Here is a 57,040-nt window from a genome sequence, read left to right as displayed (position 1 = left end):
CCCAGGCCATCAGCGACAACACGCGCATGGTCGTCGACCCCGACGAGGTCGACGCGCTGGCGGGTTTCTTCGAGGAGAAAGCACAAGAATTGGAAGAAAGGTCGGTAGATGTTCAAAATCTGGGGATGGTCCCTGCGCCAGGCACCGACCCAGTCAGTACCGGTGCCGCTTCGATTCACGGCGAAGTCGCTTCCGGGGACGACCGCTCGTACATGCCCAACTACCTGAAACTCGCGAAGGTGTTCAACGACACCGCCGCGAGCCTGCGCTCCAGCGCAGAACAGACCCGCACCGACGACGCCAACGCCGCCGACAACTTCGACCGGGAGATGCGGAATGCGTAACACCGTCACCACGGGAATCTCCCTGGCAGCCGGACTGCTGCTGCTCGCCGGATGTAGCGGTGGTCAGACCGGCCAAGCGGCGCAAGAAACCACCGACACCGGCACGAGCGCACCCACCAGCACCAGCGGCGGCGCCGGGGTGAGTCTGCCGGAACGCACCGCACCCGCCAAATCCCTCGACATCGCCGACCCCTGCACCGTCATCACGAAGCAACAGGCACTGAAGCTCGGTACCGACCGGACTCCTTACCCTCGCACATCAGAGGGACAGCAAGGGTGCAGCTACCAAAAAGGGAAAGCAGGGTCCAATTCAGGATGGCGAGTATTTGTGGCACCTGACTTCGAACGAACCATCTCAGAGGCTATAGAGACGCATCCCGGCGGCGAAAAAACAGAAATCAATAATTACCCTGCTTACGCGGCAAATATAAGTGGAATCGGTTGCTACATCGCTGTCGATGTCGCTGAAGACGGTTTTCTACTGGTCAACGGCCAAGTACGGCCTGGCGAGAACCGCCCCGATCCGTGCCCGATTTTCACCAAGTTCGCCGAAGCCGCGATCAAGAACCTGCCCGAAGCCTGAGGGGAGCTCAGAATCATGGGGGACAGACGCACGCTGCCGCCGTCCAATCTCGACGGGGCGCAGCTGGAGCAGATGCGCTCCTGGGTCAACAGCGGTAAGGGAGCCGAGGCGCTCCACGAGAAGAGCAGCCGCTGGCGTGCCGAGGAGCGGTACATGCGCGAGCTGGCCACCGAGATCAAGGACAGGCTGAAGCGGGCCGGGGCCGTGAACCAGTCCAAGGGCCAGGAGGCCATGCAGAGCGCCATGTCGCCGGTGGTGCTGTGGACCGAGGTCGCGGCCGACAACGCCACGGCCGAGGCGGTGCGGCTGGAGGAGCAGGGCCAGGCCTTCAGCAGGGTGTACTCCTCCGTTCCCGCCGCGTCCGAGGAGAAGCCCGTCCCGGAGGAGAACTTCCTCGGGCAGGCCTGGGCAGGCCTCACCGGCGGCAAGACCGACAACGAGCAGGCGTTGGCGCACAACGAGAAGCTGCGGCAGGACGCGGTCACGGCGTTCAAATCCTACGACACCGCCTCGCAGAGCACCGTCAGCGCGACCCCGACGTTCACCGCTCCCCCGCCGGGCGGCGTCGAAACCGGCGTGCGCTCCGGATCGAACCCCGAGGTCGGTGGCTTCGCCACTTCCCGGGGCATGGGCAGCGGCGCTGCCGCGGGCACCCGCAGCTCCTGGAGCGGCTCGCTGGACACTTCGGGCGGCGCGCACGGCACCGGCACGGCAGGCAACGGCACTTCGGGCCAGTCGGCGGGCCGGGGCGGTTCGGGGATCAACCAGCCCGCGGGCAGTCAATCCGCGTGGCAGCGCCCGCCGGAAGGCGGCTCCCCCGGATATCGGCCGGGGCAGTCCGGCGCTCCGGGCGGCGGCGCCGGAGGTGGTTCGGGCAACGGTCGCACGCCGGGTGGTTCCGGCGTCGCGGGCGGGACCGGACGCGCTCCCGGCAGCCGGATCCCGATACGCGGTCTCGGTTCGCTCGCGGGCGGCTCGGGCAGTGCAACCGGTTCCGGAGCGGGTGGCCGGGGTTCCGCCGGTCTCGGCGGCCGTTCCCTCGGCCCGGGTGGGCAGTCGGGGCTCGCGCGCCCGTCCACCGCTTCCGCCGCGACGAGCGGCGCCTCCTCCGGAGCGGGGAACGCTCGCGGTGGTATGGCGGGTGCGCCGCGTGGTCGTGGCCAGCAGGGCGAGGAGGACGAGGAGCACGAGACGCCGAGTTACCTCGTCGGTGACTACGGCTACTTCGACGGTGACCTGCCGCGCGTCGCTCCACCGGTGATCGGCGAGGACTGATCAGGTTTCCGCTCGGGCTGTCGAGCACCGTCGCGTCGGATCCAGCAACGTGTGTCGCGGCGCCGGGAGGAATTCCGGCGTCGCGATCTTTCGGGGGCAAGGGTGAACATCGAACTTTCCGAACAGGCGTTCCACCTCGCCTGGCAACACTTCCGGCTCGGCACGAAACCGCTCCTGCTGAACGTGCTGCCCGAAGGGCTCACCGAATCGGAGCGGCGTGATGTCGAACGGCGGAGCTGGGAGGAGCTGCGCCGGATCGGCTTCGGCAACCGGGACGCCGAGGACGCCGTCTCCGGGGTGTTCTTCCCGTTGGACCGCTACCGTGACTCCTTCGACCTGGTGTATCGCTATCTGTCCGAGGAGGGCGAGCACCGTCGGACGGCGTTGGCCGCGAACGGCCCGGCCAGCTCGGCGCTGGCCGTCCGGGAGGACGGCGTGGTGCGCCTGCGCCAGCTGCGCACCGACGACGCGCCGCACCGGGCCGTGGTGGGGGTGCTCCCCGAGCTGAACCCCGGCCCGGGTAAGGCGGTGTCGGTGCCCAGTGACCAGCTCGACGCGGCGGCGGCAGATGCCGGTGACTCCGATCGGGCGATGCGCGAGGCGCTGCTGCGCCGCGGAGTGCGGCGCGACGACGCGAGCGCTCTGGTCGACATGGCGGGCGGTGAACGCGTGGGCTACGCCCAGTTCGGAGCCGCGCGGATGGACCGGCGCGGCAACCGTTCCAGGGCCCCGGTGGTGACCAACTGCTTCGCCACCACCAGGGGTTGGTACCTGATGGAGGAAACCCTCCGCAGCGGGCGGGCGTGGATCACCTTCGCCCCGATCGACCGGAACCGGTTGGCGGAGCGGGTACGCGACCTCGCCAGGAGCATCGCGCCGGAGTGAGACCTCGAACTTGCCCGCTCCGTCTCCGGTAACGGCTCGATCAGGACGCTCTCCCCGCTACTCGCGTTCCGGAAGTACCGAGATCGAGCGGGTGGCGAACAGCGATCAAACACTCCTGACGACCGCCTGCTCGGACAGGTTGACGGCGGCTTCCTGCAGGCCAGCGCCGTGGAGTTCGTCCAGCCAGAACAGCGTGTCCAACAGCTGTCGCAGTTGGTCGCTGTCCACCCGCAGCACGTTCTCGTCCTGCCGGATCTCCAGTTCGTGCAGGCCCGGCATGCTCAGGTACACCGCTGCCGTACCGCTGCCCGCCTCGACCAACCACTGCGCGCGCATCTGCGCCCTCCCGAACGTGACGACTACCGAATCGATCATGTCGAGGGAAGGTTCGACGGCTCCCCAACGGTCACGCAACGACACTTTCGCGTGATCTCACTTCCTTGACCACTGGTCAACCGGTCAGGGTGCGAGCGAACAGTGACCAGTGAGGAAGGGTCGAGCATGGAACGACGCAGCGGGATCCCGGCACGAGTCAGACGGGTCTCCGGCGAGTTGCGGGAACTGCGGGACCGCAACGGGTTCAGCGCCGCCGAGGTGTCGAGGTCGCTGGGCATCTCGATGAGCAAGCTCAGCCGGATGGAGACGGGGACTCGCGGCCTGGCCGCCGACGACGTCGCGGCGTTGCTGGGGCTCTACCGCGTGCCCACCCAGCGGCGCGAGGAGATCCTGGCATTGGTGCGCAACGGCACCGATCGCAACTGGTGGCAGGTGCAGCACGCCGCGCTTCCCGCGATGTGGCAGGACCTGATGCGGTTCGAGTCCGAGGCCACCGCGATCCACGGCTGGGAAACACAATTCATCCCAGGACTACTGCAGACCGACGAGTACGCCGAGGCGGTCATCCGGGGCACCACCCACGAGCTGCCGGAGCGCGAGGTGCGACGGCTGGTCGAGGCCCGCATCGGCAGGCAGACCGTGCTGCTCGGCAGCCGCGCACCACGGTTGGAGGTGCTGCTGGACGAACCGGTGCTGCGCCGCCCGACCGCCGACCCCGGCGTGATGCGGCGGCAGCTGCTGCGCCTGGCGGAGAGCAACCTGCGGCCGAACGTCACCGTCCGGATGGTGCCGCAGCGTGCGGGCATCCATCCCGGCATGGAGGGGCCGTTCGTGCTGCTGGACTTCCCGAAGCAGCCGAACCTGGTGTATCTGGAGCACCGGGGCAACAGCGCGTTCCTGGAGCAGCCCGAGCACGTCGACGCCGCGGAACGCTCCCTGTGGCGGTTGCGCGAACTCGCGTTCTCCCCGGATGATTCCAGCGAGATCATCGCGCGCCTCGCCGACGAACCGGCCGAGCACGAGAAGGAGTGAGTCCGTGGCATCCGTGAAGCACTGGCGCAAGAGCAGTCGAAGCAGTAGCCAGGCGAACTGCGTGGAGATCGCCGCCACCGAGCACGGGGTCGCCGCGCGGGACTCCAAACGCCCGCACGGCGACTCACTGCTGTTCCCCCGCGCCCGGTGGAACGACTTCCTGCGCAGTCTCGCCCAGGACCACGCCGGGAACTGAACCGGCGATTTCGCGCGAAATCGCCGCGCCGGTGGGGGCGGTGCCTCCAGCACGACGTAGATTTCGCGCGAAATCGACACCCCGACCGCGACCACCACCCCGGCACGGCGGTCACTGAACGAGCGGGCTCACTGCTCGGTGACAGCCGTGTCGGACCTCTCGGTGGCGCTGCCAGGCTTCTCGGTGGCCCTGTCCGGCTCCTCGGCCGCACCCCGCTCGGTTCCCGAGGAGGCCCGCACCTCGGTGCGTTGCGTCCTGCCGGGCAGGAAGAACCACGCCACCAGCGCTGCCACCGCGATCAGCCCCGCAGCGGCCAGGTACGCGGTCTGCGAGGCGTCCATCCAGGCCACCGACACCTCGCGGGCGAGCCGCTCCCCCCGCGCGCCCAACGACTCGGCGACCATCATGCCGCCGGGCAGCGACTCCTCGGCGGTCTGCCGCACCCGCTCGGGCAGCCCGGTCAGCGAGTCCGAGATCCGGGCGGCATAGCTACCTCCCAGCACGCTGCCCAGCACGGCCACACCCAACGACGCCCCCACCTCGCGGGTGACGTCGTTGGTGGCCGAACCCATCCCCGCGCGCTCACGGGGCACGTTGGCCATCAGCTGATCGGTGGCCGGAGCCATCGCAAGCGACATACCCGCCGCCGTGCACGACAGCGGCAGCAGGATCTGCCAGTACCCGGAATCCACGCCGAGGGTGCTCAGCCCCACCATGCCCAACGCCGCCAGCAAAAGTCCGACGGAAATGGTGTCACGCGGGCCGAACCTGTCCACGATCCTGGAAACCTGCGGAGCGATGAGCATCATCATCACCGACATCGGCAGCATCGCGGTGGAAGCCATCAGCGGCGAGTAGCCGAACACGAGCTGCAGGGTCTGGCTCAGCGCGAAGAACACACCGATCATCGCGAAGAACACCAGCGTCAACGCCACCGCCGACGCGGAGAAACCACGGTTGCGGAACAGCCGAACATCCAGCATCGGATCGGCCACCCGGCGCTCCCACAGCGCGAACAACGCCAACAACACCAGCCCCAGGGCCACCAGGGACAACGTGCGGGGTGACAACCAGCCGACGTACTGCGCCTCGATCAGCGCGTAGACCGCGATCGTGATCCCGGCGGTGGACAGCAGCGCCCCCAGCAGGTCGAGCCCGCCGTGCCCCCCTTCGGTGCCGGTGTGCGACGGGATGTAGCGGATACCGGCGATCACACCGACGATCACCACCGGCACGTTGATCACGAACACCGATTCCCAGGAGAAGTACTGCAACAGCACCCCGGCGATAACCGGCCCCGCGGCGCTGCCCGCGCCGGAAACGGCGGCCCAGATACCGACCGCCTTGGTGCGCTCCCCGCTGGGGAAGACACTGGTCAGAATGGACAGCGTCACCGGCATGATCATGGCGCCGCCCACACCCAGCAGCGCCCGTGCGGCGATCATCTCGGTGCTGGACCCCACGAACAGCCACACGTAGACCGACACCAGGCCGAACAGCACCATCCCGGCCTGCAGCATCCACTTGCGCCCGTAGCGGTCCGCTATCGAGGAGGTGGTGAACAGCAGGCCGGCGAACACCAAGGCGTAGGCGTCCGAGAACCACTGCTGCGCCGAGGTGGAGGCTCCCAGCGCGCGAGAGAGCTGGGGTAACGCGACGCTGAGCGAGGTGTTCGCGAGCATCGTGGCCGACAAGGCCAGACACAGCACGAGCAGGGTCGCCCACCTGCGGCGGTAGACCCGCACGTCGATGCCCTCCGCCAGGGCACCCTCCTCTCCTTTGTCGGGTGTCGTTGCAGCACCCGCCGCCCCGTGGCGGGCGTGACCGTCGGACATGCGTGTCTCCTTTCCCCGCACCAGAATATGGCAGTACTGCCATTTGTCATCGGTGACAACGGGCACAGTTGACGCCGAACTCCGCTTTCGAGGAACCTGAGGCCATGACCAGCGTTGCGGTGGGTTCGATCGACGAAACGGAGGGCCAGGGCAGACGAGCCGTCAAGGCGGCCAGGACCCGAGCGGGCATCGAGTCGGCGGCCCTGGAACTGTTCCGGGAACAGGGATTCGAGGCCACGACCGTGGAACAGATAGCCCGTGCCGCCGACATCGCCCCCAGGACGTTCTTCCGGTACTTCCCCAGCAAGGACGCGGTGCTCTTCGGCGACCTCGGCAACGAGCTCGAGTACGTGCGCGAGGCGCTGAACGCGCGCGGCTCCGAGGAACACCCCATGCGCGCCATGGCCGCGGCGATGCTCGACGCGGCCGACCGCATGGAGGCAGACCGCGAACAACACCTGATGCGTGCCGAACTGCTGCAAGTCCTGGAGTCCACCGGTCAGTACGAGATGCATCTGATGCGGCAGCGCTGGATGCAGGACATGACCGAGCTGGTCGCCGAGCACACCGGAACCGATCCCAGCTGCGACCCGCGCCCCGGCGCCTGGTCGATGACCATGGTCTCGTGCTTCGGTTCGGCGATGCACGCCTGGCTTACCCGGCGGGACGGCACCACGTTGCGCCAGATCCTGGTGGACGTGCTCAACAGCACCAACGAGGGGCTCTGCCAGGTCACCGGTAAGTGATCCGCGGACTGAGCGACTGCCTCCGCAGGCGGGCCGCCACTACGTGTTCACGCGCGGTGGAGCGGACAGGCGCGCGCTCAGCGAACCGTGATGGCGTTCTCCTCGGCGGTGATCAGCCGGCCGATCACCGGGGCGTTCGGCAGCTCCCCCGCGACGAGCAGTCCCCCCGAGGTCTGCGCGTCGGCCAGCAGCAGCGCTTCGTCCTCGTCCACACGGGAGAGATCGGTGCACTCGCCCACCCAGCGCAGATTGCGACGTGTCCCCCCGCTGACGTACCCGTCCCGGACCGCCTCGCGCGCCCCCTCCAGGTAGGGAACGGCGCTCGAGTCCAGCACCGCGGAAACACCGCTGGCACGGGTGAGTTCGCGCAGGTGCCCGAGCAGCCCGAATCCGGTGACGTCGGTGGCGCACTCGGCACCCACCGCCAGAGCGTCCCGCGAGGCCGTGTCGTTGAGGGTGGTCATCGCCTCGATCGCCTGCGGGAAAACCTCTCCGGTGGCCTTGTGCCGGGTGTTGAGCACCCCGATGCCGAGCGGTTTGGTCAACGACAGCGGAGCACCGGGGGTTCCGGCGTCTTCGCGCAGCAGCCGAGTGGCAGCGGCCGTGCCCGTCACGGCCATACCGTACTTCGGCTCGGGATCGTCGAGGCTGTGGCCACCTCCTACCGGGCATCCCGCCAGTTCCGCGACATCCGCGCCACCGCGCAGCACCCGTTCGGCCAGCTCCATCGGCAGCGACTCACGTGGCCAACCGAGCAGGTTCAACGCCACCAGCGGGCGTGCCCCCATCGCGTACACGTCGGACAGCGCGTTGGCAGCCGCGATCCGGCCCCAGTCGTAGGGATCGTCGACCACGGGGGTGAAGAAGTCCGTCGTGGCCACGATCGCGGTGTCGCCGTGCAACCGCACCACGGCGGCGTCGTCACCGGCACCGATCAGCACCTCACCGCCCGCCGGGGCGCCGCCGGAGATCCCGGCACCGGCGACCATGGACTCCAGCTCGCCCGCGGGGATCTTGCAAGCACACCCACCACCGTGCGCGTACCGTGTCAGGCGGTAGTTTTCGGTCGTGACGGTCCCGGCATCGGTCATGCCCCGAAGCTAGTCCACCGGACGGCCGACGGCATGGCACAACACGCGGGATGACGGCACTGGAGGCGTAAGGGTGCCTGGTGGCCCCCGCGGTCTTCAAAACCGACGTGGCCGAGCAACTCGGTCAGGCGGGTTCGATTCCCGTCCGCCTCCGCCACGCACCAGCCTGCGCCACCAGGTGCGCGGCCCGCCGGAACGAGCACCGCGTCCGCTCGGGCCGGGTTCGGCACTCTCGTCGGCGTGGGCATGCTCGGTCGAGACCGTGTCCTCGGCTTCGGCCGCGGTTGCACGTCGCTCCCGCCAGCGGCGCACGACCTCATCCGCATCCACGGGCGCGACCTTGACGCGTGGACCGCTGGGAGCCCGCAGCCACTCGGCGATACGCAGGTTGAGCTCACCGACCTGCTCGCGCACCGCCTGCTCGGAACGCAGCTCGGCCACGGTCTCCGGGAGCCGGTCGATCTCCTTGCGCAACTGCACGGCGGGCGGCAGCAGCGCCTCGGTGGACAGCCCCTCCCGCTCGACGTACTTCTTGACCCAGGACAGTTCGCTCTCGTTGCCGAGATCGGGCAGCGGCTTGCCGGTTCCGGGCAGGTCGTCGAAATCCCCGCGCTCCCTGGCCGTACGGACCTGACGGTCGATCCAGGTCTCGAAGTCCGTCCCCGGCGGTTTCCGTTCGGTCATGACTCGATTGTGCACGGGCACGTCCTTGCGAATCATCTGTTGAGTTGATGGGGCGCAGAGGTTTGAGTTTTGGATTAATTTCGGTCAACACTGAAACAACAGAGGTATTCAATCGAAAAATACGTCCGACGTGCCAGCGTACGGAGCCGAACGAACGCTCTCCCGCTGCGTATCGTCACGAACGTGGACGAGCGGCGGAACATCCCGGCCACGGACCGGGTCCTCAGCGAGCCCCGCATAGCCGCGGCCGTCGAACGCTTCGGGCGACAGCGGGTGAAACGCGTGGTCCACGACGCACAGCGACGCGCGCGGGCCCGTGAGATCCCCGCCGATCAGGTGATCACGGAAACGGCGGCGAACCTGCCCACCGCGACCGGGGGTCTGCGCCCGGTGCTCAACGCCACGGGCGTACTGCTGCACACCAACCTGGGCCGCGCTCCCCTCTCGGATGCCGCGGTGCTGGCCCTGCGGGAAGCCGCGGGAACCTGCGACGTCGAGCTGGATCTCCACACCGGTCAGCGTGGCCGTCGTGGGGCGAGCGTCACGCGCGGCCTGCTCGACGCGGTCCCCGAGGCGGAGAGCGCACACGTGGTGGGCAACGGGGCGGCCGCCCTCACGCTGGCCGCCACCGCCCTGGCCGCGGGCCGTGAGATCATGCTGGCGCGCGGCGAGATGGTCGAGATCGGCGCCGGATTCCGTATCCCCGACCTGCTGTGCTCCACCGGCGCGCGGCTGCGCGAGGTCGGCACGACCAACCGCGTCGAGCTCGCCGACTACCGAGCGGCGATCGGGGCGGAAACCGGATTCGTCCTCAAGGTTCACCCCTCCAACTTCGTGATCAGCGGGTTCACCTCCTCGGTCGCGCCGGGCGAACTCGGTGCTCTGGACGCGCCACTGGTCGTCGACATCGGATCCGGACTGCTGGAACCGCACCCGAGGCTGCCGGACGAACCCGACGCGCGCGGCGCACTGCGGGCGGGGGCGGACCTGGTGGTGGCCAGCTGCGACAAGCTGCTCGGCGGTCCACAGGCCGGGCTGCTGCTCGGCAAGGCAGCCATCGTCGACAAGCTCCGGAAGCATCCACTGGCCCGTGCGCTGCGTCCCGACAAGCTCACCCTGGCCGCACTGCACGCCACGCTGTGCGGACCTCCCACTCCGACCGCGCGTGCGCTGGAATGCTCCCAGCGGGAACTGCGGGCCCGTGCCGAACGGATCGCGGAGTCGGCGCGGGCGGCGGGTGTGGCGGCGACGACGGCGGACACCACCGCGGGTATCGGTGGTGGTGGAGCACCGGGAGTGAAGCTGCCCAGCGCGGCCGTCGTGCTGCCCGAGCACTGCTCCGAACGGCTCCGCCACAATGTGCCGCCGGTATTGACCAGGGTCGAACGGGGAAACTGCCTGGTCGACCTGTTCGCGCTGGAGCCGGAGCGGGACGCGGAGCTGACCGAGACGATCCGCCGGAGTGCGCCGGCGACGGATTCGGCCGTGGGAGGCGCGTCATGCACGTGATCGCCACAGCAGGCCACGTGGACCACGGCAAATCCACACTCATCAAAGCCCTGACCGGCACCGATCCGGACAGGTGGGACGAGGAGCGACGTCGCGGGCTGACCATCGACCTGGGATTCGCGTGGACAACCCTGCCCGGTGGCGAGGTGATGGCGTTCGTCGACGTGCCGGGCCATCAGCGGTTCGTGCGCAACATGCTGGCGGGGGTGGGCGAGGTCGCGGGCGTGCTGTTCGTGGTGGCCGCCGACGAGGGGTGGATGCCGCAGTCGGACGAACACCTCCAGGCCCTGCACGCGCTGCGCGTGCGGCGGGGAGTGCTGGCGATCACGCGTGGCGATCTCGCCGACCCGCTCCCCGCGTTGGAACAGACGCGGCGGCGGCTGTCCGACAGCTCGCTGTCGGGAGTTCCCGAGGTGGTGGTCAGCGGGACCACCGGGGACGGCTTGCCCGAACTCACCGGGAAACTGGAGGAGCTCGCGGGTGAGCTGCCGAATCCGGATCCCACCGCCGACGTGCGGCTCTGGCTGGACCGCTGCTTCAGCATTCGTGGAGCGGGCACGGTGGTGACCGCGACGCTGTCGGCGGGCACGCTTAGCAGAGGCGACCAGCTCGAGGTGGCCGGAACCGGGAAACGCGTGACGATCCGGGGGCTGCAGAGCCTCGGCGAGGAGCACGAAACGGTCCGCGCGACGGCGCGGGTCGCGTTGAACCTGCGCGGCGCGCACGCCGGAGAGCTAGCCCGGGGAGACGCGCTGCTGACACCGGGAGCCTGGCGGAGCACCGATCTCGTGGACGTGCGGCTGCGAGACCGGGGAGCGGGCGAACTGCCAGGCGAACTCGGCATGCACATCGGTGCGACCACCACCGGAGCGCGGCTGCGACCGCTGGGAGCCGACACCGCCCGGTTGTCGCTGCGAGCGGAGCTGCCACTGCGGATCGGGGACAACGCGCTACTGCGGGACGCCGGACAGCACCTGATCCCCACCGGGGTGCACGTGCTCGACGTGTGCCCACCGGAGCTGCGCCGCCGGGGCGCTGCCGCCGACCGCGCTCGCGAACTGGAGCGCACGGGACAACAGCCCGCCGGTGCGGAACTGCTCGCGAGAAACCGCGCGATCCGCGCCTCGGAGCTGCGCGTGATGGGGGCCTCCCCTCCCCCACACGCCCTGGTGACCGGGGACTGGCTGCTGGAACCGGCCGCCCGGGACGAGTACGCGGCACGACTCGTCGAGCTCCTCGAACGGCTCCACCGGGAGGACCCGATGGCCGACGGTCTCTCCGAGCACGAGGCAGTGCGACAACTGTGCCTGCCCCACACCTCGTTGCTGGCGCTGGTGCTGGACTCGGCCACTGCCGCCGGGATCCGGACGGGCAACGGCAGGCTGCGGCTGCAAGGTCCCGAGCTGAGCGAGCACGTGCGGCGGGGCGTGGCCGCGATCCGTGCTCGACTGGCCGAACACCCCTTCGACGCGCCCACCGCGGAAGAACTCCGCGAACTCGGGCTGGACGCCGAACAACTCGGCGTGGCGAACAAGGCCGGGCAACTGCTTCGGATCGCCGAGGGAATCTACCTGCTGCCGGGAGCGCTGCAGCGGGCCCGGGACGTGTTGGCCGGACTTTCGGAACCGTTCACCCCGAGCGGGGCGCGGGAGGCACTGGGCACGAGTCGCCGCGTGGTCGTCCCGCTGCTGGAGCGGCTCGCCCGCGAGGGCTACACCCGACGCCTCCCGGACGGAACCCACCGAGTGCGCTGAACGCTCCCACCCGGGAGGAGGATCCTCCTGCTCGCGGTTGGCCACCGGACGGTCGCTCTCCGGCCGGGCCGAGCGAGGAGCCACCCGAAGAGGTTTGCCGGGCCGCACCGGCTGGGCATCCAGCGCGCAGGGGCGGCGCGTGTTTTCAGTGGCGGCGCGTGTTTGCAGGGTCACCGGCCGGGTGAGGAGGAAACCATGCCGCACAAGATCTGGGCGGGATCGCTCAAGTTCGGTCTGGTCACCATCCCCGTCGGGCTGTACAGCGCCACCGAGGAGCACGGTATCCGTTTCAACCAGTACGAGCGGGGAACCTCGGACAGGGTGCGCTATCGCAGGATCAACGAGCGCACGGGCAAGGAGCTGGAGGGCGACGAGGTCGTCAGGGGGCGGGAGATCGACGGCGTTCTGGTCACGGTCGAACAGCACGAACTCGACGAAGTCGCGCCGGAGCGTTCCGGAACGATCGAGGTCGACGAGTTCGTCGACCTCTCCGAGATCGACCCCGTGCACTTCCAGAAGTCGTACTGGCTCGCTCCGGCCGACCGGAGGAACGCGCGCGCCTACGCCCTGTTGCGCCGCGCGATGTCCGAAACCGGGCGGGTGGGGATCGCCACCTTCGTGTTCCGGGGGAGGGAGTACCTGACGGCCGTACGTCCGGAGGACGACGTGCTGGTGCTGCACACCCTGTTCTTCCTCGAAGAGATACGCGATCCCGCGAACGTGCTCGAGCACACCTCCGAAGACGAGCGCTACGACTCGCGGGAGTTGCGACTGGCCGGAGACCTCATCAGGTCGATGAGCACCCCGTGGCGGCCCGCGGAGCACTACGACACGCACACCGCACGGATCGAGCGATTGCTCGAGGACAAGGCGGCGGGGCGCGCGAACCGCGCCGTCTCCGAGCGAACCGAACCGCCCGAGCCCGTTGACCTGGCCGATGCGCTGCGTCGCAGCACCGCCCGAGTCCGCGCCGGAACGGGTTCTCCGGGGAACACCGCGGAGTCCTCCCGCGGCAACACACCCCCGGATCGACGGGATGCCGAGTCGGTTTCCACGTTGAGCCGTGACGAGCTGCGACGACGTGCGCGCGAACTCGACATCCGGGGCAGATCCAAGCTCAACCGGGCCCAGTTGGAGAGGGCGATCACCGAATCGCCGGGTGTGCACCGGAGCAGACAACCGGAGAACGAACCCGCCGGGAAGAAACCGCGAAGACGCGGCCGAGGTCAAGGAGGTGGATCACCTTGAGTCCGATGAATGCGTTAGCCTTGAGCGAAACCGACTCAGGAATGCCGATCGGCGTCGCTCATGTTGTACGAGACGCGATCCGCAACGAAGCGTGCGAACGAGAGAGGTAGTGATGAACAACTTCTTCGGTTCCGGTGGGCCCGGTTCGAGTCCGTTCGACGACTTCCTCGCCCGGTTTCTCGGCGGACAGGGCAACACTCCCCGACCGGTGCAGCGCGTCGACATCACCCGCCTGATGACCCACCAGGCCCAGGAACTGATGGCAGCCGCCGCGCGGTTCACGGCCGAACGCGGCGGTCACGACCTGGACGCGCACCACCTGCTGTGGGCGGCGAGCCAGACCGAGACGACGCGTTCGATGCTCGAACGGGCAGGCGCGGACCCCGCCGCGATCGCCCAGAGCATCGAGCAGCAGCTGCCGCGGACCGAGAGCACCGACCAACCCCCCATGCTGACTCCGGCGGCCAAGCGGGCACTGCTGGACGCGCACCGAGTGGCCCGCGCGGTGGGCTCGTCCTACATCGGCCCGGATCACCTGCTGCTCGCGCTGGCGGCGAACCAGGAATCCACGGCGGGCCAGATGCTCGCGGCGGCCCACGTGACCCTGGAAGCGCTGCAGAGCGGGCCGCCGGCCCGGGGCGCCGGCGGTGGGCAGCAAACCCCCGAGGCCCAGCACCACAGCCCGACCCCCACGCTGGACGAATACGGCCAGGACCTGACCGCACGAGCCCGCGAGGGCGGGCTGGACCCGGTGATCGGTCGCGAATCGGAGATCGAGCAGACCGTGGAAGTGCTCTCGCGCCGAACGAAGAACAACCCCGCGCTCATCGGCGAGGCGGGCGTCGGCAAGACCTCGGTCATGGAGGGAATCGCGCAGCGCATCGTCGACGGCGAGGTTCCCGACGTGCTGGCGAACAAGCGAGTGGTGCAGCTCGACGTCTCCGGTGTGGTCGCCGGTACCCGCTACCGGGGCGACTTCGAGGAACGGATGAACAAGATCATCGAGGAGATCAGCCAGCAGAGCGAGCAGCTGATCATCTTCATCGACGAACTGCACACCGTCGTCGGCGCGGGCGGATCAGAAGGTGCCGTGGACGCCGGCAACATGCTCAAACCGAGGCTGGCCCGGGGCGATCTGCACGTGGTCGGGGCCACGACACTGGACGAGTACCGCAAGAACATCGAGAAGGACGCCGCGCTGGAACGTCGCTTCCAACGCATCGACGTCGCCGAACCCAGTGTCGAGGACACGGTCCAGATCATGCGGGGGCTGCGGGACCGCTACGAGGCGCACCACCAGGTGCGGTTCAGCGACGAGGCGATCAACGCCGCCGCAGAGCTCTCCGACCGCTACGTCGCGGACCGCTACCTGCCGGACAAGGCCATCGACCTGCTCGATCAGGCCGGGGCACGCAAACGTCTGCGCACCCGTACTCCCACGACCGATGTCCGCGAGCTGGAGGAACAGGCCGAACAGCTCAGCAGGGACAAGGCTCAGGCGGTCACGAACGAGAACTACGAGCAGGCTTCGCAGCTGCGGGACGAGATCAACCAGGTGCAGAACAGGATCCGGCAGCAGCGGCACAGCCCCGACGGGATCCCGGAGGTCGGGTCGACGGACATAGCAGAGGTCGTCTCCCGAGCCACCGGAATCCCGGTCACCCAGCTGACCGAGGAGGAGAAGGGCAGGCTGATGCGGCTGGAGGAACAGCTGCATCACCGGGTCGTCGGTCAGGACGAAGCCGTTCACGCGGTCTCCCGCGCGGTACGCCGTTCCCGAACCGGCATGGGAGACCCGAACCGGCCGGTCGGCACTTTCCTGTTCCTGGGGCCGACCGGGGTCGGCAAGACCGAGCTGGCCCGGGCTCTTGCCGAATCGCTGTTCGGTGACCAGGACCGGATGGTCCGGCTGGACATGAGCGAGTACCAGGAGGCGCACACCGCCAGTCGGATGGTCGGCGCTCCCCCGGGGTACGTCGGTTACGGCGAGGCGGGTCAGCTCACCGAGGAAGTCCGGCGCAGGCCCTACTCCGTGGTGCTGCTCGATGAGATCGAGAAGGCGCACACCGACGTTTTCAACATCCTGCTGCAGGTCATGGAGGACGGCCGCCTCACCGACGGCCAAGGGCGCACGGTGGACTTTCGGAACACGGTGCTGATCATGACCAGCAACCTGGGTTCGGACATCATCTCCAATCGTTCCGGCGTGCTCGGGTTCAGCACCAGGGAGGAGGAACAGACCACCGAGGCGGCACGGGACCGGTTGATGGTCCGGCTGCGTGACTCGTTCCGCCCCGAGTTCCTCAACCGGATCGACGAGATCGTGGTGTTCCGCAGACTGGAGTCGGACCAGCTGCGCAGCATAACCGAGCTGTTGTTGGACGAGACCAAACAACGACTGCAGGCACAGGGGATCGACATCACGTTCGAATCGGACGCGGTGGACTGGCTGACCGAGCACGGGCATCAGCCCGATTACGGGGCCCGCCCGCTACGGCGGACCATCCAGCGCGAAGTGGACGACTCGATCTCGGACCTGCTGCTGGACGGAGAACTCGCCCAGGGTCAACGCGTGGTTGTCGGGGCCGACCAGGACCGACTGCGGTTCTCGGTGCAACCGCAACCTGCGGAGGCCTCCGTCTGACCGGAAGTCCGCCGGTGAGGCTCTCGGCGGGTGAAGCGACACCCCGGCCCCTCCGCAGGGCCGGTACCGAGTAACGGGGGCGGCGATTCCATCCGGAGTCGCCGCCCGTTCGTGTCGCAGCCCGGTTATGTCGCAGCCCGGTTATGTCGCAGCCCGGTTATCCGGCCCGGGAGGGCTCTCAGCGAGCGACGATGACCGGGCAGGGCGCGTGGTGCAGCAGGGTCTGGCTGGTCGAGCCCAGCAACAGCCCCGCCAACCCACCGCGACCACGTGCCCCCACCACCACCAGTTGAGCGTTGTCGGCCTGTTCCAACAGCAGCCGCGCGGGTTTGCCGTAACCGACGATTTCGTGCACCGGCACGTCGGGATATTCCTCCCGCCAACCCGCCAGCACTTCGGCGAGCAGCCGCTGCTCGTCGGCGCGAACGGATTCCCAGGTCTTGTCCGCCTGCGCACGGGTCCACAGCTCCCCCACAACCAGGTCGTGCCAGGCATGCACCGCCATGATCCCGGTCGAGCGGGACGCGGCCATGTCGAACGCCCACCGCAGCGCGAGCTCACCGGGACCGGAACCGTCCACGCCGACGACGACGGGGAGCTCGGCGGGTTCCGCTCCCTCGTCGGGCTCCCGCACCACCGCCACCGGACACTGCCCGTGGTGCGTCAACGCGATCGCCACCGAGCCCAGTATCACGCCGCTGAAACTGCCGAGACCACGGCTGCCGACCACGACCAGCCGTGCAGTGCTGGACTCGTCCAGCAACACGGTGCGGGCGGATCCGCTACGCACGGCCGTGTCCACCACGAGTTCCGGATCCTCGGCGGCCGCGATTTCCCGAGCGTCGCGCAGCCAGTCGCTGACGAATTCCCGTGCCGTCTCGTTGGTGGGTTCCGGTGTGGAGGTTCCCAACGTGTCGGGAACATAGCCCGTGGCCGAGACGTCGGCGTGCACCAAGCGCAACGGTGCCGAACGGTGGGCTGCCTCGCGAGCCGCCCAGCGAACGGCTTCGAAAGCGGTGGGAGAACCGTCGATTCCGACCAGAATCGGTTTCGCGATGGTAGACATGTCTCACTCCGGTGGTCATGGCATCGGTCCGGGCGGAGGTGCGTGTCGGCGCGGCGTCCCGAGTTCGCAGGGCTGCCAGGAGCAGCGCCCGGAACCAACCATGACACCTGCCGCACCGGGCCGCAGCGATCCGCGGGCCCACCGCCTCCCGAAGTTCGTCGCACGAGTACGCACCGTTCCGGTGGGACGACGGGCGGGTCACCTGCCCGGTGTGCCCTCCCGCAGCCGGGACAACCGGCTCCGGGCATGCGCGGCCGACCGGGCGCTGTCGGCGAACTCCTCCCACGGGTCGCCGTAGGCACGCAACCGCGCGGGCATCTCGTGGATGGTGAACGAGGCCGGGCCGATCGAATCCAGCTCCGACCACCACAGCGGAGCGGCGACCGGTGCACCGGTGCGAGCACGCACCGCGTACGGCGCTACCGCGGTCTGGGCGTAGCCGTTGCGTAGATAGTCGACGAAAACGCGTTCGCCTCGTTCCTTCTTGCGTTGCTCGACGGTCAGCGTCGCGGGCAGACGTGCCGCCAGCAGCCGGGCGACGCCGAAGGCCAGCTCGTGCGACTCGTCGAACGAGTGCTCGCCGCGTATCGGGGTGACCACGTGAAACCCCCGGGAGCCGGTGGTCATCGGGAACGGGACGAGCCCGAGCTCCTCCAGGGTCTCGCCGACCAGCCGAACAGCGGTGCGCAGCGAATCGGGCTCATCGACCGAGGGATCGAGATCGAACACCAGCCGATCCGGCACCGCGGGGTACTCCCGGTTGGACAACCACGGGTGAGGGGTAAGGCAGGCCTGCCCGGCGAGGTAGAGCAGTGTCGGAGTGTCGCCACACACCGCGAGTTCGTTGTGCCCACCGCTCTTCTTGGCCACCCGGACGCGGGGGATCCACTCGGGAAAGAAGTCCGGCACGTTGTGCTGCACGATGCGTTCACCGTCGATGCCGTCCGGGAACCGCTCCATGACCATCGGTCGGTCGCGCAGGTGGGGCAACATCGCCGGAGCCACCTCGCGGTAGTAGGAGACGATCCGCTGCTTGGTGATCCCGTCGACGGGAAAGAGCACCTTCCCGGGGCGGGAAACGCTGATCGACCTACCGTCGACGTCGAACGAGACGTTCAAGTGTCCGCTCCCCACTGCTGGACAACGGCTGACTGGAGTTATCCGATCGTGTCGCCCGAGAAGATTGGGCGAACGTTGCCCTCCTCGGTCCCCTCGAGGATGCGACTGTGAGGCGAAACACGCCAGCGGGGGAACTCGTGCTTGAGCCGCGACACGCCGCACCGAACAGCTACGGAGCTACTCGGTGGCCGGCGGGTACGATTCGGTCGGTGACCATGAATATGCGAACATTCGAAGTATCACGCGAATGGACGTTGCGTTACCGCGGTCCCACTCGGTAGGCGCGAACGCCAACGCGGGACAGTCCAGCCGGGTGTACGTACCGCTGTCGGCAGCACCGTCACGTACCTCCGGTGCGAAGTGACAACTGGTTCGTGGGCCGAGCCACAGCCGCAGAGGATCCGGTTGGACAACACGTGACCTTTCGGTTACCGGCTACGACGCCGACGATGGAAGGACCGAGGTGGATACCGAGACCGCGCAGACCGACGACCTTCGGCTCGTCGCGCTGCAAAGCGCCGTGAACTGCACCGACATGTTCGTCCGTTTCACCCTGAGCGAGTGGTCCCTGCGCCCGATGACCGACGAGGCGACAGCGGCGGCTACCCGGCTCGTGTCCGCCGTCGTCGAGCACTCGGATTCGCAGTCACCGGGTTTCGTCTCGGTCCGGCTGCGGATTCACGGCAACAATCTGGTGATCGAGGTCGAGGACGACCAGAGTGTGCTGCCTCCCGCTGTCTCGTCGAATCTCGCGGGTGTGCACACCGGTGTGGTCTCACCCGAGGGCCGAGGACGCATCGTCTGGTGCGAACTGGAACTGCCGCAGGGGATGCGTGCTTCGGACGTTCCACTCCCCCGTCGGGAGCCGAAACGTTCCAACGCCTCCGAACAGTCGGAGGAACTCCCCGACGACGTCGATCCCCAGGTGATGGAACGGCTGCTCTCGGGGCTGAGCAAGCGCGACCCCGACCCCGGTTCGCAGTAGCTCGGTGACTCCCCGCTGGTACGCGGTCCGGCGACGTACGGGGGCGGTGATCACCGGGGAGGCTCGGCCCGGGAATTCCCTACCGAATCCCGGGCTTGTGGGGCTGGACGACCGTATCGAGTGAGCCCTGTGGGAACGACGCACACGACCGTCCCGCGACCGCACGACGAACAACGACCGTGGCGGGTCGCGGTTTACGGCACCTTGCGCAGCACGGGCCCGGCAGGCGATCTCATGAGATCCCTGGCGAGCCGGCGGGAGAACGACACCCTGCTCGCGGGACGGCTCTACGACACCGGACAGGGCTATCCGGCTTTCATCCCCACCGACTCGGTTCCCGCGGCGAGCGAGGGAATCCCCGCCGAGGTCTACGTACTGCGGGAACCGGAGCGGTCACTGTCCGTCCTGGACCGCTACGAAGGTCCGGAATACCTCCGCCGCGTCCTCACACTCCGGGATCAGCGCCGCTGCTGGGTCTACGTCTGGTGTCGTTCGGTATCCGGCATGACCGAGCTGCCCCACGGTTGGTGCGAGTCGTAACGGACTCATCCGGGTTTGTGGTACCCGGAAGACCCCTCCGCGGCACGGTACCGTCCGGCCGACCGCTCCGCCTCGCGGACGATGTTGCGTGCCATGCCCCCGAAGACGGCCCCGTGGAACGGGGCGACGGCCCACCAGTAGAGATGGCCGAAGAGCCCACGGGGCACGAACACGGCCCGCTGCCGGTACACGGATCCCGAGCCCGTGTCCGGATGGACGCCCAGTTCGAGCCAGGCACGTCCGGGTAGTTTCATCTCGGCACGCAGCCGCAGCAGCCTGCCGTCGTCGAGTTGCTCCACTCGCCACCAGTCCAGCGCGTCGCCGGTTCGGAGTTCGTGGGCGTCACGCCGTCCTCTCCGAAGCCCCACACCTCCCACCAGACGATCGACCCAGCCTCGTGCCGCCCATGCCAGTGGCATGGAGTACCAGCCGTTGCGACCTCCGATGCTTTCGATGACTCGCCAGACGGTTTTCGGCGCGGCCGATGTCCGACGGACCCGCACATCGCGGTAGGCACTACCACCCGCCCACTGCGGATCGGAGGGCAACGGATCCGAGGGTCTGTCCCCCGATGCATCGGACCAGCGGGTATCCACCTGTCCGTTGCGAACCCGGGCCAGGGCCAGGCGCACGGCCTGTTCGTACGAGAGCAGTCCCTGCTCGGGTCTGGCGACGTAGGCGTCGATGTCGTGCTCGGTACACACCGCCTCGTGCACCAGCGAGTCGATCAGCGGAGCACCGATCGATTTGGGCACGGGAGTGACTATGTTGATCCAGTGCGAGCTCAGCCGTGGTGAAAGCACGCTCACCGGCAGCATCACGCGGCGCGGCAGCCCCGCGACCGCCGCGTAGCGCCGCATCATCTGCTCGTAGGTGAGGATCTCCGGCCCACCGAGGTCGAAGGTCCGATTGAGCGGCTCCGGGATTTCGGCGGCACGAACCAGGTAGTGCAGCAGATCCCGAATCGCGATGGGTTGAACCCGGTTTCGTACCCATTGTGGTGTGACCATCACCGGCAACCGTTCGGTGAGGTATCGCAGCATCTCGAAACTGGCCGATCCGGAGCCCAGCACGACAGCGGCTTGCAGCACGACGGCCGGTACGGGCCCCGCGAGAAAGATGTTTCCGACCTCGACCCGGGAACCGAGGTGTTCGGAGAGTTCGCCGCGATCGGTAGGGTGCAGCCCACCGAGATACACGATCCGGGAAACGCCTGCCTCAGCGGCCACTCGCCCGGTCTCCGAAGCGCCCCGGCGGTCGCGTTCGACGAAACCGGCACCGGACATCGAGTGCACCAGGTAATAGAGCACGTCGACACCGTGACAAGCGGCGCGCATGCTGTCCGGATCCAGCACGTCGCCGCGAACGACCTCGATCCGGTCGGCCCAGGGAACGTCGCGGAGCTTGTCCGGATCGCGCACGAGACAGCGGACTCGATGCCCCTCGGCCAGCAGGCGCGGCACGAGCCGACCACCGATGTACCCCGTGGCACCGGTTACCAGGCACAGCATGTCGCCATGATGACAAGAGAAAATGGTTCACGCAGTTCCGGTGCGTGGCGAGGAGCACCAAAGGGTGCCCGCGGGATCGGGGAAGATTCCGTCGTGATTCGTGCACCTCGTCCGCACGGCAGAACGCGCGAATACACCGGAAACGGCTCCACTCGCCACCGCGATGACGCTACGCGCCAACACAGCCGAGAATGCGGTTCAGGAACGGCTGCGCCAGCGCCAGAAGGTCAGAACTCCGCCCGCCAGCACGGCGGCGAGCACGGCCGACCCGAACTCGGCGAGCACGAGCAGGGTCACCGAAAGCACCATCACGAGGGCGGCCAGTACGAGCAACGGTGGAAACCTGCGTCGAATGGTTCTGGGCTTCCCCTGCGCCAGCCCGCGCGCCAACTCGGGATCTTCCTGGCTCAGCCGGTGCTCGATCTCTTCCAGGCTGCGACGTTCGTACTTGCCCAACATCGACAACCTCCCGTGCCTGCCTGTCCGCGTTGCCGTCCTCCGGGGTAAGTAGTGTCACACCGGACGGGGCCGGACGACCAGTCCTCCCACGGGAAGAAATTTCGAAAATTTCCCACGCCGAAGTGGCAGTTCGTCCTCCCGGTCAACCGGGACGATCACCCGACGAAGCTTCTCCCGTCGGGCTCCCGGGCAGGCCCGGGTATCCGACGGGAGAAGCTTCGTCGGGGCAACTACGTAGCGGCAACTACGGGCCTCCGCACGAACCGACACACACGCGACGGTTCGGACGGTAAGGACATCCCGCGGGGACAGGGACTCACCGCAGGGAGTCGGCACTCGTCACCGTCCGACCCAACCGTGCTCTTCGGCCAGTTTGAGCAGCCGTTGCCGAGCCTGCAGAACCTGCCCACCCGTCATGGTGGGAACCGCGCCCAACAGTGCCTCGGTTATCTCTGCGGACAATTCGTCGAGCGTGAGGACGTCGGAGTCACCTGCCGAATCGGCCGGTGACTTCCCGCCGGAGCCGCCCGCGGACCGGGCGCCACCGGCAAGACGAACATCCGAGGCCTTCAGCCCGCGTTCCCCGTCCTCGACGTTGAACTCGACGGTCGTGCCCGGAGAAATCAACCCCTCGTCCACCAGCAGATCGTTGACGTGGACGAAAACATCCTCACCACCACTTTCCGGCGACACGAACCCGAAGCCCCGGGAAGTGTCGAACCGGATCACCTCACCCTTGATACCCATTACCTCGTTTCATCAACTCTGAACAGCGTTCGGGATTCCCCGGAAGCATTCCGAGCCGCCACACCATCACACGGTGTGAAAGCCGACGGACCTACCCGTGGTACTCCCCCATCGCGAAATCGACCACCCCACCGGACTCCCGCACCCGGTTCCCGAGACACAGTCGCTCACCGAGCTGTTCCGGGTGGGCGGACTCGAGTTCTCGATACCCGGAGAATCCCTGCCGGTAATGTATCAGCGACCATCCGAAGCTACGACCGGCCGCGGCCGGTCGTAGCTTCGGACACGGCTCGTTCAGGATTCGAAGTCGAGCACGAGACGTCCCCGCACTCCACCACCCTCCAGCTCGCGATGAGCCTCGTCGGCCCGCTCCGCCGGTAGGACGCTCGCGACTCGGAGACTGAGTACTCCGCTCTCGACTTTCGCACGCAACCGGTCCAGGGCGACGTGGTCCCTGGCGGCATGGACCACGAGCACCCGGTGCACGCGGATGTCACGTCCGGGATCGCCGTTCCAGCCGCGCACCACGGCGAGACCACCACCGTCACGGATGGCCGGGGCCACCTCACCGTCGAGTACCGCGCCGTCGGCCACTCCGGCCACGCCTTCGGGTACCAGTTCACGAATTCGCTCGGCCACATCCGCACCACGGCGCACCACCGCGTCGGCACCGAGATCACGTACCAGCTGCTCGTCGGCGGTTGCGGCATCGGCGATCACGTACAACCCGCGGTCCTTGGCCAACTGAACGACATAACCACCGAAAGCTCCCGCTGCCCCCGTGACAGCCAGGGTCTCGCCCTCGGCCAGGGCGAGTTGCTCCAGCGCCAGATGAGCGGTCAACCCGTTCATCGGCAGTGTGGCGGCGGCAGCGAAATCGACTCCCTCGGGGATGGCCGCCACGGAGTCCTCGGGAACCACGATCTCGTCGGCGTAGGCACCGCCCCGTTCATCCACGGGCACCACTACGGCCATGACGCGGTCACCGGGTTGCCAGGTGCTCACCTCGGTCCCCACCGCACTGATCACTCCGGCTGCGTCCATACCCGGTATGTAGGGCGGTTCCAGCCCTTCGGTGCGATGGCCGCCCGCGCGCAGCACGGTGTCGGTCGGATTTACCGCCGCGGCGTGCACCCGAATCCTGACCTCGTCCTGCTCGGGCTTCGGCTGCGCGACATCCACGGCACGCAGCTTCTCGGGTCCGCCGAACTCGGTAACTCCAATAGCTCGCATACCCCGCACAACCACACGTCCGCCGTGAATCTTCCATGCGCGCGAGGTTCCTCCGGGGCCGTGTCTGGGTCCGACGGCGGCCCGGGACAACCGCGAGCGCACGGGGTCGGAACGCACCGGCGGGAACCGGCTCAGGACTCGGCGACGTGCTCGGCGAAGACCGGAGCGACCTGTTGCAGCGCGTACTCCATACCACTGGCGGAACCGCTGGAGAAGGCACTGATGACATCCGGGTCGTCCAGAATGACGAGACGATCGTCCTTGGCGGCGGAGATCCGGTCCAGCAGTTGATCCTGCCGCAGTTGCTGCGAACTACCGTTGATCGCGAAAACCACTGTCAGATCGGCGCTGAGCACATCGAGTCGTTCCCGCGAGATGTCGACGTAGAAACTGCCCGAACCCAACTCGTCGATCTCGGGTTTGTTCGTCATACCCAGCTCCCGCATGAAGCGAACCCGGGAGTCACCGGTGAGATAGGCCCCGTACTGGTTGCTACCGTAGTAGGCACCCACTCCCACCGTCTTGTCCTGCAGCTGGGGATATTGGGACAGCGCCTCGGAGAACGCCCGCTCCACCTCGGCGATCCGCGCCTGCCCCGCCTCGGGCTTGCCCAACGCCTTGGAAACCAGGTCGAGTTGTTGGCGCCAACTGGTGCCGTACGGAACGGTGTCAGCGGGAGGAGCGAGCGTCGGCGCGATCTTGGACAGCGTCTGGTGCTTTTCCCTGGATCCGTCCGAGCGGGTGTTGAGGATGAGGTCGGGTTCGAGCGAGGCGACCTTCTCGTAGTCGATCTCGTTGGTTCCCAGCATCTCGGGGGGTTCGGTGAACTCTCCCGCCGCCCAGGGGCCTACCCCGTTTCCGCCGAAGTCGAGCCAGTCGCTGACCCCGACCGGTTGCACGCCCAGATCCAGCGCGGTCTCCGCGTCCGACCAGCCGAGTGCGACCACTCGTTCGGGCTTCTCCGGCACGGTGACCTCGCCGAACTTGCTCGACAAGGTAACCGGGAAGGCCGCGTTGTCGGTGGCTTCGTCCGAGGATTCACCCGAAGGGTCCCCCTGGCCACATGCCGAAAGCACGGTGGCCAACAACACCACGCTCAGCAAACCGCCGAAACGGCGTATGTTTCCGAGTCTGCTCCGCACCCCTGTCCTCCCGCTGTAGCGGCCGATGGTGGCGGTGTGGACGGGTCGGACCCGACCACACCCAACCAGTACAAAGGTTAGCCTAACCTAGCGGGCAGATTCATCGACGGCGGAGCCGATCACTCGAGGTGTTCGTCGGCTACGGCAGTGTCACGACGGATGCCCCACCCGGATATTCGACGCGAAATCTCCCCTCCGGCTCCTCCGGTGGAGCACAGCCGCACCGGGAAACGCGGAAAATGCCTCGGTCACGATCGAAACGTCCGGGAGAGGGGCCGCGGCGTGACGCGGGGAGGGTGCGAGGACGTCCTCGTCGACTTTCCGCAATTCACCGACGAGCGGCGGACTCGCGGGAATCGACGCCCCTAGCCGCACCACGAGCACGGCGCCCCGCCTCGCGACGCTCCTCCGGAGTCATCCCACCGAAAATGCCGAAATCCAGTCCGGTACGCTGCGCGTAAGCGAGGCACTCGGAGCTGACCGGGCACTGCGCGCATATTTTCTTGGCCTGCTGCACCTGCTGCGCGCCCGGCCCCACCTCGGATACCGGGAAGAACAGTTCCGGATCCTCGTCACGGCAGCTCGCGCGGTGCTGCCAATCGGTATTCGTGTTGTCCATCATGTGGCGCCTCCTCTCTTCTCGGGCGCGGTCGTGTGCCTACCTGATTGATCTGTTCGGGAGTTCGTGCCCACGCATGAGCACAAGTCGTGGCTGTGAAAAGGCCGCACGGACGCTACGTGCCATTCACATCGACGTCACGAGGATGGCGACCAACCTCACCCGCAACGTCGTGGCAGCCGCGACAGTTCCGCTCCGGCCGCGTGTGTCGACTCACAACGCCTCGCCCGATCAACCGGGAGGCCCCGTCGACCGGAAAAACCGAAACCACCGGACGGCGCGCAGCGCGTGTTTACCGCCGATCGCGAGGACCTTGGGAAAACGCGCGCGCCGTCACACCGCGAAATAACGCGGTAGCGCCCCTGCTGTTGTTGCCGCCGCATCCACCGTGATTACTCCGAGGACCGACAATGCGATCAAACACCGGACCACAAGCTTCCGGTGTTGCGCCCGAATTACCACGGTAGCCACGTTTGCCTTGTTTGACCAGTACCGCGTTTCGCGAGCTCAAACCTTGACTGGCCCCAGCCGCCCTCGCAGAGTGGTAACCACAACCGCGTGCTACTCACTACGGAGCAGCCCGCAGCAGCGGGCAGCACCAATGGCGGGTCGGCCAGTCAACCGTACGAATGCTCACCCGCACGAAACTGATCGGCTGCATCCTACACACCATTGGGCTCCGCCGTACACCGGTGATCGCCAAATCGATGGGGTGATATCGCATGATCACGGTGTTTCTGGTCGACAACCACGAAGTTGTCCGGCGTGGAGTCGCGGATCTGCTGGAATCGGACCCGGAACTGAAAGTGGTCGGTGAAGCGGCCACTGTCGCACGAGCACTGGCCCGCGCACCGGCGCTGCGGCCCGATCTGGCGGTACTGGATGTACGGCTCCCCGATGGCAACGGAGTCGAACTGTGCCGGGAACTGCGCTCCAAGCTCCCCGGACTGAACTGTTTGATGCTGACTTCGTTCACCGACGAGGAGGCGATGCTGCAGGCGATTCTGGCCGGAGCCGGTGGCTACGTCATCAAGGACGTGCAGGGCTTCGAACTGCTCTCGGCCGTGCACCGGGTGGGGTCGGGACATTCGATACTCGACAGCCGGGCGACGAGGACGCTGTTGAATCAACTGCGGAGCGGCGGGGGCGGTTCGGAGGAGCTCCCCCAGCTGTCCGAGCGCGAGCGGGTCCTGCTGGACCTGATCGGGGAGGGACTGACCAACCGCCAGATCGCGCAACGCATGTACCTGGCCGAGAAGACGGTCAAGAACTACGTCTCCCGCCTGTTGACCAAACTGGGACTGCAGCGTCGTACCCAGGCGGCCGTGCTGGCCACCCGCTTGCGCGACCAACGAGGGACTCCGCGCTGAGGGGGCGGCCGGCAGTCCGCTTCGCCGGAGTTCCCGGCGACGGTTCGAGTTCCCGGCGACTGCCCGTGTCTCCAGCTACATACCGTGTTCCGGTGCTCGCCTCGAGTCCGACGTCGGTCCCGTTCGCATACGAAACGAACGCCTCGGGGCAGATGGGAATACGACGGTGCCGCACCGCTGCCGGGCACGGACCGTGAGAGTGGCAGGGCGTCGCGACCGGTGGCATCGTGGGACACGTGTCGGGCAGTGAATCGCCACCCGGAGGATCCGGCGATTTTCCGCTTCCCCCCGAAACACGAGACGCACTGTCGCAGTCCCGCTCACGGGAACTACTACGCGGTGCCTGGGAGCTCATCGAACGGGACAGCGGTGCCGGCGATCGAGCAGACGTACTACTGGAAGCGATACTCGCCGTTTCCTCCGAACTGGAACTGGACACGACCCTCCGGCGGATCGTTCAGGCGGCTACGGGGGTCGTGGGAGCGAAGTACGGCGCACTGGGGGTACTGAACCCGGACGGCGACGGGCTGGCTGAATTCATATACGAGGGTATCGACGAAGAGACCCGCCACCGAATCGGCGAGTTGCCCCGGGGACGGGGCCTGCTGGGACTGCTGATCGATCACCCCGAGCCGGTGCGGCTGACGGAACTGTCACAGCACCCCCAATCGGTGGGCTTTCCGACGAATCACCCTCGGATGCGGAGCTTTCTCGGTGTTCCGATCCGCCTGCGCAACGAAGTGTTCGGCAACCTCTATCTCACCGAGAAAATCGGCGATGACGCGTTCACCGAGGCCGACGAGACGATGGTTAGCGCACTCGCTGCGGCGGCGGGAATCGCGGTGGAGAACGCGCGCCTTTACGAGCAGGCCCGGCTGCGGCAACGCTGGCAGGAGGCGACCAGCGAGATCCGTGCCGCGCTGCTGGCGGCCAGCGATCCCGCCGAGGCGCTGGATCTGATCGCCGATCGGGCGCACGAGATCAGCGGGGCGGACTGCACGTTTCTGGCGTTGCCCGGGGAGCCCGATGTGCCTTCCGAGGAGGTCGATAGGCTCACGATCTCGGTTTCGGCAGGCGCCATGGGCCTCGGGCTTGTCGGGCGGGAGATCCCGGTGAGCACCTCGCCCTGTGGAGCGGTCTTCCGCGAACGGCTCCCTCGGCACGTGAGCACGCTCGATCTGGGCGCCGAGACGGCTTCCTTCGGTCCGGCACTCATTCTGCCGCTGCGCTCCAGTTCCGAAACGGTTTCGGGAGTACTCGTGGTGGCTAGGAATCCCGGAGCCACTTCCTTCGACTCCGAGCAGCTGAGGTTGGTGGCGGGATTCACCGACCAGGCGGCACTGGCGCTCCGGCTGGCGGACGACCAACACCGACTGCGCGAACTGGAAGTACTCGGCGATCGGGACCGGATAGCACGTGATCTGCACGATCACGTGATCCAGCGACTTTTCGCCATCGGGCTGTCCCTGCAGAACACGCAGGGACGCACCACCGATTTCGAAGTGGGACAGCGGCTGAGCACAACCACGACGGAGCTACAGCAGGTGGTCAACGACATACGCGACACGATCTTCGATCTGCGCAACAGCACACGTCACGGATCCGAGCTCCGCACCCGACTGAACGAAATCGTCTCGGAATCGATCGCCGAAACCGGGCTGGAAGCGAAGGTGCACATGAGTGGCCCGCTCAGCGCGGTCCCCGAGGAGCTGGCCGAACAGGCGGAGGCCGTGATCCGGGAAGCACTGAGCAATACCGTGCGCCACGCCGACGCGAGCAGCGTGGCGGTAACCGTCTCGGTCACCGACGAGCTGACCGTCACCGTCGTCGACGACGGTTCGGGTATACCGGCCGGAGTCACGCGCAGCGGGCTGGACAACCTCGCACAACGGGCGCGGCGAGTGGAGGGAACGATGGAGGCGACTCCGCTCCCCGGGGGAGGGACCAGGTTGAGCTGGTCGGCGCCACTACCAAGCCCGGAGTCGTGAGGAGCGGCAACGAGCCGGTCGGCACGCGGAGTCCGGGGAAACGTCCCCTCATCCCGTCGCGGTGGACTCGGCAGCACTGCACCTGGCGCGCAACACCCCGGGCACGCTCTCGGCCAGGACACGGGCGACGTGTCGGTCCTCCGGACTGTCGAACTCGTCGACGATGACCGCCACACCTTCCGAGACCCGAATGCTCCACCGCCGCGGCCCACCTATGAAGGAGAGCCGGTAGCGGATGTCGCGAGCCAACAGATCGTCGTCCCTGGCGAGCGTCCGTACCAGGTCCCGGCCGGTGACCATACCGACGAGTCGCTGTTCGTCGATCACCGCCACGCTGCGCACGCGTTCTTCCAGCAGCACCTTGACCAGATCGGTCACGTCGGTTTCGGGGTTGAGACCGGTTATTCGGGTCGTGATCAACTCTCCCACCGTTTCCGGGGGCGAGGGCCGATCCCGCTCCTCGTTGGAATATCGCGGATCACGCGGGAAACGATCCCGTACGAGATCGAGCTCGGTCACCGTGCCGAGCGGGTAGTCCTCACCGTCGAGCACCGGAAGCGCGGTGAGCCCGTGTTCGACCAGCAACGCGGCGGCCGTCTTGACCGACGTGTCGGTACGCACCGTGATCGGCACCTCGCTCATCACGTCTCGTACGCGCATCTCCGTCCCTCATCCCTCACCGCTGTCCCGATAGCCACTCCAGTGGCGTTCGAAGTGTTCCCATTCGCGTTGCCAATTACACCGTCGGAGACGATCCAGACACCGCCGGAACACCCAGAACCCGCCCACGGCACCGAAGAGCACGGTCAGCCACAGCGTCGCCGCGGCCGCCGTCGCCTCACGAACCGCCGCGGCCGAGGTCATCGGGGCGGGAACAGCACGCCCACTGCGATCCGTCCAGATACGCACCCGGCTGCGTTCGGGGGAACCGGCAGGGGCCGCCACCATTCCGGTGCGGGCGGAGCCGTCGGGAGCCTGCCAGGTTGCGCGAACTCCGGCCCTGGGTCGGGAACCGGCACGTACCGCTGCCGGTGGCGGACCGGCGTCTTCCAACAACACCGCGGTGACCTGCTGCCGCTCCCGTGCCTGACTACTCGCCACCCCGAGCCACTCCCCGTAGGTCTGTGCACCGCTCGCCACCGCGAACGGGGTGGCCACCAGCGGCAGTAACAGCACGAGAGTCAGCACTCTTCCTTCGAGCCGGTCGGAGGGCCGGGCCAGGGGGTTGGCACCCGGCAGCAGCAACCGGCGCAACCGCAGGAGACACTCCCCCATGCTCACCGCCTCTCCAGGGGTATCCGCGAGTACCGACGACTTCCGATCACCACTCCTCCCGCAGGGGACGTATCACCAGTACCGGGCAGTGGGAGTGCTCGATCAACGCCTGGCTGGTGGAACCGAGCAGCAGTCCACGAAAACCGCCCCTACCGCGACTGCCGAGCACCACGAGACGAGCGGTCTCGGAACCGCGCAACAATTGCTGTCGAGGACGGTCTTTTCCGACCACGCGTCGCACGCTCACGTCGGGATACCGCTGCCGCCACCCCGCGAGACGCTCGGCCAACAGCCGCTCCCCGCTCTCGGCGTAGCCCTCGTCGGTGGCATCGGGGCTCGCCGACGTGTCGTACTCGACGTCGCTCCAGGCGTGCACCGCCACCAGTGTGGTGTGCCAGTGTGCCGCGTAGTCGAACGCGGCGGCCAACGCTCGTTCGCTGATGGGGCTTCCGTCGATACCGACCACCACCGACCCTTCGGCCGGGAAGTGTTCGGCTCCGGGACGGGAACGTACTACCACGACCGGGCAAGCCGCCCTGCTGAGCACCGCTGCCGCGGTCGAGCCGATCAGCATCCCGGCGAAGCCGCCACGTCCGGAAGCGCCCAGCACGAGCAGGCCCGCGTGCTGTGTCTCCGCCAGCAGCGCGGGCACCGCTCGCCCGTGCACGCTTCGGGTGGAGACCGGCAGGTCGGCGACGATCTCGCCGGCCGCCGAGGCCGCGAACGAGAGAATGTGTTCGGCATCGTGCGGTGTTCCGGCCCCGGCGTGCTCCTCCGGTCGGTGGCCCGCCGCGGCGGGACGAAACACGTGCACCAGCCACAATCGGGCGTTACGCCACGAAGCCACCGACGCGGCCCAGCGCACCGCGTCGGTGGAGGCATCGGAACCGTCGACCCCCACCACCACGGTCCTGCTCGCTCCGCCGCCCGGGCTCATACTTCCTCCATCCGGACCGAGCATGACCGGCCGGTGGCATTCACGCACGGCGACCACGGGCGACTCGCGGCACGAAGGTAACCCCCCGGATGACTTACTTTGTGCCCTGTGGTGTCGGAGGGGAGTTGGTGGACCGTTGGCGTTACGAACCCGACGAATACCACCGGGATCCCCACGATGAACACACACAACGAGCTTCGTTCCCTGACCACGCGGGAGAGCATCGTGCTGCTGTCCTCCGCGCAGGTGGGCCGAGTGGTGTTCACCGACGAGGCTCTGCCCGCCATTCGACCCGTGAACTTCGTGGTGGACGGCGCGAGCGTGGTGATCCGCACCGGCCGTGAGGGAAGCCTCTCCAAACTCAACGGGAACGTGGTGGCCTTCGAGGCCGACCACATCGATCTGGCGACCCGGTCGGGGTGGAGCGTGATAGTCCACGGGCGCGCCGAACGGATCCAAGACATCGACCAGCTGGTCACACTGGCTGATCCGGCCAAATCTTCCTGGGTGCCGCTGCGGGACTACTTCCTGCGAATACCGTTCGAGATGGTAACCGGACGACGACTGGCACTGCCGCACGTGACCAGCGAAGCCCCGGGCTAGTGCAGCCCGTCCGAGTTCCGGTGTGTTCTCGCCGTGGCAGCCGGAGTCCCACTAGGCGACGGCTGTTCCGGTAACGTCCTCGGCGCCTACCACTGCCAGCGGGCAGGGCGCGTGCACGACGAGTGAACGGCTGGTCGAGCCGAGCAACATCCCGTGGAACCCCCCGGTTCCCCGATTGCCCACCACGAGCAGCTGAGCGCGGGAGGCGACCTCGAGCAGGGTGCGTACCACGTGCCCGGTGACCACGAGCTGTTCCAGCGGCACATCGGGACAGTCTTCCTGCCACCCGGCGGTCCGTTCGGAGAGCAGCGCGCGGTCCGATTCCGTTTCGGAAGGGGACGCGTGGTCGCCCTTGCCGACGTGCACGGCGGTCAACGCGACCCCGCGAGCCGCGGCTTCTTGGAAGGCGAACGCCACTGCGGCCGAACTGGCCGGGGAACCGTCCACACCGACCACGACGGGCAGGGAACGGTGCGCCGGATCGCGCGAATCCTCATCCCGTACCACCACTGTGGGGACACTCGAGTGGCCCACCAGTGCCATCGCCACCGAACCGACCAGCATCCCGCTGAAACCCCCGAGGCCGCGCGAACCGACAACGGTCAGCAGGGAGCCGTGGGACTCCCGAAGCAGCGCAACGGCCGGTGGAGCCTCGACTATGCGGGTCTCGATCTCGATAGCGGGTACGGCTGCGCGCACGGTCTCGCTCGTGGTGTGCAGCGCTGTCCGCGCCTGGGCGCGGAGCCCGTTGCGAAGGGCACGCATCGGCACGAGAAATCGCGGGTACCCTTTTGCCGGCATCGCGTACCCGTGCACCAGCCGCAGCACGGCCGAGCGACGTCGTGCCTCGTCGGCAGCCCACAGCGCAGCACGCACCGCCGAGTCCGAGCCGTCGGTTCCCACGACGATCCTGCCGTTGTGTGAAGTCGCCATACCCGGATGGTCGGGCAACAGCGCACAGATCGCCCGCGTCGGACGAGCCCGCCGGCTCGTTTCGGACGTGTCGAGCGTGGGTCCCGCCGCGCCTGCTTCCGGAACGGTGCTCGACACGGCTCCACGACTCGCCGGGGTGGATCAGCTCTGTTCTCTTTTTCCTGTGTGCCCCCGTGCACTGTTGGTTGGACAGAGACGTTTCACTCTCCATCCGTGTGAGTTGGGGTCCGGGAGGAGCAGTTTTCTTCCTGAGCCCGGGAGGGCGGGCCGTTCACAGCCCGCGTCTCCGCCCCGGTACGCCATGACCGAAATGCGAGCTCGCTCCGCTCGGGAGAACGTGGAGGTGGAGGGGCGTGATGACTGAGGAAACCACCTATCGGATCACTGTCGGTGTCGACGGCTCACCGGCCTCGAAGGCAGCACTTCGCTGGGCTGGCCGGCAGGCCCGGCTCACCGAGGGGGAGATAACGGCCGTGATCGCCTGGGAGTACCCACCGATCTACGGTTGGGAAGTACCGAACGGTGCGGATCTCGACAGGGACGCGGCACGGACGCTCAACGCCGTGCTCGCGGAAACCCTCGGTGAGGAGACCTCCGTGGTCTCGCACCGCGAGGTGGTCCAGGGGCATCCGGCCAGAGCGCTGCTGGACGTGGCGAACGAGACGGCGGCCGCACTGCTCGTGGTGGGCAGTCGTGGACACGGCGGTTTCACCGGCGCGTTGCTGGGGTCGGTCAGCCAACACTGCGTGGCACATGCCCGCACACCGGTCGTGGTCGTACGGGCTGACCAGCACGGCGGCTCCCGATAAGACACGATGAACCCAGGGCAACCGTTCCCGCGCTCCTGATCAGCGACAAACCGCTCGAAGGCATGGGGGGACGCGATGAGTACCGAACAGGAACGAGTGGTCGTCGGTGTGGACGGCTCCTCGGGCGCGGCAGAAGCACTGTCCTGGGCACTACGCTACGCGTCCAACAGCGGAGCGGAAGTCACCGCGTTGATCGCCTGGACGCATCCGAGCTACTACGGCCTGGGCGCCCCGATTCCGGAGGAGGACATCGATCAGCGGGCCGAACAGCGGTTGTCGCAGGCGGTCGCCGACGCCGTCAGCCAGCTCGGGGTCGATGTCGGGATACGGCAACGAGTAGTGCGGGGAATTCCCGCCGGGGCCCTGCTGGATGCGGCCGAGGACGCCGATCTACTGGTCGTGGGCAGTCGTGGACACGGCGGTTTCACCGGCGCGTTGCTGGGGTCGGTCAGCCAACACTGCGTACATCACGCGCCGTGTCCGGTGGTCGTGGTACGCGAACGCAGCGAATAGCAGGGCGCTGTCGATTCGCTTCCTCGCTGTGCACACTCGGTGGGACCTCCTTCGGGGGTCCACCTCCGGTGGCCGGAGTTCGAATGGACGGTCACTCACCCCCTTCGAAGTGTTCGGGGTCCCGTTCGCGAGGAACGGGACTGCTCGATCGCTCGTGAAACGACATCATGGTCTCGGCACGAATCGTCGCGACGGGCGAACTCGAAGGGTTGGCAGCGATGAGCGCGGAGCGAACCGGCAAGGTCGTCGTCGGGTTCGACGAACTCGAACACTCACGGCAGACGGTGCGGTGGGCGGCTTTCGAGGCAGCCAGCAGACAACGGTCGCTGTTGATCGTCCGCGCCGTCCCCGTACCGTTGGAACAGATCACCCGCATACACCTGCCCAGTGAGGCAGTGGAGTCGGAACCGCTGCGCACCGAATCGGAGAACGAGCTCCGTGCGATGGTGGCCGAATGTAGTGCGGAACTCCCACAGCTGGCAATAGACACCTCGATACGGATGGGACATCCCGCCAAGATTCTCGGCGAGTCCGCCGAAGGAGCCGAGATGTTGGTGCTGGGGGCTCCGGAGCAGACCCGCCCCTGGCGTGTGCTGCTCGGTTCGACCTCTGCCGAACTCGTTCGTACCGCCGAGCTTCCCGTAGTTGTGGTGCGGGGCGAACAGGAGAACGAACGAATCACCAGCACCCCGACCGAGTTCACCAGAGTGGTGGTGGGGGTCGACGGTTCCCGAGGTAGCCAGCGGGCCATCGACTTCGCCTATGAGTTCGCCTTCCGCCACGGGGTCGAGCTGGTGGCTCTGTTGGCGTGGAACGAGATCCGTAAGTACGCCCTGTCGGTATCCGCCCGCCGCAAACTCAACTGGGAAGAGGTAGACGAGACCTGTCAACGGGTGCTTTCGGAATCGGTGGCCGGACAACGCGAGAAGTATCCGGATGTCGTGCTGCGGAGCGAGGTGGTGACCAACGAAGGGGCCGCGGACGCGTTGTTCTCGGCCTCGGAGCAGGCCGATCTGTTGGTCGTGGGCAGCCACGGCAGGGGGCCGATCAGATCGAGCCTGCTCGGCTCGGTCAGCTATGCCGTCGCGCACTACGCACAGTGTCCGGTTGCCGTGGTGCACTGACGTTCGCCCAGGCACCGGTGTGGTGACGGCGGTCCGCGCGTTCGAACAGCACCCCGGCCAACCGTGCCCTTACCTCGGAACGCGCTCCCAGTCCGAGCCGAGTGTGCGGTCCGACCTCGGCCAGGACCGGTGGGAGCCCCCCATCACCCGAGCGACCGCGGAAAACGGCTGGACACGCCCCCGCAGCGTTCCTGGGCGTGCCCGCGGCGTTCCTAGGTGTGGAAGTAGGCCGGTTCACCGGTGGACTGCTCGACGTCGGCGATGGATGCGTCGAGCAACTGATGCGCCAGCTGTGACAGCGCACGCGAGGCGGCGAGTTCGGCACCGATTCGCGGAATGTTGCTGTCGTGTGGATTACGGCGGGCCAGGCCGTTGGCCCGCACCTCCGGCTGGTACTGCCGGTGCAGTCTGGCCTCGGCGTGTGTTCGATCCTCGCGTTCGTCGATGAAAATCGTCACCGACCATTCCTCTGTGGCAATCATGATTTTCTCCTCTTCGCCCACGAGTGCTCGGAACCGCTTCTTCCGGCCCCGCCGGTCGATGCGCTACGGCTCCCGATGCTGTACGGGTATCGCATCCGACTTGCCCGGCCGTTGTCCGGAAAGGGGGAAGCACCGGGATCACATTCGCGTGGTGGGCCGGTGTCCCCATGATGGTGGGCACACCGTTATCACCACAAGTGATCGAGTTGTTGACGGAAAGGCCACGCCCAGGTTTACGAATATTACTCACGTGTTGCCGGAAGTCCGCGCACCTGGGTGGCCAGTGCCCAGATCACCACCACGTCCACCGCGATGATCAGTACCGACCACAGCGGTTGGAACGGGATGAACAGGAAATTGCCCAGTGCGCTCACCGCGACGATCGTGATACCGGTGAGGCGTGCCCAGCGCTGTTGCGACAGCAGTGCCGCCCCGGTGGCACCCACCAACAGGCCCAGCGCCACATGCACCCATCCCCATACCGTGATGTCGGCACCGAAGAAATAACCCGCGGCAACCACGTAGAACGAGCTCTGCAGCAGTGCCGTGAGGCCGACGACGACGTGGAAAAGTCCGATGATCAGCATCAGCACGCCGGCGAACATCTCCACACCGCTGGCCAGGAGCCCGTGGGAACGGTCGCCCGGTGATCCGGTTTCGCGCTCGGCGTGTGCCATTTGTCCACGCTCCCCCCTCAAACGGATCCTGCGAATGGGATTCGTTTTGTCGAGCGGCCTCGGGTGAACACCGTTGAACCACGAGCAACGGAATCGGTCGACCGTTCGACGAGTTCAGCCTAGGCAGGGCACACCACTGCCCATAGGGCACAAGGTCCCGTGGGAACGGCGATGAACGATCACTGAATGGTGATGCGGCCCCCCGGACAGCGTGTCGTGACCTCGTCAGCCGGGAACGAATGACATAAGACCCTTCGGAAGCGCCACCGGATACGACGATGCTTGCGGTGACGACACCACGGCCTGGGAGGTGGGCCATGCTCGATCGGTACGAACGGCGCAGGCTGGACGAGATCGAGCACCAGCTCAGCGGTGACGACCCACACCTGGCCGAACTCATGAGCAAGGACGGTTACCGTCCGTCGCGCGGACTACGATTCAACCTCCGCACGGGGATAATCGTCTTCTCCTACGCGTGCGCGCTGCTGTGCCTGGTACTCGGTGAGGGAGCGGGCTTCTTCCTGGGGGTCGCGCTCGCGACCGTGATGATCGGGCTGCACGACTGGACAATGCGCGCCGTTTGAACCGGTGCGACCCGAGCGCGGGACTCAGCTGTGAACCGATCGCAGCAGCCCGGGGTCGAGCTCGGCCGGTTCGGCGACTCCGGCCAGCGCCATGGTGATGTCGAGCTCGGCCACCAGGTGTTCGAGCACGGTGCGTACCCCCTCGGCACCGCCCGCGGCCAGTCCGTAGGCATAGGGCCTGCCGATACCCGCCGCGGTCGCGCCGAGCGCCAGCGCCTTGCACACGTCCGCCCCCGTTCGGATCCCACTGTCGAACAGCACGGGAATCCGGCCGCCCACTTCGGCCACGATTCCGGGCAAGGCGTCCAGCGCCCCGAGAGCGCCGTCGATCTGACGGCCACCGTGGTTGGACACGAGGATGCCGTCCACCCCGGCGTCGAGGGCACGCCGTGCGTCCTCGACGTGCTGCAAGCCCTTCAACACGATCGGCAGGTTGGTCCGTTGTCGGACGAAGTCGAGTTCGGGCCAGGTCAGCGAGGACCGGGAGAACACGTCCAGGAACGTCTCGACCGCAGCTCGCGGATACGGCGAACGCAGATTGGCGAGCAGCGGGCCGGGGTGGCTGCGGCTCATCGACCACAACGCCCGCAGCGCCTGTGGTGTGGGGGTGGGAGCGGGGGAAGTCGCCGGACGCTTGACACGTCGCCGTACCAGGGAGGCGAACACGGGGTCCGCGGTGTACTGCGCGATGCCCTGACCGTGCGCGAACGGCAGGAAGCCCGCGTCGAGATCACGGGGACGCCAGCCGAGCACGTGCGTGTCCAGTGTGATCACGATGGCCTCGCAGCCCGACTCCTCGGCGCGGCGGAGCATGCTGGTTACGAGGTCGTCGTCACTGCTCCAGTACAGCTGGAACCAACGGACGGCCTCCGGGGCGACCTCGGCGACCCGCTCCATCGAGTAGGAGGCCTGGGTGGACAGCGTCACGGGAACACCGGTGGCCGCGGCGGCACGGGCGACCGCGAGGTCCCCGTGGCGATGGACGAGTTCCAGCACCCCGATGGGAGAGAGGAACAACGGGGCGGGTACGGCGCGGCCGAACAGCTCTGTCCCGAGATTCCTGGCGGAGACGTCACGAAGCATGCCGGGGACGATCCGGTGGCGCTCGAACGCGGCCCTGTTGGCCGAGGCGGTACTTTCCGTACCGGCCGAGCCCTGCAGGTAGTTCCAGGCCCGTCGCGAAATCGCCGAGCGGGCGGCCAGGCTCAGCCGCCGCGGATCGACCGGGACCCGGGGCTTGCGGCCGTAAACCCCTTCTCGGTAGATACGCGTCTGGATCGCGCGGCCGATGTTGCCGATGTTGTCCGCCAGTGACATGCGTTTCCCTCAAAGCCGTGCAGCAGATCGAACCCCGTTCCGGGTTCCGCAGAAGATAGCCGCATCCCGGCCGTTTCGAACACCCCGGATCTCCCGGTCGCGGAAAACACGGCGGGCGGCGTCGACGGCGGGGCGGCGTCATAGGACACCGCCCCGGGCGGACTCGGAGGCCGAACCGGCCGGGCTCAGCCGGGGGGACCCTCGGAACCGGACTCACGTAGTGGCTCGCGAGTCCGCCGCGTTGCGACGGTTTCCCGCCATGGTCACGGCGGTGAGAGCGAGCAGCGCGATCAGCACACCCGCTGTCATCGCGATCGCCAACGCGGAGGCGTCGTTGCCGAGCAGGCCGACGATTGGGGCGGTGAAAGCTCCGAGACCGAACTGTCCGGCACCCAACAGCGCGGCTGCCGTTCCCCCGGAGTCACCGTGCCGGGAAAGTGCCAGGGCGGGGGCGTTCGGCAGTACGAAGCCGACCGAGCCCAGCACGAACAGCAGCGGCACGAAGAATCCGGCGATCCCGCCGAGTCCGGTGGTGGTGAACAGGGTCAGCACGAGTCCGGCCGTCGTGGCGCTGGCCAACGCGCCGAACACGATCTGCTGCGAGGAGAACTTGCGCAGCAGCACGACGTTGAACTGCGTGGCCCCGATGATCATGAGGGCTCCGAGCCCGAATACCAGGCCGAACTGCTGCTGGTTGAGTCCGAACTGCTCCTGCAGCACGAACGAGGCACCGGAGATGTAGGAGAACAACGCGGACATGCCGAGCGCTGCAACCAGGACCATGACCATGAACTGACCATCGGTGAGCAGTTCCCGGTAGGAGCGCACCACCGGTTTTATACCGCCCTTGTGCCTGCGCTCGGGCGGCAGGCTCTCGCGTAGTGCCAGCGAGGCCAGCACCAACAGCAGAACGCCCAGCACGGCCAGCACGGCGAACACGCCGCGCCAGGACAACTGCAGCAGGATGACGCCGCCCAGGGTCGGCGCCAGGATCGGTGCCGCTCCGTTGACCAGCATCAGCCGGGACAACGTGGTCGCGGCGGTACGTCCGGTGAACAGATCGCTGACCGAGGCCAGCGCGACGACCATGGCCGCGGCACCGCCCGCGCCCTGCAGCACCCGAAGGATCCCCAGCACCAGGATGTTCGGGGCGAGCAAGCACAACAACGAGGCCACGACGTGTAACGAGATTCCCACGATCAGGGGGATCCGGCGTCCCACAGCGTCGGAGAACGGCCCCATGAACAACTGGCCGAGTCCGAGACCGAGCAGGGTGCCGGTCAGCGTCAGCTGTGTCTGCGAGGAACTCGCCCCCAGGCTCTCACCGATGTCGGGCAGGGCGGGCAGGTACATGTCGATGGTCAGCGGAACCAGGGCAACCAGGGCGCCCAGTACGAGAATGATCCGGGTTCTGTCCCACCCGGTGGGTTCGGTCACACCCGCCTGGTTCGGGGTGGAAGTGCTGTGCTCTGCGACTCGTTCCATCACGACCTTCCGTACAGGGTGTGAAGATGACAGGACTGCCAACTTCACAGCGAACGTGAAGGAGGTTTTATTCCCGTGGAACGAACAACCAGTCGGGTTTCAGCCGGTCGTACGAATGTGATTCGAGTCGCCCCGGCAGGACACGCTCCCCAGCCCTCGGAGGTCTGTTCCGGAGCGCATACTTTCGACCACGATCGGTGATGTCTTGTTCGTTCGGGCATGCTTCCATCTCCAGGAACGTCTCGTCCTCGCAAAACAACACGAAAAGAATTCACACCGTTTCGGGGGCCCGGATCACGACACTCAGGAATCCCAGCCTCTCATTGCCGGAAAGTCACCATCGAGAAAAATTCTCGCATACGAAAAATTTACGATTACGTCAACGACGTCGCCACCATGGGAACCAGGGCCGCTGCCGCCCCGGAGGCGACAGTTTTCCTGCGCCACGCGGAGCCGTGGTGATCGCGCGGCACGGCGGACTGGGTTAACGTTCTCCTGGGCAATCACCGGCGGAAAAACCGGAGTTCACGTGCAATTGCGGAACAAGAATGTGCTGATCGTAGGCGCGAGTGGGGTGCTGGGTGGCAAACTCGCCCACAAGCTGCACGAGGCGGGCACCCGCACCTACCTGGCCGGACGTGACCGGAACGAACTCGCCACCGTTTCGGAGGAGCTCGACGGCGCTGCCTACTCGACCTTCGAAGCGATCGACACCGACTCCTGTCACCGAGTGGTCGACACGGCGGCCGAATCGCTGGCGGGACTGGATCTCGTGCTGATCGCCACGGGCGTGGCGGCGTTCGGCCGCACCGCGGAGGCCGAGGACGCGGTGACCGAGCACCTGCTGACCATCAACGCACTCGCGCCGATAGTGCTCGCACGTGCGGCACTGCCCCATCTGGAACGAAGCGGCGGGACGTTGGCCGCGATCTCCGCGATACTGGCCGACTATCCCACCGCGGAGATGGCCGACTACTCGGCCAGCAAAGCGGCACTGTCGGCGTGGCTGACCGCCACACGGCGGGAAATGCGCAGACGTGGTGTCGATGTGTTCGACATCCGACCCCCGCACATGGAAACCGGCCTGGTGGATCGCGCGCTGAGCGGAACACCACCGCGCATGCCTCCGCCCGCCGACATCGACGAAGTGGTGGAAACCATCGTTTCCGGCATACGCGACAGCGCGCACGAGCTACGCTACGACCTCGAGGAGCAACGGCTACGACTGGTTTTCTGAACCCGACCGCTCTCGCACAGCGCCCCAGCGAACCCCCGCACGGTGGCATCTCGGCCGGTTCGGCACCACTGCTAGAGTAATCATCGATGGGTATCAACGCGAGTGCTCCCTTCTACGTGAGGCCCCGCCGCTGACGGCGGGGAGCTGATCTTCACCTTTCGCAGCTCCGCCGCGCTTCGGAGTCATCGCCGGTGCGGCTCTCGGCTGCCCGGCTCCGTTCTTCACTTCGCGGAGCACACCCATGTCTCATTCCCACCCTGGCGGGCCGCACGAGCTCGGCCAGAACTTCCTCGTCGACCGGTCCGTCATCGCCACGATCGAGAATCTCGTCGCCGGAACGAACGGACCGATCGTCGAACTCGCCGCAGGTGACGGTGCCGTCACCGTGCGGCTCGGCCGGTTCGGTCGGCCGATCACCGCCGTGGAACTCGACCCCGGCAGAGCACGACGACTGCGGCGGCGCACCCCCGAGCACGTCACCGTCGTCAACACCGACCTCCTGCGTTTCACCCTGCCGAGGACTCCGCACGTACTGGTCGGCAACCTGCCGTTCCACCTCACCACGGCGGTGCTCAAACGCGTGCTGGGAGGGCACGAGTGGCGAACAGCGGTCCTGCTGGTGCAGTGGGAAGTCGCCCGCAGAAGAGCCGGTGTGGACGGAGCCACGATGCTCACTGCCCAGTGGTGGCCCTGGTACGAGTTCAGCCTGCGACAGCGGGTACCGGCGCACGCCTTCCGGCCGGTGCCCGCCGTCGACGGCGGCCTGCTCGTGATGCGCAGGCGGGAAGTGCCCCTGGTCACCACAGCGGGTGAGGAGTACCGGCGATTCGTCAGGGACGTCTACACCGGCCGAGGACGGGGGCTGGGCGAGATCCTCGAACGCACCGGACGGATCGACCGCTCCGCCCTGCGGGAGTGGTTGCGCCTCGAGCACGTCTCGGCCCGATCGCTGCCCAAGGAACTCACCGCCGAGCAGTGGGCCTCGCTGTGGCAACGGATCACGGCGGCCGACGGGGGAACGTCGCGCCGTCGGACGGGCAGAAACACCCACTCGGAGCGGCGCGGCCGAAACCGGGACCGCTGAGTCGAGAGGTGCCGCCAGACTGTCATCTGCGATGACCGGATCGCCGGGGCCGAGGCCCTGCGGGAGACGCGACGTGCGAGACGTCCACCTCCGTGGCCCGGCCCCGGTCCGATCGAGCGGTCACGACCAACGGCCGAGTCTCGGAATCTCCGCACCGTTTTCGGTGTGCGCGGTCCACGAACGCCTCGCCCGGTGCCCCAACGCGCGAGCCCGGCCGTGGCACCCAGCACGACGTGCGACCGCTCACCGGGAGTGTCCACGCGGTACTCCGCGTCGGTGTCCAGCGGACGCGGCACCAGGGCGGGGCCCTGCTGCTTTCGCTCCCCCACCCTGTGACGTCGGCCAGCAGCACTGCCGGGAAATCGGCGGGCATGGCAGTGAGCGCGCCGCCGTTAGCCAGAGCCGCGGCGTGGAGCCGGACCTGTGGCCCCGGATCTCACACCGAGCCGGAGCCGCTGTGGTACGAGGGCTGGCGCTCCAGGTACCTCGCGTTCGGTTCGGCGAACCCGAAATCGCGGTAGAGCTCGTGCGCGTCGTCGGTGTGCAGCATCCACTTGAAGTTCTTGCCCGGACCGTTGTCGATCATCTCGTGCACCAGCCCCCTGCCGAGGGCCCGACCGCGGTGCGCGGTCTCGATGTAGACGTCGGCGAGGTAGGCCATGGCGACACCGTCGGAGAACGCCCGGGCGAAACCTACGGTCTCGCCGTGCGGGTCGTAACAGCCCACCACGCGCCAGGCGTGCCGAACCTGCCTGCGGAAGTCGTCGAACTCGCGCCAGCGGCCCCGGTAGGCCTCGGTGGACGGGAAACGCCAGACGGCGTCGAGGTCGGGCCGGGTCGGATCGTCCGCCGCGCAGCGACGTGGTGAAAGCGCCCCAGACAGCGGGCGAGACCCCCCAACACCGTATCGCGCTCCCCCAACTTGCTGTCACGAACTCCGATCACGCCTCGACCGGAACCGACCTCGACGCACGCGGCATTGTTCTGACTTTAGCTGGAGATCCGCCAACCACTGAGCTCGGTGAATTCGTCTTATCCGTCATCGTTACCTACAACTCGTCACGTATTCGGCCAAGCCGGGCGACCGGATGCTGGAGATAGGCACTGGCCCGGCTACAACGCGGCACTGTTGTGCAGCGTACTCGGTGAATGTCTCGTGACCAGCATTGATGACCAGTCACACCGATCGCGGTCTCCCGGAACTCGCCGAAGGCGCAGTGACGTTCCTGGGTCACCTGCTGTGCTGCTCGAGAGCTGGTGCGAACAGGGCAAACCACCGCCGAACCGCTACGGCCCGACTGTGCCCCCGGAGAGAACCCACACCGTGTGGCTGGACAACCCGCAACGCGCGGTGTTCACCCTGGCCTGAGCACCCCGCCGGGGCCAACCACGACACGACGGCTCTGCAACACAGCGGGACAGCCGGGAATCCGGCCGCGCGGCCCGAGGGCGACCGCGTGGCCGGAGGGATGCGCCCGACTCGAACTCACATCGGACGGATCAGTACACCGAGACCTCCTCGGAGGTCTCCCGGATGCCGTTGGGGCCGTTGATGATGCGCTCGCCCCACGGGGTCAGCTGGTTCGGGTCGAAGTCTTGCACCATGTCGAGGTACTCGACCCCACCGCTGTTGCCGCTCCAGGACCAGCCGATATAGCCGAGCCCGAGCGACTCGGCGGTGGCCATGACTGCGTCCTCGGCCGGGTCACCGTCGGAGTGGCGGTGCCCGAACTCACCGACCATTATGGGCAGCCCGGCGTCGACGAAGTGGTTCAGGTAGTTCCTGACCTTGGTGGCGGTGTCGAACACGCCGTACATGTGGACGGAGAACACGGTGTTGCGCAGCGGGTCGGCCCGGAACACCGAAGCGGCGTTGTCGCGCATCGTGTACGTCCAGTCCTGACCCCAGTTCGGGGCGTCGGCGATCAGGGTGTGCTGGAAACCGAGATCGCGCATCCGCTGGATGGCGTTCGAGGTGTCCTCGGTCCAGGCCTCGTAACCGGTGTTGCCGAAGGGCTCGTTGCCCAGGTTGATGAGGACGTGGTCCTCCTCCCTGATCAGCGCGCTCTTGACACTGTTCCAGTACTCCACCGCGCGCGACAGCGGCACGGCGCCGGACTTCTCCGGATACCCGATGGTGTCGTGCACCTCCAGCACGCAGACCAGCTTGTTGTTCTCGCAGTTCTCGACCACGGAAGCCACGTCGGCGGTGTCGTTGCGGTTCCAGAGGTCACCGCTGCTGAGCACCACACGCACGGTGTTGGCGCCGGTGGCCTTGATGTCGGCCAGCGAATCCGTCTCGTCGGGATACCACGTGTGGGCGTGATTGATCCCGCGCATCACGAAATCGTTCCCGTTGGCGTCGAGCAGTCTGCCGTTGGCGACGTGGAATCCCGTCGCCGCCGCGGCTTTGCCTGCCGTGCCGAACGAAAGCTGCGAAAGCGTCAGCAGCACCGACATGGCCAGCACGGTGAGAACGGCGGCGGGTAATCTCAATCGTCGTTTCATGTTTTCCTCCGAAAACATTCTCGAACATTCCATTGCGTCGCGCCGCCGACCACACCTCCGTTCCGCTGGCAGCATCGCCGGTCGAGGCGTACCCGTTCGACGCGACTGGTCGACCCGCCGACAACGTCGATTCCGGGAGCCGACCGAGACGCGGCGAAGGTCATGCCGCGTCGAAACCCGAGATACGCAGCACCCGAACTTCGTAGGGTGGCAGTTCGAGGGTGTTTACCGGCTTCTCATCGTCCAGACCGGTGAGTTCACCAGCCGGCACTTCCGGGGTCACGCGCAACGGCTCCGGGCTCTGGCTGGTGAGAAAGACGAATCGTCGACCGTCACGGTGCCGCAGCACGTCCGCGCTCACCGCCGGATCGGCCACGCGCACGCTCCGCCGCACCCCGGCGAACTCGGCCAGTGCGTCGTAGAGCCCTACCGCGGCATCCGGATTGGCCCCCGGTGTCCAGTCCGCCATGTGCTCGATCGGGTAGGTGCACAGCACCGTCCAACCGAAACCGACCCGGTTGCGCAGCACCGCGGGCTCGCCGTCCTGATCCACGGCCACGATCTCCGCTTCGGTGGCCCGCACCGGCAGCCTGGCGCGGCTGTGCCGATTCCCCGCGACCGGCAGCGACAGCTTCGTTCCCGCCGCAAGACAGCCGAAATCCGCCCGGAAGGTGAGCTCGACTTCATCACGCTCGATCGGATCCACCTGGCCGTACCACAACTGGTGCTTCACCCCGAAGATCCGGTCGAGCCCGGCGATCCACGGGCCGCGCTGGAACGAACCGGTTCCGTGGCAGTAGGAGAGGTAGACCGTGGCCCCCGCGGCCGCGAGCTCCTCCAACCTGCCCGTCGAGGGCGCGGTCAGTTGTTTGGCCGAGGGCAGCAGATACAGCGAGCAGTCCTCGGCGATACCGTCCCGCTCCCGGCAGAGCCCGATCGGGAGGTCGGCCAACTTCGCGCTGGTGTACGCCTGCCGCAGGGTGCTGAACGCGAACCGGGCATCATCACCGTCGCTGATCGGGATGTCGCCCTCCATGTGCTCCGGGACGATCATCGCCGCCCGCGCCGCTTCCCGCTCACACCCGAGCACGTCGATGGCGGCGAGAGTCTCGGAGAACCGTGCCATCTCGCGCAGTTGGGGCTTGGGTTCGCGCCGCGAGGTGGTCAGCCCGAAGTGAAGCTCGAACGGGTGATGCCGGTAGGGGTCCTGCCCGGCGAGTTCGTCGAAATCGGTGTTGTTCCAGGCCATCCAACCGGTGGATCCGGCGAGCAGGCTGTTGTGCAGCACCTGCCGGTAGTAGACCGCCGCGTGCTCGTCGGAGGCGAAGTCCGAGGACAACCCGAACTCCTCCAGCACCACGGGACTGCCCAACGTGGTGGTGAGCTCACAGATGAAGGCTGCCCCGAAGTGCTGCCGGCCCCGGTCGTCCTCCATGCGGTAGACGTGCGGGCCGAGGAAATCGGTCAACGACGCCAGATCACGCACCGAGAATCCGTTGTCGGTTCCGGTGACCTCGGCGCCCCAGGCACCGTCCCCGATGGAAACGGGCTGGGTGCCACCGCCCGCCCGTACCGAGCGGACCATCAGGCCTGCCCAGGCCGTCACGCTCTCCCGATCGGCGGGCTCGCCGTAGATCGGCATCTCGTTGCTGATCAACCAGCCAGCCACCGCCGGGTGATCGGCATAGCGCGCGGTGAGCTGTTCGATGAACCAGCTCTGCCGATCCAGCAACCACACGTCCCGGTACAGGTCCCGTCCCCCGCGCCAGGGCGGGTCGAAGTTCTCACCGGACATGTGGCCGACCAGGAAGGTCGGAATGGTCCGCATCCCCGTTTCCACGTGTGCGTTCAGGAAGTCCGCGTAGGCGGCGGCACAGCTCTCGTCGATGCGGTCCGGCTCCGGCATGAAGTCGGGCCAGAAGAAGAACGATCTGGTCAGCGTCAAACCGTGCTCACGCAGCACGGCGAGCTCGGCGCGGACCAACTCGGGATCGTAACGAGTCCACATCCGCGGCCCGCCTGCCGCGGACCAGAAATTGACCCCGAACCAGCTGACCGGACCGTCCTTCGTGTCGACGAAGGCGAAACCACGACGCATCCGTGCGCTCCCATCAACGGTGTGCGGATCGATATGGCTCGCGGAATCCGAACCACGGACCCACCCGAAACTCTTAAGTGAATTGGATCACTTAAGCGGTTAATAGTCAAGGTGAAATCCTGCGGAGAACGGACCCGCACGGCCTTCGGCTTCCGGAATGGGTGGACGGATGAGTGTTCGAGTGCCGGGATCACCCCGAGTGAAATCCGATGCTCTCCCGCTCGACGAACTCCGGATCAGAGGTGCGTCGTTCCCCGACCGTTGCTCCGTTACGCAGTTCGAGCAGCGTTCGCACCGCGGTGGCCCCTCGTTCGGCGATCGGTCTGCGCACCGCCGACAGCGCGGGCCGGACCAACCGACACAGCGCGGAATCGTCCCAGGCCACCAGCGAGACTTCCCCCGGGACGGACAGTCCCAGCTCCCGCACGGCCCCCAGTGCGGAGACGGCCATCACGTCGTTGTCGAACACCAACGCGCTCGGAGCCTCCGGATCGGCGAGCACCTCACGAACGGCACGCGCGGCGGACTCGTCGGTGTAGTCGGCGTGCACGATCCGGACACCGTCCAAACCGAGTCGTGCCGCCGCCGCGGTGAATGCCTCCGAACGGATTCCGGTGTGTACGAACTCCTCCGGACCGGCCACGCGTGTGATCCTGCGGTGTCCGAGCGCCACGAGTCGTTCGAGCACTTCGGTCATGACACCCCGGTCGTCGGTCCATACGCAGGGCATACCCAACCGTCCGACCGGATCGGCCAGCAGCACGGCGGACAACCCGAGCTCGCGTACGAGCCGTACCCGGGGGTCCTCGTGACGCAGATCCACCAACAGCACACCGTCCACCCTGCCCTCGGCGGCCCACCGGCGGTAGGTCGTGAGTTCGGCTTCGGCGTTGTCGGTGACCTGCAACAGCAACGCGGTGGGACCGTCGGCCAACTCGGCTTGGATTCCGGATATCAGCTGCATGAAGTACGGCTCGACACCGATCTCGCGGGCGGGGCGGTCCACCACCAGCCCCACCGCTTCGGCCCTGCCACCGGTCAGGGAACGTGCCGCGCTGCTCGGGGCCCAGCCCAGCTCGGCCGCGATCCGCAGAATGCGGTCGCGGGTCTCGGCGGAGACGCCGGGGCGCTTGTTGAGCGCGTAGGAGACCGCGCCGGTGGAGACCCCCGCCGCTCTGGCGATGTCGGAGATCGTCGGGCGCTTCGACGGCATCACGTCCCCGGGTGCTGCTGTGGTGTACGGCAACACCCTAGTAGAAGGACTTCGCCGACCGGTTTCCCGCTGTTCCCCGTTTCCCGCAGTTCCCTCCGGACGGCACCTCTCACGGATTCCCACCCGGAAGGCCCGACCCGAGGCGGTGGAGCCCGCTGCGAGGCTCCCGTTGGTCGTCGGAAACCTTCCCAGAACCACCGCGAGAGCGAATCAGTGGTGTGCGGAACCCGTCAGCGGGGCGGACCCACCCGCCGACACCGCCAGCAGTTCGTCGAGACCCACGGCATCCGCCATGGCGGCGGTGCCCACGTCGCCGGGATGGAGTCCGTCCCCACTGTCGTAGCTCGGCCGCAACCGCAACGGCGCGGCGGGATCGGCGGTGGCCGCAGCGAAGTCGATCACGACGTCGAACCGGCCGCTGTTCCTGATCCACTCGTTGACCCGCTGCCGGGTGTCCTCCCGTTGCTGAGTCCAGACGCTCGACCCCTTGAACGGCATGATGGTGCCGCCCAGCACGCTCACTCCCCGAGCGTGGGCCAGCTCGATCAATCGTTCGTAACCGGCGATCACTTCATCGGCGGTGGCGTTGTAGCCGATGTCGTTTATCCCCTCCAGCACGATCACGCTGCGCACCCCGGACTGACTCAACACGTCCCCGGCGAACCGGTCCACCCCGGCAATCCCGTAATAGGGTTGGCCGGGACGCTCGGCCAGCAGCCGGTTACCGCCCAGCCCCGCGTTGACGACCGAGAGGGTGGTGCCGCTTCTGGCTTGCAACCGACGCGCCAGCTGATCGGGCCAACGCTGATTGGCGTTGTAAGTGGTGGCGGCGGTGTCGGTGATCGAGTCTCCGAAGGCGACCACCGTGCCCTCGACCCGTGGTTCCGGCCGCACATCGACGGCATCCGCCACGACCCAGCAGGGCACGGTGCTGTAGCCGGACCCGGCCGGATCGGCGGCGGTGTCCCCCTGGGCCAGGTAGTTGGTCTGATTGGCGAAGGGATGATTGGTCAGCGCACCGGTGTCCCCGGGCAGGTGAACGCTGATCAGCAGCGTGGACAGCGCCTCGACACGCAGCTCGACCGGATCGCTGTAGCGGTACTCGCCCGCCGGGATCACGGTGTTCGCGTTCCCGCCGAACCTCAGTTCGCGCATGGTTCCGGGCATCGCGGCGGCGCCGGCGGAGCGTATCGCGACGGTCGCGTGGCCGATCCTGAGTGGAGCATTCCCGTAAACGTTGCTGAGTCTGATCCGGACCCCGCCACCGCCGCTGCTGAGGAACACGGCATCGCGCACCGTGGCGTCGTCGAGCCCCTCCCCCGCTGGGCACGAGTCGATTCCCGGAAGATCACTGCCGCGCACCGGACTGGCCGCCCAAGCGGCCACCCACTCCTGAGCCCGATGCTCCGGCGTGGAACGAGCGGTAGCGGCGGGCGCGGTGGCGGCAACGGCCGCCAGACAGCTGAGCAGGCACAGCAACGTACGAAAACCCAAACCACGCAACGGACATCGCTCCTCGGAATCTCGACGAACTCCGGCCGACACAGCATTTGTGAGCGCTCCCATAAACCCAACACACCAGTCGTCGAATTCGCTACCGCCGATCCGGTTACGACAGGAGAATTCGGGAAAGCAACCGGAACTCGGCACACGGCGATGACACGGGAATCAGAGGATTGACGCGGGGATGCGACCACTGGCGACGGCGGAACGGACATGGACCGGAGACGAGGGCCACATCACCGTGGCCGGTTCGGTGCTCGTGGCGGACGGCACGATCACCGCCGTGGGGACGCGCGCCGAGCTGGCGGAATCGGCGATCTAGGCGGAAAGGTACGGTTTCGTCGGAGCACTGGGGCTGTGCGAGCATCCGGGGTTCGACAAGGAACGGGTGCTTCGGACGGCCACATCCGAAGCCGTGACCGCGCTCGGTCTCGGCGAACGTACCGGCCGAGTGGCGAGGGGACCGGCTGCCGACCCGGGTGGTGCGGGGTGATCCGCCGACGCGGTGGAGTGAGCTGGGTGAGTTGGCCCTGACGGTCGCGAACGGTAGGCCACCCCGAACCGCGCCGAGTGAAGAGGGCCGAACTCCCCCGAAGTAGTCGCCGGGCTGCTCCCCGATCCGGGCAGTGCTTCGGCGACCGGGTTCGACAGCGGGCGAGCGCTGCCGAACCCGGTGATCACTGCCGAACCCGTTGATCAACGATCCGCTCCGGCTCCGGATTCCGGTAGCCACACCGGATCATCGGCGGTTACGGCCGAACGGATCAGGCGTGTTCCAGAGCGGATTCGTAACGTCCCTCGCAGGCAGCCCCGTTCAGCTTCGCCCGGTGTGCCAGTACCTGCTGGGCGCTGTCGAACTTCTCGTCACGCCCGACCCACTCCTGCAGGGCCGGAGCCAGCAGGCCACGTCCGAACGAGAAGGTGACCTGCCACGGCAACGGAGCGAGCTGGTTGATCGCGTTGAGGTTGACCGTGGCCTCCTCGTCGCTCTGTCCGCCGGAGAGGAAGGCGATGCCGGGAACGGCCGCGGGGACGGTTCGCTTGAGCGTGCGTACCGTGGCCTCGGCGACCTCGGTGGAACCTGGCTGCGGACTGTGCTCCTTGCCCGCGACCACCATGTTCGGCTTGAGCACCATCGACTCGAGATCGACGTGCTGCTCGGCGAGTTCGGCGAACACACGACGAAGCGCCCGGGTGCTCGCCTCCTCCGCGGCGGCCAGCGAGTGGTCGCCGTCCATCAGCACCTCCGGCTCGACCATGGGAACCAGCCCCGCCTCCTGCGACAGCGCCGCGTAGCGGGCGAGCGCGTGGGCGTTGGTGTGGATCGCGTAGTCGCTGGGCCTGCCGGACCCGATGTCGAGCACCGCGCGCCACTTGGTGAACTTCATGCCGAGCTGGACGTACTCGGTCAGCCTGTCGCGCAGGCCGTCCAGTCCTTCGGTGATCTTCTCACCGTCGGTCCCGGCGAGCGGCTTGGCTCCCTTGTCCACCTTGATGCCGGGCAGGACGCCGTTCTGCTCCGCGATCTTGCGCAGCGGCACCCCGGCGCTGGAGTCCTGACGGACGGTTTCGTCGTACAGGATCACACCGCTGATCGAGTTCCCCAGCTCAGGGGTGGAGACGATCAGCTCGCGGTACTGGCGTCGCACCTCCTCGTTGGAGTCGAGGCCGACGGCGTGCAGCCTCTTCTCCATCGTGCCGGTGCTCTCGTCGGCGGCGAGAATACCTTTGCCCGGTGCAACCATCTGCTGTGCGATCAACCGCATGTCGTCGCTGAACACGGTGCGCTCTCCTTAGGGACGTATCTGCCTGTCGTTGTCGGCCGGTGATCGCCGGACCGGACTCACTTCAAGCCTGACAGACTCCTGCCCGGTATTCCGAACCCAATCACCTTGAATCGAATCAGATCGAACGGAATCGAATCAGTAAAGTATCGCACGTCACCCGAGCCGGTGACCATTCATCACAGAAAGCGATATCTCGTTCGCCCAAAACGGGTCACCCGTTCGGCGGTAGCAATTCAGAGGTTACGACAAGTACCCATCCTTCCGGAGGGCAGCAGAATTGGTACGCACAACCCGGGTGGCCCGATACGGAATCGATTCGGCACACCGGGAGAGGATTCACTGCCACCCGGACGCTCACCGAGCGCAGTACGCCGCCCCGTGGTTCCCGCCGGGGGATGGTGCCGATAGCGTCCGACGGCTGTGGGAGGAAGTACCGATTCAGTCCGCACGGGTCACACCCATCGCGGCGGTCGTCCCTCGCCACCACGCATCGCATCCACCCGATAAGAGGAACGACATTGACCAATCCCGACTCCGCGGAACACCACGAGTGGCTGACAGCCGAACGCCGCAGGCTGTTCGACTTCGCTTCCGCCGCACGCGGCTCCGAAGGCGGCTTCGGATGGCTGGACGAGGCCGGAAAACCCAGCCCGAGCCGACCAGTGGAAACCTGGATCACGGCCCGGATGACCCACGTGTTCAGTCTCGCCCATCTGCTCGGTGAACCAGAGGCGGCGGAACTCGCCGACCACGGCATCGCCGCGTTGGCCGACCAACTGCGCGACTCCGAGCACGGTGGCTGGTTCACCAGTACGGTCGACACCACCAAGGGTGCCTACGAACACGCGTTCGTGGTACTGGCGACCAGTAGCGCCACGGCGGCGGAACGGCCCGGCGCCGCGGAGCTGCTCACCGAGGCACTGCGCACCCTCGAGTCCCGTTTCTGGGACGAGCAGGCGGGGCTGGGGCTGGAGAGCTGGGACAGGACCTGGACGACCACCGAGTCCTACCGTGGTGCCAACAGCAACATGCACCTCGTGGAAGCCATGCTCGCCGCGGGCGACGTCACCGGTGAACGGATCTGGCAGCAGCGAGCGCTGCGGATCGCCGGAACGCTGATCGACGAGGTCGCCCGTACCCACGGCTGGCGACTGCCGGAGCACTTCACTCCCACCTGGGAGCCCAATCCGGATTACAACAGCGACCGTCCGCACGACCCGTTCCGCCCGCACGGCACCACTGTGGGGCACTGGCTGGAATGGTCCAGGCTGCTGCTGCAGCTGGAAGCATCCCTCGGGGAGGAATCACCGAACTGGCTGATCTCCGACGCCCGGAATCTGTTCGAGGCCGCCATCCAGCACGGTTGGCACGCCGACGGCCACCCCGGCTTCGTCTACACCCTGGACTGGCAGGACCGCCCCCAGGTTCGCGAGCGAATGCACTGGGTCACCACCGAAGCCGTACTGGCCGCCGCCGCCCTGCACCGACGCACCGCAGAGCCCTACTACCAACGGTGGTACGCCACGTTCTGGGACTTCGCGCGCACGAGGCACATAGACTACGGCCAGGGCAGTTGGCACCACGAGCTGACCCCGGACGGTCGGCCCTCGACAACCGTGTGGTCCGGTAAGCCCGACGCTTATCACGCCTACCAGGCCGCGCTGTTCCCGACACTTCCCCTGGCGCCCTCGGCGGCGACGGCGCTGCGACCCGCCCCGCACTGAGGCCGGTGGCAACGCCCGCCAACTCACGCGACGAGCCGCTGACCGGTGCTGGGGTGGAACAGGTGCACCTCCTCGTGATCCCGCAGCACCAGGTTCAGCTTCTCCCCAGCCTTGGGGACGCCGCGACCGTCGGTACGAACCGTGAACCGCTTGGCGACGCCCGAGACGTCCACGGAGCCGATGACCAGGGCGTCGGCACCCAGCTCCTCGACGAGCTCCACGTCCATCCGGATGCCGTCCTCCTCGGCTGAAACCGGACGCAGCGACTCCGGGCGCACCCCGAACGTCACCTCGTCGAGGCCCCGGGCCGCTGCCTGTGCGGCGCGGGGCAGTTCGACCCGATGACCGCCGAGCGACACGCTGTCCCCACGCAACGGGACGGTCTCCAGATTCATCGCGGGTGATCCGATGAATCCGGCGACGAACGAGTTGGCGGGGTTGTCGTAGAGTTCACGTGGGGCGGCGACCTGCTGCAGGACTCCCCCGTCCAACACCGCCACCCGGTCGCCCATGGTCATGGCCTCGACCTGGTCGTGGGTGACGTAGATGGTGGTGGTACCCAGTTTCCGTTGCAGGGCGGCGATGTTCGCGCGGGTCTCCACCCGCAGTTTGGCATCGAGGTTGGACAGGGGCTCGTCCATCAGGAAGACACTCGGGTCCCGGACGATGGCCCTGCCCATCGCGACCCGCTGTCGTTGCCCGCCGGACAGAGCACGTGGCTTGCGATCGAGGTACTCGCGCAGATCCAGCAGGTCGGCCGCTTCGGCGACCTTGCGACGTATCACGTCCTTGGGGGTCTTGCGCAGTTTCAAGGCGAACCCCATGTTCTCGCCGACCGTCATGTGCGGGTACAGCGCGTAGGACTGAAACACCATCGCTATGTCACGCGCTTTGGGAGGTGTGCCGGTGACATCGGCGCTGCCGATGGAGATGCCACCCTCGTCGACGTCCTCCAACCCCGCGAGCATGCGCAGTGCCGTCGACTTTCCGGAGCCGGAAGGCCCCACCAGCACCAGGAACTCGCCGTCGCCGATCTCGAGGTCCAGCGAGTCCACCGCCCGGACCGGCGGTGTGCTCGGATAAGCTCTGGTGGCGGCGCGGTATTCGACTTCTGCCATGGCGGTTTTCCAATTCGTCGGGATGTGTGGGTGGAAGCCGCCCGCGGCGCTTCGGCGGAAACTCCGGAGCCACGGGCCGCGGCCCCGGTGGCCGGGGAGAGGCACACCGGGGCCGGATTCGAACCAATACGTCAGCCGGTCAACGAACCGTCGGGTTCCCGCGAGTGCGCGACGGTGCGGCGGTACCAGTCGAAGCTGTCCTTGCGGACTCGTCGCTGGGACTCGAAGTCCACGTACACCAGGCCGAAACGCTGTTTGTACCCCTCGGCCCACTCGAAGTTGTCCAGCAACGACCAGCAGTAGTAGCCGTGCACGACGACGCCGGCACGCATGGCGCCGCGCAGTTCGCGCAGATGAGTGTCCAGATACTCGATGCGGTGCCCGTCGTGGACCTCGCCCTCGCCGTCCGGCGCGTCGAATCCACTGGTTCCGTTCTCGGTGATGTAGATCGGTGGGAGCTCGGGGTAACGCTCGTCGAGCCACAGCAGCAGTCGGGACAGTCCCGCCGCCTCCACCGGCCAGTTCATCGTGGTTCGTCGCAGTGACTCGGGGGGATCGAGTTCGACACCGATATCGTCGGCCGTGCGCAGTTTCGGATCAACGCTCTCGAAGGGAGCGGCCCGCACGTATCCCGGGAAGTAGTTGTTCACCCCCAGGAAATCGAGCTCGGCGCCGATCAGCTCCAGGTCACCACCGCGTCGGAAGGAGAAGTCGCTGATCTCGCCCCACACCGTGCTTTCGACGTCCGGATAGCTTCCCGCCAGCACCGGGTCGGAGAACACGAGATTCTGATAGCACTCGTAGCGTCTTGCCGCGGCAACGTCCTCGGGAGAGTCACTGACCGGGGTCACCGGATTCAGGTTGAGCGTGATCCCGAACGACTCGTGGCCGTAACGCTGCGCACGCATCGCGGCCGTCGCGGCGCCGTGGCCCAGCAGGAGGTGGTGAGCGGCGGCGAGCGCCTCGTGGCCCTCCCTGGCACCGGGTGCGTGCCTGCCCTCGGCGTAGCCGAGGAACGCGGAACAGAACGGTTCGTTGAGTGTCGTCCACAACCGCACCCGGTCGCCGAGCTCGCGGTGCACGATCGCCGCGTAGTCGGCGAACCGGCCTGCCGTGTCGCGTTCACGCCATCCGCCCGCTTCCTCGAGTCGCTGGGGCAGATCCCAGTGGTACAGCGTCAGACACGGTTCGATGCCCGCCGCGAGCAGCTCGTCGACCAATCGGGAGTAGAAGTCGAGTCCCGCGCTGCTCGGGCGCCCGCTGCCCTGCGGCTGTATCCGGGGCCATGCCACCGAGAACCGATAGCTGTCGACCCCCAGCTCACGCATCAGCGCGATGTCCTCCCCGTAACGATGGTAGTGGTCGCAGGCCACGTCTCCGGTGTCACCGTTGTCCACCGCACCGGCTCGGTGCGAGAAGGTGTCCCATATGGACGCCCCACGTCCGTCGGCTTCCACTGCCCCTTCGATCTGATAGGCAGAGGTCGCCACTCCCCACCTGAATCCGTCGGGGAAGGTGGGGAAAGTAGATTCGCCAGTCAACTCGTTCGCTCCATTTCCGCTGTTGCGAAGTCCGGACCCGCCGTGAGGCGCCGAACGAAACAACCGGGGACAGCTTCGCTCCCCCAGCTCACTTGACGGCTCCAGCCGTCAGCCCCTGCACGAGATAACGCTGCAGGGCAAGGAAACCCAGCACGACCGGGATGCTGACCACCAACGAGGCCGACATCACCTCGTTCCAGTAGACCGTGGACTGTGTGGAGTAATCACGCAGTCCGATCGCGAGGGTCGTGGAATCGGAGTCGGTCATGATCGAGGCGAACAGGGTCTCCCCCCAGGCCGTCATGAACGCGTAGATCGACACCGCGGCTATACCCGGTTTCGCGGCAGGGATCACCACTCGCCACAACGTCTGCACCGGGCCGGCTCCGTCGATGTAGGCCGCTTCGTCGAGATCGACCGGGATCGAGTCGAAGTAACTGACCAGCATCCAGATCGAGAAGGGGAGCGAGAAGGTCAGATACGTGATGATCAGACCGATGTGGCTACCCTGGAGAACGATTCCCGTTGCCTGTCCGACGGTGGCGTAGATCAGGTACAGCGGCAACAGGAACAGGATTCCCGGAAACATCTGGGTGGACAGCACGGTGAATCGGAAGGCGTCACGACCGCGGAAGCGGTAACGGCTGATGGCGTAGGCGGCGAACAGCGCTATCAACACCGAGAAGGCGGCGGCCCCCAGCGAGACCACGGCGCTGTTGACGAAGTAGTCGGCCAGCCGCACGGTCGACCACATGTCGACGTAGGGCTCCAACGTCAGTACCGAGGGCAACCACTGAAACGTGTCCTGCACGTCGGACAGCGGCTTCACCGAGGTCGTCACCATGACGTAAAGCGGTATGACGGTGAACAGCGTCAGCAGGCACAGTCCTACACCGCGAACCCACTGGAACCAGCGTGGCTCACGCATTGCGGCTCCTCCTCGAGGTCAGCATCAGGTACCCGGCGGTGATGACGAGCAGGAACAGCAGCAACAGAGTCGACATGGCCGATCCGAGCCCGAAGTTCCAGGTCAAGAACGAGTTCTGATAGATGTGGATCGATATGAGATTCGCCGAGGAGGGAACTGCCTGGTCGAACAGCAGATAGGGAACGTTGAAGTCGTTGAACGTCCACAGGAAAAGCACCAGGATCAGCACCTGACTGACGGGCTGCAACATCGGCACGGTGATCGTGCGTATCTGCTGCCACAGCCCTGCGCCGTCCACCGCGGCGGCGTCGTAGATGTCGGTCGGAATGGACTGCAGTCCCGCCATCAGGGCCAGGAAGGCGAACGGCCACAACCGCCATATCGCGGTCACCGTCAGGCTCAGGAACGCGTTGTTGCCGAGCAGCCAGAAACGTTCACCGCCCAGGCCCAGGTCGGACAACGTCGCGTTGACCATACCGTCGCTGCGGTCGAGCATGAACTTCCAGATCATCACCGAGGTGTAGATCGGTAGGGCGTAGGGCACCAGGAACAGCCCGCGCAACAGGGTGCGGCCGGGGAAGGACCGCTGCAGGAACAGCGCCGCAGCCAGCCCCATCAC

The 57,040-nt window shown here is 67.1% G+C and carries 54 protein-coding genes, 1 tRNA gene and 1 pseudogene (2 of these 56 cut by a window edge); 26 read left to right on the top strand and 30 right to left on the bottom strand.

The genetic code is table 11. The features are described from left to right. From BLR41_RS05925 to BLR41_RS05910, 4 genes are all read left to right on the top strand, one after another. Positions 1-344, top strand: partial view of a hypothetical protein gene (locus BLR41_RS05925; protein ID WP_143013010.1) — the 3' portion only. 226 nt of this gene lie to the left of the window's left edge; the window shows 344 of its 570 coding nt (coding positions 227-570); its start codon lies off the left edge, out of view; its stop codon occupies positions 342-344. Beyond that, positions 337-927 carry a DUF3558 domain-containing protein gene (locus BLR41_RS05920; protein WP_092626981.1) on the top strand — a complete coding sequence of 197 codons (591 nt, stop codon included), beginning with the start codon at positions 337-339 and terminating at the stop codon, positions 925-927. The genes BLR41_RS05925 and BLR41_RS05920 overlap by 8 nt, the downstream gene beginning before the upstream one ends. A gap of 15 nt (positions 928-942) precedes the next feature. Beyond that, positions 943-2,202, top strand: a complete 1,260-nt coding sequence (locus BLR41_RS05915; RefSeq protein ID WP_092626980.1) for a hypothetical protein — start codon at positions 943-945, stop codon at positions 2,200-2,202. A gap of 102 nt (positions 2,203-2,304) precedes the next feature. Continuing rightward, on the top strand, positions 2,305-3,087 hold the full coding sequence (locus BLR41_RS05910) for an ESX secretion-associated protein EspG (RefSeq protein ID WP_092626979.1): 783 nt from the start codon (positions 2,305-2,307) through the stop codon (positions 3,085-3,087). Positions 3,088-3,192: 105 nt separating this feature from the next. On the opposite strand, the gene BLR41_RS05905 is transcribed toward BLR41_RS05910, so the two are convergent. Then, positions 3,193-3,462, bottom strand: a complete 270-nt coding sequence (locus BLR41_RS05905; RefSeq protein WP_143013009.1) for a hypothetical protein — start codon at positions 3,460-3,462, stop codon at positions 3,193-3,195. Positions 3,463-3,564: 102 nt separating this feature from the next. Here BLR41_RS05905 and BLR41_RS05900 point away from each other — a divergent pair, with 102 nt between their 5' ends. Beyond that, the gene (locus tag BLR41_RS05900) at positions 3,565-4,455 is read left to right on the top strand and encodes a helix-turn-helix domain-containing protein (protein ID WP_218119939.1); all 891 of its coding nucleotides are present in this window, start codon (positions 3,565-3,567) and stop codon (positions 4,453-4,455) included. A 4-nt stretch (positions 4,456-4,459) separates the two neighbouring features. After that, positions 4,460-4,651 (top strand): DUF397 domain-containing protein, encoded by a 192-nt coding sequence (locus BLR41_RS05895; protein ID WP_245693924.1) that lies wholly within the window; start codon positions 4,460-4,462, stop codon positions 4,649-4,651. A gap of 128 nt (positions 4,652-4,779) precedes the next feature. On the opposite strand, the gene BLR41_RS05890 is transcribed toward BLR41_RS05895, so the two are convergent. After that, complete coding sequence (locus BLR41_RS05890) at positions 4,780-6,486, bottom strand: MFS transporter (RefSeq protein ID WP_092626975.1); 1,707 nt, start codon at positions 6,484-6,486, stop codon at positions 4,780-4,782. A gap of 104 nt (positions 6,487-6,590) precedes the next feature. Here BLR41_RS05890 and BLR41_RS05885 point away from each other — a divergent pair, with 104 nt between their 5' ends. Further along, complete coding sequence (locus BLR41_RS05885) at positions 6,591-7,232, top strand: TetR family transcriptional regulator (protein ID WP_092626974.1); 642 nt, start codon at positions 6,591-6,593, stop codon at positions 7,230-7,232. A 77-nt stretch (positions 7,233-7,309) separates the two neighbouring features. On the opposite strand, the gene selD is transcribed toward BLR41_RS05885, so the two are convergent. Continuing rightward, positions 7,310-8,323, bottom strand: a complete 1,014-nt coding sequence (gene selD, locus BLR41_RS05880; protein WP_092626973.1) for a selenide, water dikinase SelD — start codon at positions 8,321-8,323, stop codon at positions 7,310-7,312. A gap of 61 nt (positions 8,324-8,384) precedes the next feature. Here selD and BLR41_RS05875 point away from each other — a divergent pair. After that, positions 8,385-8,480: transfer RNA gene (locus BLR41_RS05875), tRNA-Sec, on the top strand. A 341-nt stretch (positions 8,481-8,821) separates the two neighbouring features. Here BLR41_RS05875 and BLR41_RS23960 read toward each other — a convergent pair. Then, positions 8,822-9,007, bottom strand: a pseudogene (locus tag BLR41_RS23960) (DnaJ family domain-containing protein); the annotation flags it as partial. 183 nt (positions 9,008-9,190) lie between these two features. On the opposite strand from BLR41_RS23960, the gene selA reads away from it, so the two are divergent. From selA to BLR41_RS05850, 4 genes are all read left to right on the top strand, one after another. Beyond that, positions 9,191-10,516, top strand: a complete 1,326-nt coding sequence (gene selA / locus BLR41_RS05865) for an L-seryl-tRNA(Sec) selenium transferase (protein ID WP_092626972.1) — start codon at positions 9,191-9,193, stop codon at positions 10,514-10,516. Next, positions 10,507-12,270 (top strand): selenocysteine-specific translation elongation factor, encoded by a 1,764-nt coding sequence (gene selB, locus BLR41_RS05860; protein ID WP_092626971.1) that lies wholly within the window; start codon positions 10,507-10,509, stop codon positions 12,268-12,270. The genes selA and selB overlap by 10 nt, the downstream gene beginning before the upstream one ends. A gap of 195 nt (positions 12,271-12,465) precedes the next feature. Continuing rightward, positions 12,466-13,518: a non-homologous end joining protein Ku gene (gene ku / locus BLR41_RS05855; RefSeq protein WP_092626970.1), complete on the top strand. Its 1,053-nt coding sequence runs from the start codon at positions 12,466-12,468 to the stop codon at positions 13,516-13,518. A gap of 112 nt (positions 13,519-13,630) precedes the next feature. Continuing rightward, positions 13,631-16,162, top strand: a complete 2,532-nt coding sequence (locus BLR41_RS05850) for an ATP-dependent Clp protease ATP-binding subunit (RefSeq protein ID WP_092626969.1) — start codon at positions 13,631-13,633, stop codon at positions 16,160-16,162. 178 nt (positions 16,163-16,340) lie between these two features. On the opposite strand, the gene BLR41_RS05845 is transcribed toward BLR41_RS05850, so the two are convergent. Beyond that, positions 16,341-17,228, bottom strand: coding sequence for a universal stress protein (locus tag BLR41_RS05845; protein ID WP_092626968.1), 888 nt, complete (start codon positions 17,226-17,228; stop codon positions 16,341-16,343). 198 nt (positions 17,229-17,426) lie between these two features. Then, positions 17,427-18,347, bottom strand: a complete 921-nt coding sequence (gene ligD, locus BLR41_RS05840) for a non-homologous end-joining DNA ligase (protein WP_092626967.1) — start codon at positions 18,345-18,347, stop codon at positions 17,427-17,429. Positions 18,348-18,810: 463 nt separating this feature from the next. On the opposite strand from ligD, the gene BLR41_RS05835 reads away from it, so the two are divergent. After that, positions 18,811-19,332: a hypothetical protein gene (locus BLR41_RS05835; protein ID WP_092626966.1), complete on the top strand. Its 522-nt coding sequence runs from the start codon at positions 18,811-18,813 to the stop codon at positions 19,330-19,332. Positions 19,333-19,452: 120 nt separating this feature from the next. Then, positions 19,453-19,872 (top strand): gamma-glutamylcyclotransferase family protein, encoded by a 420-nt coding sequence (locus BLR41_RS05830; protein ID WP_342745329.1) that lies wholly within the window; start codon positions 19,453-19,455, stop codon positions 19,870-19,872. A 5-nt stretch (positions 19,873-19,877) separates the two neighbouring features. On the opposite strand, the gene BLR41_RS05825 is transcribed toward BLR41_RS05830, so the two are convergent. From BLR41_RS05825 to BLR41_RS05800, 6 genes are all read right to left on the bottom strand, one after another. Further along, positions 19,878-21,383: an SDR family oxidoreductase gene (locus BLR41_RS05825; protein WP_092626964.1), complete on the bottom strand. Its 1,506-nt coding sequence runs from the start codon at positions 21,381-21,383 to the stop codon at positions 19,878-19,880. Positions 21,384-21,581: 198 nt separating this feature from the next. Further along, positions 21,582-21,842: a DUF3040 domain-containing protein gene (locus tag BLR41_RS05820; protein WP_092626963.1), complete on the bottom strand. Its 261-nt coding sequence runs from the start codon at positions 21,840-21,842 to the stop codon at positions 21,582-21,584. Positions 21,843-22,181: 339 nt separating this feature from the next. After that, complete coding sequence (locus tag BLR41_RS05815) at positions 22,182-22,589, bottom strand: cold-shock protein (protein WP_092626962.1); 408 nt, start codon at positions 22,587-22,589, stop codon at positions 22,182-22,184. Positions 22,590-22,883: 294 nt separating this feature from the next. Continuing rightward, entirely contained in the window at positions 22,884-23,822 is a 939-nt protein-coding gene (locus BLR41_RS05810) for a quinone oxidoreductase family protein (RefSeq protein ID WP_092626961.1), read from the bottom strand. Between the two features lie 131 nt (positions 23,823-23,953). Beyond that, positions 23,954-24,964 carry an iron-siderophore ABC transporter substrate-binding protein gene (locus BLR41_RS05805; RefSeq protein WP_245693923.1) on the bottom strand — a complete coding sequence of 337 codons (1,011 nt, stop codon included), beginning with the start codon at positions 24,962-24,964 and terminating at the stop codon, positions 23,954-23,956. Positions 24,965-25,292: 328 nt separating this feature from the next. Further along, a complete protein-coding gene (locus BLR41_RS05800; protein WP_425426881.1) occupies positions 25,293-25,586 on the bottom strand; it encodes a WhiB family transcriptional regulator in 294 nt (97 codons plus the stop codon). Between the two features lie 719 nt (positions 25,587-26,305). Between BLR41_RS05800 and BLR41_RS05795 the strand changes: the two genes are divergently transcribed. Then, the gene (locus BLR41_RS05795) at positions 26,306-26,953 is read left to right on the top strand and encodes a response regulator (RefSeq protein ID WP_092626960.1); all 648 of its coding nucleotides are present in this window, start codon (positions 26,306-26,308) and stop codon (positions 26,951-26,953) included. A gap of 236 nt (positions 26,954-27,189) precedes the next feature. After that, entirely contained in the window at positions 27,190-28,941 is a 1,752-nt protein-coding gene (locus BLR41_RS05790) for a sensor histidine kinase (protein ID WP_092627208.1), read from the top strand. A gap of 48 nt (positions 28,942-28,989) precedes the next feature. On the opposite strand, the gene BLR41_RS05785 is transcribed toward BLR41_RS05790, so the two are convergent. The 3 genes from BLR41_RS05785 to BLR41_RS05775 are packed head-to-tail and all read right to left on the bottom strand — an operon-like array spanning position 28,990 to position 31,153. Continuing rightward, entirely contained in the window at positions 28,990-29,583 is a 594-nt protein-coding gene (locus BLR41_RS05785) for a CBS domain-containing protein (protein WP_245693922.1), read from the bottom strand. A gap of 27 nt (positions 29,584-29,610) precedes the next feature. Beyond that, complete coding sequence (locus tag BLR41_RS05780; RefSeq protein WP_092626958.1) at positions 29,611-30,216, bottom strand: Rv1733c family protein; 606 nt, start codon at positions 30,214-30,216, stop codon at positions 29,611-29,613. 46 nt (positions 30,217-30,262) lie between these two features. Next, positions 30,263-31,153 (bottom strand): universal stress protein, encoded by an 891-nt coding sequence (locus BLR41_RS05775; RefSeq protein WP_092626957.1) that lies wholly within the window; start codon positions 31,151-31,153, stop codon positions 30,263-30,265. Positions 31,154-31,330: 177 nt separating this feature from the next. Between BLR41_RS05775 and BLR41_RS05770 the strand changes: the two genes are divergently transcribed. Next, positions 31,331-31,756, top strand: coding sequence for a pyridoxamine 5'-phosphate oxidase family protein (locus tag BLR41_RS05770; RefSeq protein ID WP_092626956.1), 426 nt, complete (start codon positions 31,331-31,333; stop codon positions 31,754-31,756). Positions 31,757-31,807: 51 nt separating this feature from the next. Here the strand turns inward: BLR41_RS05770 and BLR41_RS05765 are convergent, their stop codons facing one another. After that, positions 31,808-32,689, bottom strand: a complete 882-nt coding sequence (locus BLR41_RS05765) for a universal stress protein (protein WP_092627207.1) — start codon at positions 32,687-32,689, stop codon at positions 31,808-31,810. Positions 32,690-33,045: 356 nt separating this feature from the next. Here BLR41_RS05765 and BLR41_RS05760 point away from each other — a divergent pair, with 356 nt between their 5' ends. From BLR41_RS05760 to BLR41_RS05750, 3 genes are all read left to right on the top strand, one after another. Continuing rightward, on the top strand, positions 33,046-33,498 hold the full coding sequence (locus BLR41_RS05760; protein WP_092626955.1) for a universal stress protein: 453 nt from the start codon (positions 33,046-33,048) through the stop codon (positions 33,496-33,498). A 75-nt stretch (positions 33,499-33,573) separates the two neighbouring features. Continuing rightward, a complete protein-coding gene (locus BLR41_RS05755) occupies positions 33,574-34,011 on the top strand; it encodes a universal stress protein (protein WP_092626954.1) in 438 nt (145 codons plus the stop codon). Positions 34,012-34,229: 218 nt separating this feature from the next. Continuing rightward, entirely contained in the window at positions 34,230-35,135 is a 906-nt protein-coding gene (locus BLR41_RS05750; protein ID WP_092627206.1) for a universal stress protein, read from the top strand. A 212-nt stretch (positions 35,136-35,347) separates the two neighbouring features. On the opposite strand, the gene BLR41_RS05745 is transcribed toward BLR41_RS05750, so the two are convergent. Then, positions 35,348-35,617 carry a DUF1876 domain-containing protein gene (locus BLR41_RS05745; RefSeq protein ID WP_092627205.1) on the bottom strand — a complete coding sequence of 90 codons (270 nt, stop codon included), beginning with the start codon at positions 35,615-35,617 and terminating at the stop codon, positions 35,348-35,350. A gap of 242 nt (positions 35,618-35,859) precedes the next feature. After that, positions 35,860-36,294 (bottom strand): DUF7144 family membrane protein, encoded by a 435-nt coding sequence (locus BLR41_RS05740; RefSeq protein ID WP_218119938.1) that lies wholly within the window; start codon positions 36,292-36,294, stop codon positions 35,860-35,862. A gap of 317 nt (positions 36,295-36,611) precedes the next feature. On the opposite strand from BLR41_RS05740, the gene BLR41_RS05735 reads away from it, so the two are divergent. Continuing rightward, on the top strand, positions 36,612-36,878 hold the full coding sequence (locus tag BLR41_RS05735; RefSeq protein WP_092626953.1) for a DUF3040 domain-containing protein: 267 nt from the start codon (positions 36,612-36,614) through the stop codon (positions 36,876-36,878). A 24-nt stretch (positions 36,879-36,902) separates the two neighbouring features. Here the strand turns inward: BLR41_RS05735 and BLR41_RS05730 are convergent, their stop codons facing one another. Together BLR41_RS05730 and BLR41_RS05725 are read right to left on the bottom strand one after the other, a co-directional pair. Next, complete coding sequence (locus tag BLR41_RS05730; RefSeq protein ID WP_092626952.1) at positions 36,903-38,195, bottom strand: alpha-hydroxy-acid oxidizing protein; 1,293 nt, start codon at positions 38,193-38,195, stop codon at positions 36,903-36,905. Positions 38,196-38,408: 213 nt separating this feature from the next. After that, the gene (locus BLR41_RS05725; protein WP_143013006.1) at positions 38,409-39,728 is read right to left on the bottom strand and encodes a Bcr/CflA family efflux MFS transporter; all 1,320 of its coding nucleotides are present in this window, start codon (positions 39,726-39,728) and stop codon (positions 38,409-38,411) included. Positions 39,729-40,209: 481 nt separating this feature from the next. Between BLR41_RS05725 and BLR41_RS05720 the strand changes: the two genes are divergently transcribed. Further along, complete coding sequence (locus BLR41_RS05720) at positions 40,210-40,917, top strand: SDR family NAD(P)-dependent oxidoreductase (RefSeq protein ID WP_092626950.1); 708 nt, start codon at positions 40,210-40,212, stop codon at positions 40,915-40,917. A gap of 241 nt (positions 40,918-41,158) precedes the next feature. After that, complete coding sequence (gene erm / locus BLR41_RS05715) at positions 41,159-42,001, top strand: 23S ribosomal RNA methyltransferase Erm (RefSeq protein WP_092626949.1); 843 nt, start codon at positions 41,159-41,161, stop codon at positions 41,999-42,001. Positions 42,002-42,437: 436 nt separating this feature from the next. Here erm and BLR41_RS05710 read toward each other — a convergent pair whose 3' ends face one another. Continuing rightward, positions 42,438-42,884, bottom strand: coding sequence for a GNAT family N-acetyltransferase (locus BLR41_RS05710; RefSeq protein WP_092626948.1), 447 nt, complete (start codon positions 42,882-42,884; stop codon positions 42,438-42,440). Positions 42,885-43,241: 357 nt separating this feature from the next. Between BLR41_RS05710 and BLR41_RS23625 the strand changes: the two genes are divergently transcribed. Next, on the top strand, positions 43,242-43,370 hold the full coding sequence (locus BLR41_RS23625) for a hypothetical protein (protein ID WP_281240932.1): 129 nt from the start codon (positions 43,242-43,244) through the stop codon (positions 43,368-43,370). Positions 43,371-43,501: 131 nt separating this feature from the next. On the opposite strand, the gene BLR41_RS05705 is transcribed toward BLR41_RS23625, so the two are convergent. The 4 genes from BLR41_RS05705 to BLR41_RS05690 all read right to left on the bottom strand — a co-directional run bounded on the left by BLR41_RS05705 (position 43,502) and on the right by BLR41_RS05690 (position 49,323). Next, on the bottom strand, positions 43,502-44,509 hold the full coding sequence (locus BLR41_RS05705; RefSeq protein ID WP_092626947.1) for a glycoside hydrolase family 5 protein: 1,008 nt from the start codon (positions 44,507-44,509) through the stop codon (positions 43,502-43,504). A 160-nt stretch (positions 44,510-44,669) separates the two neighbouring features. Next, a complete protein-coding gene (locus BLR41_RS05700; RefSeq protein WP_092626946.1) occupies positions 44,670-46,607 on the bottom strand; it encodes a cellulase family glycosylhydrolase in 1,938 nt (645 codons plus the stop codon). Between the two features lie 190 nt (positions 46,608-46,797). Then, positions 46,798-47,820, bottom strand: a complete 1,023-nt coding sequence (locus BLR41_RS05695) for a LacI family DNA-binding transcriptional regulator (RefSeq protein WP_092627203.1) — start codon at positions 47,818-47,820, stop codon at positions 46,798-46,800. Between the two features lie 210 nt (positions 47,821-48,030). Next, entirely contained in the window at positions 48,031-49,323 is a 1,293-nt protein-coding gene (locus BLR41_RS05690) for an SGNH/GDSL hydrolase family protein (protein ID WP_218119936.1), read from the bottom strand. 184 nt (positions 49,324-49,507) lie between these two features. Between BLR41_RS05690 and BLR41_RS22765 the strand changes: the two genes are divergently transcribed. Further along, the gene (locus tag BLR41_RS22765) at positions 49,508-49,645 is read left to right on the top strand and encodes an imidazolonepropionase-like domain-containing protein (protein WP_176797839.1); all 138 of its coding nucleotides are present in this window, start codon (positions 49,508-49,510) and stop codon (positions 49,643-49,645) included. A 442-nt stretch (positions 49,646-50,087) separates the two neighbouring features. On the opposite strand, the gene BLR41_RS05685 is transcribed toward BLR41_RS22765, so the two are convergent. Then, a complete protein-coding gene (locus tag BLR41_RS05685; protein ID WP_092626944.1) occupies positions 50,088-51,104 on the bottom strand; it encodes a class I fructose-bisphosphate aldolase in 1,017 nt (338 codons plus the stop codon). Between the two features lie 524 nt (positions 51,105-51,628). Between BLR41_RS05685 and BLR41_RS05680 the strand changes: the two genes are divergently transcribed. Next, positions 51,629-52,834: an AGE family epimerase/isomerase gene (locus BLR41_RS05680; RefSeq protein ID WP_092626943.1), complete on the top strand. Its 1,206-nt coding sequence runs from the start codon at positions 51,629-51,631 to the stop codon at positions 52,832-52,834. Between the two features lie 23 nt (positions 52,835-52,857). Here BLR41_RS05680 and BLR41_RS05675 read toward each other — a convergent pair whose 3' ends face one another. The 4 genes from BLR41_RS05675 to BLR41_RS05660 all read right to left on the bottom strand — a co-directional run. Next, positions 52,858-53,952: an ABC transporter ATP-binding protein gene (locus BLR41_RS05675; protein WP_092626942.1), complete on the bottom strand. Its 1,095-nt coding sequence runs from the start codon at positions 53,950-53,952 to the stop codon at positions 52,858-52,860. A 131-nt stretch (positions 53,953-54,083) separates the two neighbouring features. After that, complete coding sequence (locus BLR41_RS05670) at positions 54,084-55,493, bottom strand: GH1 family beta-glucosidase (protein ID WP_092626941.1); 1,410 nt, start codon at positions 55,491-55,493, stop codon at positions 54,084-54,086. A gap of 88 nt (positions 55,494-55,581) precedes the next feature. Beyond that, entirely contained in the window at positions 55,582-56,421 is an 840-nt protein-coding gene (locus tag BLR41_RS05665) for a carbohydrate ABC transporter permease (RefSeq protein WP_092626940.1), read from the bottom strand. Next, positions 56,414-57,040, bottom strand: the 3' portion of a protein-coding gene (locus BLR41_RS05660; RefSeq protein ID WP_092626939.1) for a carbohydrate ABC transporter permease. The gene runs 345 nt beyond the window's last position; only the last 627 of its 972 coding nucleotides appear in the window; the start codon falls outside the window, past its right edge — the gene reads right to left on this strand; it ends in the stop codon at positions 56,414-56,416. Before BLR41_RS05660 ends, BLR41_RS05665 begins: the two co-directional genes overlap by 8 nt.

Origin of the sequence: Actinopolyspora mzabensis, assembly GCF_900101095.1 — a bacterium.
In the GTDB taxonomy this organism is placed as follows: Bacteria; Actinomycetota; Actinomycetes; order Mycobacteriales; family Pseudonocardiaceae; genus Actinopolyspora; species Actinopolyspora mzabensis.
The sequence above is the reverse complement of the archived record's forward strand: the minus strand, read 5'-3'. Positions and strand labels throughout refer to the sequence as shown.

Excerpts from the sequence above, each read along its gene's own strand:
- BLR41_RS05735 (WP_092626953.1), top strand. The coding sequence starts at position 36,612 with ATGCTCGATCGGTACGAACGGCGCAGGCTGGACGAGATCGAGCACCAG.
- BLR41_RS05825 (WP_092626964.1), bottom strand. The coding sequence starts at position 21,383 with ATGCTGTGCCTGGTAACCGGTGCCACGGGGTACATCGGTGGTCGGCTC.
- BLR41_RS05740 (WP_218119938.1), bottom strand. The coding sequence starts at position 36,294 with ATGGCACACGCCGAGCGCGAAACCGGATCACCGGGCGACCGTTCCCAC.
- BLR41_RS05745 (WP_092627205.1), bottom strand. The coding sequence starts at position 35,617 with ATGATTGCCACAGAGGAATGGTCGGTGACGATTTTCATCGACGAACGC.
- BLR41_RS05820 (WP_092626963.1), bottom strand. The coding sequence starts at position 21,842 with ATGTTGGGCAAGTACGAACGTCGCAGCCTGGAAGAGATCGAGCACCGG.
- BLR41_RS05695 (WP_092627203.1), bottom strand. The coding sequence starts at position 47,820 with ATGCCGTCGAAGCGCCCGACGATCTCCGACATCGCCAGAGCGGCGGGG.
- BLR41_RS05810 (WP_092626961.1), bottom strand. The coding sequence starts at position 23,822 with ATGCGAGCTATTGGAGTTACCGAGTTCGGCGGACCCGAGAAGCTGCGT.
- BLR41_RS05775 (WP_092626957.1), bottom strand. The coding sequence starts at position 31,153 with ATGAGCCCGGGCGGCGGAGCGAGCAGGACCGTGGTGGTGGGGGTCGAC.
- BLR41_RS05700 (WP_092626946.1), bottom strand. The coding sequence starts at position 46,607 with ATGCGTCGTGGTTTCGCCTTCGTCGACACGAAGGACGGTCCGGTCAGC.
- BLR41_RS05765 (WP_092627207.1), bottom strand. The coding sequence starts at position 32,689 with ATGGCGACTTCACACAACGGCAGGATCGTCGTGGGAACCGACGGCTCG.
- BLR41_RS05760 (WP_092626955.1), top strand. The coding sequence starts at position 33,046 with ATGACTGAGGAAACCACCTATCGGATCACTGTCGGTGTCGACGGCTCA.
- BLR41_RS05770 (WP_092626956.1), top strand. The coding sequence starts at position 31,331 with ATGAACACACACAACGAGCTTCGTTCCCTGACCACGCGGGAGAGCATC.
- BLR41_RS05845 (WP_092626968.1), bottom strand. The coding sequence starts at position 17,228 with ATGTCTACCATCGCGAAACCGATTCTGGTCGGAATCGACGGTTCTCCC.
- BLR41_RS05795 (WP_092626960.1), top strand. The coding sequence starts at position 26,306 with ATGATCACGGTGTTTCTGGTCGACAACCACGAAGTTGTCCGGCGTGGA.
- BLR41_RS05905 (WP_143013009.1), bottom strand. The coding sequence starts at position 3,462 with ATGATCGATTCGGTAGTCGTCACGTTCGGGAGGGCGCAGATGCGCGCG.
- erm (WP_092626949.1), top strand. The coding sequence starts at position 41,159 with ATGTCTCATTCCCACCCTGGCGGGCCGCACGAGCTCGGCCAGAACTTC.
- BLR41_RS05755 (WP_092626954.1), top strand. The coding sequence starts at position 33,574 with ATGAGTACCGAACAGGAACGAGTGGTCGTCGGTGTGGACGGCTCCTCG.
- BLR41_RS05750 (WP_092627206.1), top strand. The coding sequence starts at position 34,230 with ATGAGCGCGGAGCGAACCGGCAAGGTCGTCGTCGGGTTCGACGAACTC.
- BLR41_RS05800 (WP_425426881.1), bottom strand. The coding sequence starts at position 25,586 with ATGATGGACAACACGAATACCGATTGGCAGCACCGCGCGAGCTGCCGT.
- BLR41_RS05675 (WP_092626942.1), bottom strand. The coding sequence starts at position 53,952 with ATGGCAGAAGTCGAATACCGCGCCGCCACCAGAGCTTATCCGAGCACA.
- BLR41_RS05705 (WP_092626947.1), bottom strand. The coding sequence starts at position 44,509 with ATGAAACGACGATTGAGATTACCCGCCGCCGTTCTCACCGTGCTGGCC.
- selB (WP_092626971.1), top strand. The coding sequence starts at position 10,507 with ATGCACGTGATCGCCACAGCAGGCCACGTGGACCACGGCAAATCCACA.
- BLR41_RS05785 (WP_245693922.1), bottom strand. The coding sequence starts at position 29,583 with ATGAGCGAGGTGCCGATCACGGTGCGTACCGACACGTCGGTCAAGACG.
- BLR41_RS05885 (WP_092626974.1), top strand. The coding sequence starts at position 6,591 with ATGACCAGCGTTGCGGTGGGTTCGATCGACGAAACGGAGGGCCAGGGC.
- BLR41_RS05780 (WP_092626958.1), bottom strand. The coding sequence starts at position 30,216 with ATGGGGGAGTGTCTCCTGCGGTTGCGCCGGTTGCTGCTGCCGGGTGCC.
- BLR41_RS05665 (WP_092626940.1), bottom strand. The coding sequence starts at position 56,421 with ATGCGTGAGCCACGCTGGTTCCAGTGGGTTCGCGGTGTAGGACTGTGC.
- selD (WP_092626973.1), bottom strand. The coding sequence starts at position 8,323 with ATGACCGATGCCGGGACCGTCACGACCGAAAACTACCGCCTGACACGG.
- BLR41_RS05815 (WP_092626962.1), bottom strand. The coding sequence starts at position 22,589 with ATGGGTATCAAGGGTGAGGTGATCCGGTTCGACACTTCCCGGGGCTTC.
- BLR41_RS22765 (WP_176797839.1), top strand. The coding sequence starts at position 49,508 with ATGCGACCACTGGCGACGGCGGAACGGACATGGACCGGAGACGAGGGC.
- ku (WP_092626970.1), top strand. The coding sequence starts at position 12,466 with ATGCCGCACAAGATCTGGGCGGGATCGCTCAAGTTCGGTCTGGTCACC.
- BLR41_RS05730 (WP_092626952.1), bottom strand. The coding sequence starts at position 38,195 with ATGTCACTGGCGGACAACATCGGCAACATCGGCCGCGCGATCCAGACG.
- BLR41_RS05920 (WP_092626981.1), top strand. The coding sequence starts at position 337 with ATGCGTAACACCGTCACCACGGGAATCTCCCTGGCAGCCGGACTGCTG.
- BLR41_RS05915 (WP_092626980.1), top strand. The coding sequence starts at position 943 with ATGGGGGACAGACGCACGCTGCCGCCGTCCAATCTCGACGGGGCGCAG.
- BLR41_RS05850 (WP_092626969.1), top strand. The coding sequence starts at position 13,631 with ATGAACAACTTCTTCGGTTCCGGTGGGCCCGGTTCGAGTCCGTTCGAC.
- BLR41_RS05890 (WP_092626975.1), bottom strand. The coding sequence starts at position 6,486 with ATGTCCGACGGTCACGCCCGCCACGGGGCGGCGGGTGCTGCAACGACA.